The 57,054-nt window shown below is 73.7% G+C and carries 55 protein-coding genes (2 of these 55 running past the window's edge); 28 read left to right on the forward strand and 27 right to left on the reverse strand.

The window, feature by feature from the left end; all coding sequences use genetic code 11:
* The 3 genes from ACI79D_RS07600 to ACI79D_RS07610 form a co-directional block, all read right to left on the reverse strand.
* Positions 1-375, reverse strand: the start of a protein-coding gene (locus ACI79D_RS07600; protein ID WP_456917722.1) for an NAD(P)/FAD-dependent oxidoreductase. The gene continues 858 nt to the left of window position 1, outside the view; the window shows 375 of its 1,233 coding nt (coding positions 1-375); its start codon is at positions 373-375; its stop codon lies off the left edge, out of view.
* 10 nt (positions 376-385) lie between these two features.
* Entirely contained in the window at positions 386-781 is a 396-nt protein-coding gene (locus tag ACI79D_RS07605) for a Rieske (2Fe-2S) protein (RefSeq protein ID WP_456917723.1), read from the reverse strand.
* 130 nt (positions 782-911) lie between these two features.
* Complete coding sequence (locus ACI79D_RS07610; RefSeq protein WP_456917724.1) at positions 912-1,649, reverse strand: TenA family transcriptional regulator; 738 nt, start codon at positions 1,647-1,649, stop codon at positions 912-914.
* Between the two features lie 159 nt (positions 1,650-1,808).
* Between ACI79D_RS07610 and ACI79D_RS07615 the strand changes: the two genes are divergently transcribed.
* Together ACI79D_RS07615 and ACI79D_RS07620 are read left to right on the forward strand one after the other, a co-directional pair.
* On the forward strand, positions 1,809-2,531 hold the full coding sequence (locus tag ACI79D_RS07615) for a YoaK family protein (protein ID WP_456917725.1): 723 nt from the start codon (positions 1,809-1,811) through the stop codon (positions 2,529-2,531).
* Between the two features lie 62 nt (positions 2,532-2,593).
* Entirely contained in the window at positions 2,594-3,433 is an 840-nt protein-coding gene (locus tag ACI79D_RS07620; RefSeq protein WP_456917726.1) for an SRPBCC family protein, read from the forward strand.
* Between the two features lie 3 nt (positions 3,434-3,436).
* On the opposite strand, the gene mgrA is transcribed toward ACI79D_RS07620, so the two are convergent.
* Both mgrA and ACI79D_RS07630 read right to left on the reverse strand, forming a co-directional pair.
* Positions 3,437-4,471, reverse strand: coding sequence for an L-glyceraldehyde 3-phosphate reductase (gene mgrA / locus ACI79D_RS07625; protein WP_456917727.1), 1,035 nt, complete (start codon positions 4,469-4,471; stop codon positions 3,437-3,439).
* A gap of 35 nt (positions 4,472-4,506) precedes the next feature.
* Positions 4,507-4,884, reverse strand: a complete 378-nt coding sequence (locus ACI79D_RS07630) for a hypothetical protein (RefSeq protein ID WP_456917728.1) — start codon at positions 4,882-4,884, stop codon at positions 4,507-4,509.
* Between the two features lie 103 nt (positions 4,885-4,987).
* On the opposite strand from ACI79D_RS07630, the gene ACI79D_RS07635 reads away from it, so the two are divergent.
* On the forward strand, positions 4,988-5,143 hold the full coding sequence (locus ACI79D_RS07635) for a hypothetical protein (RefSeq protein ID WP_456917831.1): 156 nt from the start codon (positions 4,988-4,990) through the stop codon (positions 5,141-5,143).
* Between the two features lie 6 nt (positions 5,144-5,149).
* Here ACI79D_RS07635 and ACI79D_RS07640 read toward each other — a convergent pair whose 3' ends face one another.
* Positions 5,150-5,938 (reverse strand): IclR family transcriptional regulator, encoded by a 789-nt coding sequence (locus ACI79D_RS07640; RefSeq protein ID WP_456917729.1) that lies wholly within the window; start codon positions 5,936-5,938, stop codon positions 5,150-5,152.
* A gap of 171 nt (positions 5,939-6,109) precedes the next feature.
* Here ACI79D_RS07640 and ACI79D_RS07645 point away from each other — a divergent pair, with 171 nt between their 5' ends.
* From ACI79D_RS07645 to ACI79D_RS07670, 6 genes are all read left to right on the forward strand, one after another.
* Positions 6,110-7,456: an SLC13 family permease gene (locus ACI79D_RS07645; RefSeq protein ID WP_456917730.1), complete on the forward strand. Its 1,347-nt coding sequence runs from the start codon at positions 6,110-6,112 to the stop codon at positions 7,454-7,456.
* 29 nt (positions 7,457-7,485) lie between these two features.
* Positions 7,486-8,478, forward strand: coding sequence for an ABC transporter substrate-binding protein (locus ACI79D_RS07650; protein WP_456917731.1), 993 nt, complete (start codon positions 7,486-7,488; stop codon positions 8,476-8,478).
* A 172-nt stretch (positions 8,479-8,650) separates the two neighbouring features.
* Positions 8,651-9,100: a hypothetical protein gene (locus ACI79D_RS07655; RefSeq protein ID WP_456917833.1), complete on the forward strand. Its 450-nt coding sequence runs from the start codon at positions 8,651-8,653 to the stop codon at positions 9,098-9,100.
* Between the two features lie 71 nt (positions 9,101-9,171).
* Positions 9,172-9,552 (forward strand): GNAT family N-acetyltransferase, encoded by a 381-nt coding sequence (locus tag ACI79D_RS07660; protein WP_456917826.1) that lies wholly within the window; start codon positions 9,172-9,174, stop codon positions 9,550-9,552.
* A gap of 27 nt (positions 9,553-9,579) precedes the next feature.
* Positions 9,580-10,083, forward strand: coding sequence for a VOC family protein (locus ACI79D_RS07665; RefSeq protein ID WP_456917732.1), 504 nt, complete (start codon positions 9,580-9,582; stop codon positions 10,081-10,083).
* A 434-nt stretch (positions 10,084-10,517) separates the two neighbouring features.
* Complete coding sequence (locus ACI79D_RS07670) at positions 10,518-11,360, forward strand: LysM peptidoglycan-binding domain-containing protein (protein WP_456917733.1); 843 nt, start codon at positions 10,518-10,520, stop codon at positions 11,358-11,360.
* A 104-nt stretch (positions 11,361-11,464) separates the two neighbouring features.
* Here the strand turns inward: ACI79D_RS07670 and ACI79D_RS07675 are convergent, their stop codons facing one another.
* The 6 genes from ACI79D_RS07675 to ACI79D_RS07700 all read right to left on the reverse strand — a co-directional run bounded on the left by ACI79D_RS07675 (position 11,465) and on the right by ACI79D_RS07700 (position 19,916).
* Positions 11,465-12,163 (reverse strand): SemiSWEET transporter, encoded by a 699-nt coding sequence (locus ACI79D_RS07675; RefSeq protein ID WP_456917734.1) that lies wholly within the window; start codon positions 12,161-12,163, stop codon positions 11,465-11,467.
* Between the two features lie 444 nt (positions 12,164-12,607).
* Positions 12,608-14,617, reverse strand: a complete 2,010-nt coding sequence (locus tag ACI79D_RS07680) for a SpoIIE family protein phosphatase (RefSeq protein ID WP_456917735.1) — start codon at positions 14,615-14,617, stop codon at positions 12,608-12,610.
* A gap of 292 nt (positions 14,618-14,909) precedes the next feature.
* Complete coding sequence (locus ACI79D_RS07685) at positions 14,910-17,774, reverse strand: vitamin B12-dependent ribonucleotide reductase (RefSeq protein ID WP_456917736.1); 2,865 nt, start codon at positions 17,772-17,774, stop codon at positions 14,910-14,912.
* A 91-nt stretch (positions 17,775-17,865) separates the two neighbouring features.
* Positions 17,866-18,423: a transcriptional regulator NrdR gene (gene nrdR / locus ACI79D_RS07690; protein WP_456917737.1), complete on the reverse strand. Its 558-nt coding sequence runs from the start codon at positions 18,421-18,423 to the stop codon at positions 17,866-17,868.
* Positions 18,424-18,808: 385 nt separating this feature from the next.
* Positions 18,809-19,354 (reverse strand): hypothetical protein, encoded by a 546-nt coding sequence (locus tag ACI79D_RS07695; RefSeq protein WP_456917738.1) that lies wholly within the window; start codon positions 19,352-19,354, stop codon positions 18,809-18,811.
* Between the two features lie 232 nt (positions 19,355-19,586).
* The gene (locus ACI79D_RS07700; RefSeq protein ID WP_456917739.1) at positions 19,587-19,916 is read right to left on the reverse strand and encodes a LysM peptidoglycan-binding domain-containing protein; all 330 of its coding nucleotides are present in this window, start codon (positions 19,914-19,916) and stop codon (positions 19,587-19,589) included.
* Positions 19,917-20,437: 521 nt separating this feature from the next.
* On the opposite strand from ACI79D_RS07700, the gene lexA reads away from it, so the two are divergent.
* The gene (gene lexA / locus ACI79D_RS07705) at positions 20,438-21,190 is read left to right on the forward strand and encodes a transcriptional repressor LexA (RefSeq protein WP_456917740.1); all 753 of its coding nucleotides are present in this window, start codon (positions 20,438-20,440) and stop codon (positions 21,188-21,190) included.
* A gap of 61 nt (positions 21,191-21,251) precedes the next feature.
* On the opposite strand, the gene ACI79D_RS07710 is transcribed toward lexA, so the two are convergent.
* From ACI79D_RS07710 to hflX, 3 genes are all read right to left on the reverse strand, one after another.
* Positions 21,252-22,205, reverse strand: coding sequence for a hypothetical protein (locus ACI79D_RS07710; protein WP_456917741.1), 954 nt, complete (start codon positions 22,203-22,205; stop codon positions 21,252-21,254).
* A gap of 67 nt (positions 22,206-22,272) precedes the next feature.
* On the reverse strand, positions 22,273-23,022 hold the full coding sequence (locus ACI79D_RS07715; RefSeq protein ID WP_456917742.1) for a phosphatase PAP2 family protein: 750 nt from the start codon (positions 23,020-23,022) through the stop codon (positions 22,273-22,275).
* Positions 23,023-23,089: 67 nt separating this feature from the next.
* Positions 23,090-24,580 carry a GTPase HflX gene (gene hflX, locus ACI79D_RS07720; RefSeq protein ID WP_456917743.1) on the reverse strand — a complete coding sequence of 497 codons (1,491 nt, stop codon included), beginning with the start codon at positions 24,578-24,580 and terminating at the stop codon, positions 23,090-23,092.
* A 146-nt stretch (positions 24,581-24,726) separates the two neighbouring features.
* Between hflX and ACI79D_RS07725 the strand changes: the two genes are divergently transcribed.
* The gene (locus ACI79D_RS07725; RefSeq protein ID WP_456917744.1) at positions 24,727-24,930 is read left to right on the forward strand and encodes a hypothetical protein; all 204 of its coding nucleotides are present in this window, start codon (positions 24,727-24,729) and stop codon (positions 24,928-24,930) included.
* A gap of 17 nt (positions 24,931-24,947) precedes the next feature.
* Here ACI79D_RS07725 and dapF read toward each other — a convergent pair whose 3' ends face one another.
* The 3 genes from dapF to ACI79D_RS07740 are packed head-to-tail and all read right to left on the reverse strand — an operon-like array spanning position 24,948 to position 27,453.
* Complete coding sequence (gene dapF, locus ACI79D_RS07730) at positions 24,948-25,817, reverse strand: diaminopimelate epimerase (protein ID WP_456917745.1); 870 nt, start codon at positions 25,815-25,817, stop codon at positions 24,948-24,950.
* Positions 25,814-26,737: a tRNA (adenosine(37)-N6)-dimethylallyltransferase MiaA gene (gene miaA, locus ACI79D_RS07735; RefSeq protein ID WP_456917746.1), complete on the reverse strand. Its 924-nt coding sequence runs from the start codon at positions 26,735-26,737 to the stop codon at positions 25,814-25,816. The genes dapF and miaA overlap by 4 nt, the downstream gene beginning before the upstream one ends.
* The gene (locus tag ACI79D_RS07740) at positions 26,734-27,453 is read right to left on the reverse strand and encodes a hypothetical protein (protein ID WP_456917747.1); all 720 of its coding nucleotides are present in this window, start codon (positions 27,451-27,453) and stop codon (positions 26,734-26,736) included. The genes miaA and ACI79D_RS07740 overlap by 4 nt, the downstream gene beginning before the upstream one ends.
* Before the next feature lie 40 nt (positions 27,454-27,493).
* On the opposite strand from ACI79D_RS07740, the gene ACI79D_RS07745 reads away from it, so the two are divergent.
* Positions 27,494-29,119: a DUF349 domain-containing protein gene (locus tag ACI79D_RS07745; RefSeq protein WP_456917748.1), complete on the forward strand. Its 1,626-nt coding sequence runs from the start codon at positions 27,494-27,496 to the stop codon at positions 29,117-29,119.
* A gap of 73 nt (positions 29,120-29,192) precedes the next feature.
* Here the strand turns inward: ACI79D_RS07745 and miaB are convergent, their stop codons facing one another.
* Together miaB and ACI79D_RS07755 are read right to left on the reverse strand one after the other, a co-directional pair.
* Positions 29,193-30,659, reverse strand: coding sequence for a tRNA (N6-isopentenyl adenosine(37)-C2)-methylthiotransferase MiaB (gene miaB / locus ACI79D_RS07750; RefSeq protein WP_456917749.1), 1,467 nt, complete (start codon positions 30,657-30,659; stop codon positions 29,193-29,195).
* Positions 30,660-30,713: 54 nt separating this feature from the next.
* Positions 30,714-30,872 (reverse strand): hypothetical protein, encoded by a 159-nt coding sequence (locus ACI79D_RS07755; protein WP_456917750.1) that lies wholly within the window; start codon positions 30,870-30,872, stop codon positions 30,714-30,716.
* A gap of 124 nt (positions 30,873-30,996) precedes the next feature.
* Here ACI79D_RS07755 and ACI79D_RS07760 point away from each other — a divergent pair, with 124 nt between their 5' ends.
* The 6 genes from ACI79D_RS07760 (at position 30,997) to ctaD (ending at position 36,633) form a co-directional block, all read left to right on the forward strand.
* Positions 30,997-31,716, forward strand: coding sequence for an amino acid ABC transporter ATP-binding protein (locus tag ACI79D_RS07760; RefSeq protein WP_456917828.1), 720 nt, complete (start codon positions 30,997-30,999; stop codon positions 31,714-31,716).
* Positions 31,717-31,740: 24 nt separating this feature from the next.
* Positions 31,741-32,634: a glutamate ABC transporter substrate-binding protein gene (locus ACI79D_RS07765; protein WP_456917751.1), complete on the forward strand. Its 894-nt coding sequence runs from the start codon at positions 31,741-31,743 to the stop codon at positions 32,632-32,634.
* 69 nt (positions 32,635-32,703) lie between these two features.
* Entirely contained in the window at positions 32,704-33,354 is a 651-nt protein-coding gene (locus ACI79D_RS07770; RefSeq protein ID WP_456917752.1) for an amino acid ABC transporter permease, read from the forward strand.
* Positions 33,351-34,265: an amino acid ABC transporter permease gene (locus tag ACI79D_RS07775; protein ID WP_456917753.1), complete on the forward strand. Its 915-nt coding sequence runs from the start codon at positions 33,351-33,353 to the stop codon at positions 34,263-34,265. Before ACI79D_RS07770 ends, ACI79D_RS07775 begins: the two co-directional genes overlap by 4 nt.
* 64 nt (positions 34,266-34,329) lie before the next feature.
* Entirely contained in the window at positions 34,330-34,752 is a 423-nt protein-coding gene (locus ACI79D_RS07780) for a hypothetical protein (RefSeq protein WP_456917754.1), read from the forward strand.
* A gap of 126 nt (positions 34,753-34,878) precedes the next feature.
* The gene (gene ctaD, locus ACI79D_RS07785; RefSeq protein ID WP_456917755.1) at positions 34,879-36,633 is read left to right on the forward strand and encodes an aa3-type cytochrome oxidase subunit I; all 1,755 of its coding nucleotides are present in this window, start codon (positions 34,879-34,881) and stop codon (positions 36,631-36,633) included.
* 192 nt (positions 36,634-36,825) lie between these two features.
* Here ctaD and ACI79D_RS07790 read toward each other — a convergent pair whose 3' ends face one another.
* The 3 genes from ACI79D_RS07790 to ACI79D_RS07800 all read right to left on the reverse strand — a co-directional run bounded on the left by ACI79D_RS07790 (position 36,826) and on the right by ACI79D_RS07800 (position 38,900).
* Positions 36,826-37,488 carry a regulatory protein RecX gene (locus ACI79D_RS07790; RefSeq protein WP_456917756.1) on the reverse strand — a complete coding sequence of 221 codons (663 nt, stop codon included), beginning with the start codon at positions 37,486-37,488 and terminating at the stop codon, positions 36,826-36,828.
* Positions 37,489-37,495: 7 nt separating this feature from the next.
* Entirely contained in the window at positions 37,496-38,530 is a 1,035-nt protein-coding gene (gene recA / locus ACI79D_RS07795; RefSeq protein WP_456917757.1) for a recombinase RecA, read from the reverse strand.
* Between the two features lie 175 nt (positions 38,531-38,705).
* The gene (locus ACI79D_RS07800) at positions 38,706-38,900 is read right to left on the reverse strand and encodes a DUF3046 domain-containing protein (RefSeq protein ID WP_456917758.1); all 195 of its coding nucleotides are present in this window, start codon (positions 38,898-38,900) and stop codon (positions 38,706-38,708) included.
* Between the two features lie 64 nt (positions 38,901-38,964).
* Here ACI79D_RS07800 and ACI79D_RS07805 point away from each other — a divergent pair, with 64 nt between their 5' ends.
* Positions 38,965-39,075, forward strand: a complete 111-nt coding sequence (locus ACI79D_RS07805; protein ID WP_456910351.1) for an LPXTG cell wall anchor domain-containing protein — start codon at positions 38,965-38,967, stop codon at positions 39,073-39,075.
* On the opposite strand, the gene ACI79D_RS07810 is transcribed toward ACI79D_RS07805, so the two are convergent.
* Together ACI79D_RS07810 and ACI79D_RS07815 are read right to left on the reverse strand one after the other, a co-directional pair.
* Positions 39,060-40,346: an MFS transporter gene (locus ACI79D_RS07810; RefSeq protein ID WP_456917759.1), complete on the reverse strand. Its 1,287-nt coding sequence runs from the start codon at positions 40,344-40,346 to the stop codon at positions 39,060-39,062. The genes ACI79D_RS07805 and ACI79D_RS07810 overlap by 16 nt on opposite strands.
* A gap of 12 nt (positions 40,347-40,358) precedes the next feature.
* Positions 40,359-41,504, reverse strand: coding sequence for an acyl-CoA dehydrogenase family protein (locus tag ACI79D_RS07815; RefSeq protein ID WP_456917760.1), 1,146 nt, complete (start codon positions 41,502-41,504; stop codon positions 40,359-40,361).
* Between the two features lie 123 nt (positions 41,505-41,627).
* Here ACI79D_RS07815 and ACI79D_RS07820 point away from each other — a divergent pair, with 123 nt between their 5' ends.
* Complete coding sequence (locus tag ACI79D_RS07820) at positions 41,628-46,262, forward strand: ATP-dependent helicase (RefSeq protein WP_456917762.1); 4,635 nt, start codon at positions 41,628-41,630, stop codon at positions 46,260-46,262.
* A 62-nt stretch (positions 46,263-46,324) separates the two neighbouring features.
* On the opposite strand, the gene ACI79D_RS07825 is transcribed toward ACI79D_RS07820, so the two are convergent.
* The gene (locus tag ACI79D_RS07825; protein WP_456917763.1) at positions 46,325-46,906 is read right to left on the reverse strand and encodes an antibiotic biosynthesis monooxygenase; all 582 of its coding nucleotides are present in this window, start codon (positions 46,904-46,906) and stop codon (positions 46,325-46,327) included.
* Between the two features lie 95 nt (positions 46,907-47,001).
* Between ACI79D_RS07825 and ACI79D_RS07830 the strand changes: the two genes are divergently transcribed.
* On the forward strand, positions 47,002-47,856 hold the full coding sequence (locus tag ACI79D_RS07830; RefSeq protein WP_456917765.1) for a DNA-formamidopyrimidine glycosylase family protein: 855 nt from the start codon (positions 47,002-47,004) through the stop codon (positions 47,854-47,856).
* Positions 47,857-47,954: 98 nt separating this feature from the next.
* Here ACI79D_RS07830 and ACI79D_RS07835 read toward each other — a convergent pair whose 3' ends face one another.
* Positions 47,955-48,326: a hypothetical protein gene (locus ACI79D_RS07835; RefSeq protein ID WP_456917767.1), complete on the reverse strand. Its 372-nt coding sequence runs from the start codon at positions 48,324-48,326 to the stop codon at positions 47,955-47,957.
* Between the two features lie 219 nt (positions 48,327-48,545).
* Between ACI79D_RS07835 and ACI79D_RS07840 the strand changes: the two genes are divergently transcribed.
* The 7 genes from ACI79D_RS07840 to ACI79D_RS07870 all read left to right on the forward strand — a co-directional run.
* Positions 48,546-49,610, forward strand: coding sequence for an alcohol dehydrogenase catalytic domain-containing protein (locus tag ACI79D_RS07840; protein WP_456917829.1), 1,065 nt, complete (start codon positions 48,546-48,548; stop codon positions 49,608-49,610).
* An 81-nt stretch (positions 49,611-49,691) separates the two neighbouring features.
* Positions 49,692-51,143 (forward strand): extracellular solute-binding protein, encoded by a 1,452-nt coding sequence (locus ACI79D_RS07845; protein ID WP_456917768.1) that lies wholly within the window; start codon positions 49,692-49,694, stop codon positions 51,141-51,143.
* 50 nt (positions 51,144-51,193) lie between these two features.
* On the forward strand, positions 51,194-52,147 hold the full coding sequence (locus tag ACI79D_RS07850) for a carbohydrate ABC transporter permease (protein WP_456917770.1): 954 nt from the start codon (positions 51,194-51,196) through the stop codon (positions 52,145-52,147).
* A 1-nt stretch (position 52,148) separates the two neighbouring features.
* Positions 52,149-53,015: a carbohydrate ABC transporter permease gene (locus tag ACI79D_RS07855; protein ID WP_456917772.1), complete on the forward strand. Its 867-nt coding sequence runs from the start codon at positions 52,149-52,151 to the stop codon at positions 53,013-53,015.
* A complete protein-coding gene (locus ACI79D_RS07860) occupies positions 53,015-54,181 on the forward strand; it encodes an ABC transporter ATP-binding protein (RefSeq protein ID WP_456917774.1) in 1,167 nt (388 codons plus the stop codon). The genes ACI79D_RS07855 and ACI79D_RS07860 overlap by 1 nt, the downstream gene beginning before the upstream one ends.
* Entirely contained in the window at positions 54,178-55,314 is a 1,137-nt protein-coding gene (locus ACI79D_RS07865) for an ABC transporter ATP-binding protein (RefSeq protein ID WP_456917776.1), read from the forward strand. The genes ACI79D_RS07860 and ACI79D_RS07865 overlap by 4 nt, the downstream gene beginning before the upstream one ends.
* Before the next feature lie 40 nt (positions 55,315-55,354).
* Positions 55,355-57,054: the 5' portion of a dihydroxyacetone kinase family protein gene (locus ACI79D_RS07870; protein WP_456917778.1), read on the forward strand. It continues 31 nt past the right edge of the window; 1,700 of the gene's 1,731 nt are visible here — the first part of the coding sequence; the start codon lies at positions 55,355-55,357; its stop codon lies beyond the right edge, outside the window.

The following is a 57,054-nucleotide window of genomic DNA, read 5'->3' on the forward strand; positions in this document are numbered from 1 at the left end:
GTGGACACGGTCGCCGTCGACACCGGGGAGCCGCCGCGGGCGGCCGCCGGTGGCGAGCAGGACCGAGCCGGCCGGGATGCTGCCGCCGTCGGCGAGCAGCACCTCCCCGGTGGCGGCGGAGATGCGCTCCACCGGGCTGTTGGTCCGCAGCGTGACGTCGTTGTCCGCGCACCAGGCGGGGTCGAGCAGCCACAGGCCGGCGTCGCTGCCGGAGGCGAGCCGCTCCTTGGACAGGTGGGGGCGCTGGTACGGGCCGACCGGCTCGTCGCCGAGGACGACGACGGGGCCGGCGAAGCCGCGGCGGCGCAGCGCCTTGGCAGCGGAGGCGGCGACGTGGCCGGCGCCGACGATGACCAGGGTCTGTTCGGCAGTCATGGCGGGCACCTCAGGCGGACGCGTCGGGCGCGCTCTCGCGCCGGGGGGTGACGGGCTGGGGGTCGACGAGGACCGCGCCCTCGTCGGTGACCTGCACGGCGTAGGTGGCCTGGCGGCCCTCCTGGTCCTCGGCCTCGCCGGTGCGCGGGTCGAACCGCCACTGGTGGCCCGGGCAGATGACCTGGCCGTTGAGGATCGTGCCCTTGGTGAGGAATCGCTCCTTGTGCACGCAGACGTCGTCCATCGCGAAGACCTCGTCGTCGACGAGGAACAGCGCGATCGGGCAGCCGCCGAGGCTGACCTGCTTGCGCTTGCGGCGGGTGAGTTCCTTCAGGTCGGCGACGTGCACCCAGGAGCCCGGCGCGGGCGCAGGTGTGGTGGTCGCGGAGCTCGCGGGCTGGCTCACGGGGGGCCTCCGGTCGAGGGCGTGCGGGGAGAACCGGCGCCGTGGCCGGCGGGGACGTGCGGGAGGCGGTCGTGCTCGACCGCGCGGACCGGGGCGCCGGGTGCCGGCACCCCGGTCCGGGGCCGGCCGTTCAGGCCGAGGCACCCTCGAGGTCGGGGGCGACGTAGGTGTCGTACAGCGCGCGGGTGTAGGAGTAGCGCATCTCCGCGCCCCAGCGGACGAACTGCAGGCAGCGCTGCTGCAGCTCCGGGGTGGTCGCGTTCTCGAGCACGATCTGGTAGCCGCGCTCGCCGTGCACCTCGTCGGAGGTGATGTGCAGGTCGAAGAACTCGATCTCGTCCTCGGTGAAGCCGTAGGTCTCCCGCAGCGGGATGATCTGCTTCTTGTAGATGCTGGGCACCTGCGACTCGAGCCCGACGATCAGCGCCGCGGTGGAGACCACGAAGTGCTCGCGCATCGCGGTCGCGTAGCACCAGGCCTGCAGGCCCCGGGTGACGGCGTTGGCGTTGTTCGGGTCCTCGATGCGCTCGCGGGTCGTGCCGCACGCCTCGCCGAACCGGATGAGCAGGTCGGTGTGGCGGATGTCGGCCAGCTCCTCCTCGTACATGTTCTGGAGGAGGAAGTCCTTGGCGTCGGTGAGGGTGTCCGGGGTCTGCGCGTAGATGTAGCCGAGGTAGTCGGCGAAGGGGCCGACGTACTGGTAGTGGTTCTCGGCCCAGCGGGCGAAGTGGTGGCGCTCGAGCTTGCCGTCGGCCCACGCCTGGCTGAAGGAGGCGTTCTTGGCCTCGCGGCCCTTGATCGCGTCCTGCAGCGCGACGCGGAAGTCCTCGGGGCTGAGCAGCTCGGTGCGGTCGAGCATCTGAGTCATGACATCGCCTTCTCGGTCGTCTCCAGCGGTGGCTGTGTGCCGATGAAGCTAGGAGCAGCGACGCCCTCCCGATGAGGGTCACAGTGCACATGGATGGGAGGGTTCGATGGGCAGTTCGACCAACGCGCGGGACGACGTCGGGCCGGAGACTCCTCGGTCGTGTCCGCTTCTCCCGTCGCTGCGCCGTCTGCGCCGCCCGCCGTCGCCGCCGGCCGGGTGAGCACCGGCCTGCGGCAGGCCCTGGTGGTGGCGCTGGCCGTGGTCAGCGGCGCGACCGACGCCATCGGCCTGCTGGCCCTCGGCGGGGCCTTCACCAGCGTCATGACCGGCAACCTGGTGATCCTGGGCGTCTCCGCGAGCTCGGCCGACGGCGCGCTGGCGATCGCCTCCGGTGGCGCGATCCTGACCTTCTGCGCCGGCGCCGCGCTCGGGGTCCGGCTGGCCGGGCACCCGCAGCCGGGCGACCCGGTGTGGCCGCGGCGGGTGACCCTGGCCCTCGCCGTCGAGTTCGTGCTGCTGGCCGGGTACGCGGTCGGCTGGTGGCTGACCGGCGGGGAGCCCGGGCCGGTGCTCACCCAGGTCCTGCTGTTCACGATGGCCCTCGCGCTGGGCATCCAGAGCAGCACCGTGCAGCGCTTCGGCGTCCCCGGGATGTCGACGACCTACCTCACCGGCACCCTGACCACGGTCGTCATGCGCCTGGTGTCCGGGCGCGGCTACCGCGAGGTGCGCTCGAGCGTGGAGATCATCCTCGGCCTGGTGGCCGGTGCCGCGGCCGCCGCGGGGCTGCTGCACCTCGCGCCGCCGGCCGCCCCCGTGCTGCAGCTGGCCGCGCTCGGCACCGTGGTGGCCGTGGCGGCGGTGCTCGGCCGGCACCGCTGACCGGCGCTTCCGCGCGCCCCCGCCCGGGTACCCCGGGGCCTCCTGCGACGACGGAGGACGCGATGACGACCCGGGCCGAACACTCCCTGCAGGTCGACGTGCCGGTGCGCACGGCCTACGACCAGTGGACGCAGTTCGAGGACTTCCCGCACTTCATGGGCGGCGTGACCGAGGTGCGCCAGCTCGACGACCGCCGGCTGCACTGGGTGGCCCAGATCGCCGGCGTCCGGCGGGAGTGGGAGGCGACCATCCTCGAGCAGGTGCCCGACACGCGGATCGCCTGGGCGGCGACCAGCGGCGCCACCAACGCCGGCGAGGTCCGGTTCGAGCCGGCGGGCCCGGCCTCGACGGTGGTGCACCTGACGCTGGAGTACGAGCCCGAGGGGCTGGTCGAGCAGGTCGGCGACAAGCTCGGCATCGTCGAGCGCCAGGTGCGCGCCGACCTCGAGCGATTCAAGGCCCTCGTCGAGGACGAGGGGTACGCGACCGGCGCCTGGCGGGGGTCGATCGACGCAGGCGCCGGCGTGCGGACCCCGGGTGTCGAGGACGCCGCGGCCACGCGCGGCGACAGCGGCAAGGCCGGGGTGTCGGGGACCGCGGTCGCCGCCGGCGCCGCCGCGGTCGCCGCGGGTGCCGCGGCCGTGGGTGCGGCGGTGGCGGCGGGCCGCTCCGGCGCCGAGGAGGAGCCCGACGACAAGCCGGGGCCGGTGCCCGTGACGCCGGCGGAGCGGGAGGCCGCCCGCACCGCCGAGCCGGCCCCGACCTCCTCCCCCGGGACCTCGCCGGCGGCGGTGGGGGTGCCGTCGGAGGTGCTCGACGAGGGGCCCGAGCCGATCGCCCAGCGCAGCCTCGACCCCGGCGTCCGGCGCGACGAGGACGGCACCGCCGACCGGCCGCGCTGACCGTCAGGCCCCGGTGCGGGGCCCCTGCCAGATGTCGATGCCGGCGTCCACCGCGTGCTCGTCGATCGCGGCCAGCTCCTCGTCGCTGAACGACAGCCCGTCCAGCGCGCCGACGTTCTGCTCGAGCTGTCCGACGCTGCTCGCGCCGATGAGCACGGTGGTCACCCGGGGGTCGCGCAGCGCCCAGGCCAGCGCCATCTGGGCCAGGCCCTGCCCGCGCCCCTGGGCGATCTCGTTCAGCGCGCGGACGTGCCGGAGCGACTCCTCGGTGAGCAGGTCGGTCGACAGCGACTTGTCCTGGCTGGCCCGCGAGCCCGCCGGGACGCCGTCGAGGTACTTGGTCGTGAGCATGCCCTGGGCCAGCGGCGAGAAGGCGATGCAGCCGGCGCCGACCTGCTCCAGGGTGTCGAGCAGGCCCTCGGTCTCGATCCAGCGGTTGAGCATCGAGTACGACGGCTGGTGGATCAGCAGCGGCGTCCCGAGGTCGGCCAGGATCGCCGCGGCCTTCGCGGTGTCCTCCGTGCCGTAGCTGGAGATGCCGACGTACAGCGCCTTGCCCGCCTGGACGGCGCTGTGCAGCGCGCCCATCGTCTCCTCGAGCGGCGTGGTCGGGTCGGGCCGGTGGGAGTAGAAGATGTCGACGTACTCCAGGCCCATCCGGCGCAGCGACTGGTCCAGGCTGGCCAGCACGTACTTCCGGGAGCCACCGCCCTGGCCGTACGGGCCCGGCCACATGTCGTAGCCGGCCTTGGTGGAGATCACCAGCTCGTCGCGGTAGGGCGCGAGGTCGTCGGCCAGGTGCCGGCCGAAGTTGGTCTCCGCCGACCCATAGGGCGGTCCGTAGTTGTTGGCCAGGTCGAAGTGCGTGATGCCCAGGTCGAAGGCGCGGCGCAGGATCGCGCGCTGGCGGTCGAACGGGACGTCGTCGCCGAAGTTGTGCCACAGGCCGAGGCTGATCGCCGGCAGGTCCAGGCCGCTGCGGCCGGTGCGCCGATAGGTCATCGAGTCGTAGCGGGCGTCGGACGCGCGGAAGGCCATGCCGTCGATCCAACCAGCAGGCGCGACGCCCGGCCTCACGTGCGGCCGAGGGCGGCCAGGCGCTCGGCCCGGGCGGCACGCAGCAGGTCGGCCACCCGCGGGTCGGCCAGCGTCTCGGGGCCGTGCACGCGCAGCTTGCGGAAGGACTTCCCGGTGCCGTCGAGCAGGCCGCCGTCGTCGAGCGCGGCGCCGTGGTTGAAGCCCAGGTTGAGCACCTGCCCGTAGACGGCGAGGTAGGCGTAGTGCTCGGTCGTCTTCTTCGGGCCCACGCCGTAGCCGACCGTCCTCTGGTGCGGCCACACGATGCGGACGACGTCCGGGTCGGTGCGCCGCACCAACTCGTCGGCGGCGCGGACGAGCGCGGCCACCTCCGGGCCGACGGCGGTGACCAGCGCGTCGAGGTCGTCGGGCACGGTGCGATCTCCTCTCGGTGCGGGGCCGGTCGGCCCTGGTCGGAGGCCCGTCAGGGCCTAGGGTCGGGGTCGACACCCTCGCGCCGTCCCCCGGGAGATGACCGTGCTCCGTTTCCTCGGACTCCTGCTGGTCGTCTGGCTGGTCATCACCGTCATCGGCGCCGTCGTGAAGGGCCTGTTCTGGCTGGTCGTCGTCGGCCTGCTGTTCTTCCTGCTCACCGCGGTCCTGGGCTGGGGACGGCAGAAGCACCGCATCTGACCGGGGTCAGCGGCGCACCGCCACAGGGACGCCGGCCAGCTGCCGGGACACCCCGCGCGCGGTCGCGATGACCGCGGGGACGTAGCTGGGCGCGGAGGTGTCCCCCGGCGGGACGACGACCGACACCGCGCCGACGACGACCCCGCCGCGGCCGACGACCGGTGCGGCGACGGCCAGCGCCGGCAGCGGCATCGTGCTGGTCGCCACGGCCACGCCCGCCCGGCGGACCTCGGCGAGGACGCGGCGCAGCCGGCCGGGCTCGGTGACGGTGTTGGCGGTGTAGCGCTCGAGCGGCCCCTCGAGGACGGCGTCCTGCTCCTCCTTGGGCGCCCACGCCAGCAGGACCAGCCCGACGCCGCTGGCGTGCAGCGGCAGCCGGCCGCCGATGCGGGTCGCCGTGGGGACCGCGCTCCGCGTGGCGAAGTGCTCCACGACGAGGGCGGCGCCGGCGTCGCGGACGGCGAGCTGGACGTTCTGCTGGGTCGCCTCGTAGAGGTCCTCGAGGAACGGCCGCGCGGTGTCCCGCAGCGCGCTGGCCCGCGGCGCGGAGGCGGCCACCTGCCACAGCCGCAGCCCGGCCCGGTAGCGCCCGTCGGGCTGCCGCTCCAGGCCACCCCACGCCGCCAGCGTCTGCACCAGCCGGTGCGCCGTCGACAGGGGCATGCCGGTCTGCCGGCTCACCTCGGTGGCCGACAGCCCGGCCGGGGCCGCACCGATCGCGTCGAGCACCTCGCACACCTTGGACGCGACGCTGCGCGACTCCCTGCCGGCCACCCCGACCTCTCCTTCTGCCACGGATTCTCCCGACTATAGGGAGGACTGTTGTCCGGGACACAGTGACCCGGGTCCCATGTGTACAAGCGGCCGGGACGACGACTCCCGGTACCACCGCCTCGGGTGCGGGCCCTCGCCCGCCCCGTCTCCCCCTCGCGTCCGGAAGTCCCGGACCCTGTCTGCGGAGGCAACGTGTCCATCGACGTGCTCGCTGTCGTCGTGCTGCTCGTGGTGTTCCTCGTGGGCACCATCAGCACGGTCAACATCGGCGCCCTGGCGCTCGTCGGGGCCTTCGGCCTCGGCACGCTCGTGCTCGGGGAGGACCTCCCCACCATCCTGTCCGGGTTCCCGGCCAACCTGTTCATCCTGCTGTTCGGCATCACCTACCTGTTCTCCGTCGCCGCCGCGAACGGCACGACGGAGTGGCTGGTCATGTCGATGGCCCGGCTGGTGCGCGGTAACGCCCGCGTCGTGCCGCTGCTGCTGTTCGCCGTCACCGCGGCCGTCACCTCGGCCGGCGCCCCCGGCCAGGCCGCGGCCGGCATCATGGCGCCGATCGGCCTCAGCCTGGCCCGCGAGTTCGGCATCAAGCCGCTGCTGGCCGGCCTCATGGTCGTGACCGGCGTCGGGGCCGGCACCTTCTCCCCGCTGTCGACCCTCGGGATCATCGCCAACGAGGCCGTGGCCAGCGAGGGCTTCGACGTCGGCCCGGTCACGCTGTGGCTGGGCACCCTGGCCTTCAACGTCGTCCTCGCGGTCGTCGTCTACGTCGTCATGGGCGGCCTGCGCGCCACCGGCCGGGGGCTGGACGACGCCGTCCGCGCCGCCGGCGGTCCGGCCGACGGCAGCGGCACCCCGCTGGAGTCCGCGCCGTCGGCGGGCACCGGCGGTGGCGGGGCGGCGACCGCCGTCCGCACCGCGGCGCCCACGGCGGTCCGGCCCCGGCTGGACGCCGCCCGCGTCACCACGCTGGTCGCGATCGCGCTGGTCGCGCTCGGCTCGCTGGTGATGGGCTGGGACATCGGGATGCTGGCGATCGTCGCCGCGGTCGTGGTGCACGCCGTGTTCCCGCGCAAGGAGAACACCGCCCACATCAGCTGGAACGTCATCCTGCTGGTGTGCGGCCTGGTCACCCTGATCGAGGTGCTCGACCGCGCCGGCACGATCACCCGGATCGGCGAGGCCGTCGCCGGCGTCGGCTCCCCCGTGGTCAGCGCCCTGCTGCTGTGCGGCGTGGCCGCGCTGGTGTCGGCGTTCGCCTCGAGCACCGGGGTGATCGGCGCGATCGTGCCGCTGGCGATCCCGCTCATGGCGCTGGGGCACCTCTCCCCCACGGCGGTGCTCATCGCCATCGCCCTGTCGGCCACGGTCGTCGACGCCAGCCCGTTCTCGTCCGTCGGCGCGCTCGTCGTCGCCAGCGCACCCGAGGACCAGCAGCGGTCGGTCTCCCGGAAGCTGCTCACCTTCGGCCTGACGATGATCGTCGTCGCGCCGCTGGCCTCCGTCCTGCTCTTCGTCCTGCCCGCCCAGCTGGGCTGACCTCCCGAACCACGAGAGGAGTGCGCCCCATGGCCGCACCCGCCTTCACGATGGCCTGCCAGGCCTACGACCGCATGCAGGCCCTGCGCGACGGCACCGTCCGCGTGGGCGGCGCCCAGCTGAACTTCCTGGACCTGCCGGTCGAGGAGACGTTCTTCCGGATGCTGAAGTTCGGCGAGTTCGACATCGCCGAGCTGTCCCTGTCCAGCTACGTCATGACGCTGAGCAAGGGCGCCCCGTTCGTCGCGGTGCCGGTGTTCCCGTCCCGGGCGTTCCGGCACAGCGGCATCTACGTCCGCGCCGACTCCGACATCAAGGACCCGGCCGAGCTCGCCGGCCGGACCGTCGGGGTGCCGGAGTACCAGATCACCGCCTCGGTGTGGATCCGCGGCATCCTCGCCGAGCACCACGGCCTGCCGGTCGAGTCGGTGCGCTACCGCACCGGCGGGCTGGACGAGACCGGCCGGACGGAGAAGGTGCGGCTGGACCTGCCGGCCGACGTCGAGGTGGCGCCCATCGGCCCCGCCGACACGCTGTCCCAGATGCTGCTCGACGGCGAGCTCGACGCGGTCTACAGCGCCCGCAACCCGGGGCCGTTCAACACCGCGGACGGCGGCGGGATCCGGCGGCTGTTCGCCGACCCGGCGGAGGTCGAGCGGCAGTTCCACGCCCGCACCGGCATCTTCCCGATCATGCACACGCTGGTGATCCGCCGGGAGGTCTACGAGCAGAACCGCTGGCTGGCCCAGGAGCTGGTCAAGGCCTGCGGCGCGGCCAAGGAGGTCGGCCTGGCCGGCATCGGCGAGACCGCCGCGCTGCGGTACGCCCTGCCGTGGCTGTGGGCCGAGGTCGAGCGCACCCGCTCGGCCCTCGGCGAGGACTGGTGGCCCTACGGCCTGGAGTCCAACCGGCGGACGCTGGAGACGTTCCTGCGCTACCACCACGAGCAGGGGCTCTCCCCCCGGCAGTACGAGCCGGAGGAGCTGTTCGCACCGGAGTCCCTGGCCTCGTTCGTCATCTGACACCGGGGCGTCCGCGCGTCCGGGACCGGGCGCACGGGGGCCGGTCCCGCGCCGTGGACGGCCCGCCGCCGACGGGGACGGCGAGCTGCGGGACCAACGGCCCTGCTGGGGGCGCCGACGGCTCGGCACCGTGGAGACGGCTCGTCCCACACCCCACCCGAGGAGCACCGAGTTGACCCTCGCCGCGCAGACGCCCCGACCCCGGTCCGCCCCCACCGCCCCGGTCGGACCCCGCCGCATCCCCGGTGGCGCACCGGACGGACGGCGCTGGGAGCTGGTCGTCGAACCGTCCGCCGTCACCGTGGTGATGTCCGACGCCTCCGTGGCCGAGGCCCACGTGTGGGAGCCGGACGAGGAGGTCGTCGTCGAGTTCTGGGTCGACGGCCCGGACCTGCCCGACCCCCTGAGCACGCAGCTGGTGGAGCAGGCCTTCGCCCACCCCGCCGTCCGGGCGGACCGCCCGATCCTGGTCTGCGCTCCCCGGCAGGACGGCGCGCTGGTGCACGAGGCGCGCCGGCGCATCGCGGGGGCGCGGACCCGTGCCGCCGGGACGACCTGCCTGATGGAGGGGCGGGTCAGCAACCGTCCCGCCGTCCCCCGGCCACGGGCCGCCGGCCGCTGAGCCCGCGGGGGCCGACGGGCGCACCTGCGCACCGGACGGCCCCGCCACCTGCGGCCGCGCGCGATCCTCTCCTGGGAGACTCCACCGTCGAACGAGAGGACCGGTGTGCCATGCCCGAGAACGAGCCGACAGTGGTGGACCGCCCCGAGGCCGGCCGGTTCGAGGTGCTGGTGGACGGCGCGGTCGCGGGGTTCGCCGAGTACCGGCGGACGGCGTCGTCGGTCGCCTTCACCCACACCGTCGTGGACCCGGCCTTCGAGGGCCGCGGGCTCGGCTCGGTGCTGGCCCGCGGTGCCCTGGACGCGACCCGGGACTCGGGGCGGTCGGTGTTGCCGTTCTGCCCGTTCATCCGCGGCTACATCCGGCGTCACCCGGCCTACCTCGACCTCGTGCCCGTCGAGCGGCGGGCGCAGTTCGACCTCGCCCCCGCCGCCGCCCCACCGGACCACTGACGCCCCGCCACCGAGAGGACCACCGCGATGACCACCACCGCCCCCGATCCCGCCGCGCTGGACGCCGAGCGCGCCCGTATCCGCGCCGCCCACCTCAAGCCGGCCGGCGAGCGCCCCGCCACGACTGCCCGCGGCCTGCACCACACAGCGCTGATCAGCAGCGACGTGGAGCGCACCGTGCGCTTCTACCAGGACGTGCTGGGCTTCCCGCTCACCGAGCTGATCGAGAACCGCGACTACCCGGGCTCGTCGCACTTCTTCTTCGACATCGGCAACGGCAACCTCGTCGCCTTCTTCGACTTCCCCGGCCTCGACGTCGGCCCCTACGCCGAGGTGCTCGGCGGGCTGCACCACATGGCGATCAGCGTCGATCCCGACCGGTGGCAGGAGCTGGTGCAGCGGCTCGCCGACGCCGGCGTGCCCCACGAGGTGCACAGCGGGGTGTCGGTGTACTTCCGCGACCCCGACGGCGCGCGCATCGAGCTGATCGCCGACCCGCTCGGGGAGATGTACGGCCACCACGTGCTCTGACCCCGCCCGGGGGCCGCACCCGCCCTCTCCCCCGGCGGGTGCGGCCTGACCTGGCCGTCTTCCGGCCGGCGCGCGTCCGGTGGCGCCGCGGGGCCGGCGACTGTGCTGCATCCCACTCGGACGCCGGAGTTCTGCCCCGACCAGCCCGTCCGTCCCACACATCCCAGGCTGTGACGGCCGTCATGGCGACAGTGCACATGACGGTACGTAACGTTTTGGCTGCGCTTCGCAGATGGAAGCGCGGCGCCGGTCCGCCAAACCCTGCCCACCGGTCGCCGTCCACGGAACCTCCGGGCAGGGGTGGGGGACCCACGTTCCTCGGCACGCCGCGGCTTCGGACCCGGCGCGCCTCGGGGTGAAGCCGCGACGAGCGGCCGGGCACCGATCGCCCGAACCCGACAGCTCACCTCGCCGGCGGCGATCGGAGACCACCCATGGCCAAGCACCGCGCGCCGCGCTATGTCCGCACCAAGAAGGCGATCGCCAAGGCCCCCGTCGCAGCCGGGGCCACCGTCGTCGGACTCGGCGTCCTGAGCAGCTCCCCCGCGCAGGCCGCGGACGGCAGCGCCCCCGCCGCCGCAGCGGCACCGCTCACCCCGACCCCTGCCGCCGAGACGGCCGCCGCCGCACCGGCGGACTCCTACACCGTCCAGAGCGGCGACACGGTGGCGGAGATCGCCGCGACGCTCGACCAGTCGTGGCGGGACCTGTACCAGCGCAACGTCGGCATCATCGGCGGCGACCCGAACCTGATCCTCCCGGGTCAGGTGCTGCTGGTGGCCGGCGACGCGCAGGCCGCCGCGGCGGCCCCCGTCGAGGTCGGCAGCGTGGGCAACTCGGCGCCCGTGGCGGCCGCCGCCCCGGCACCGGCCGCTCCGGCCGCGCCCGCTGCTGCACCCGCGCCCGCGCCCGCGACGGCGCAGATCACCAACAGCGCCGGGGCCGTGCGCCCGCAGGCCCAGGCGGCCGCCGACGCCGTCGTCACGAACGTGCCCGGCGCCGCCGGGATCACCATCGGCGGCACCCGCTCCAGCGCGGTCGACCCGCACGGTCACCCGTCCGGGCTGGCGCTGGACTACATGGTGCTGTCCGACGCCGCCCTGGGCGACGCCATCGCCCAGTACCAGATCGACCACTGGGACGAGCTCGGCGTGGAGTACGTCATCTGGCAGCAGCGGATCCTGACCTCCCCGACCGGCTCCTGGAAGCCGATGGAGGACCGCGGCAGCGCGACGGCCAACCACTTCGACCACGTGCACGTGAACTACGTCGGCTGACCCTCGGGCTGCCACGCCCAGGTTGCCGCACCGGAGCGACCCCCTGCCCGTCGAACGGGCAGGGGGTCGCTGTGTCGTACCGGGTCCGCGGACGACGGCTGCGGTCAGGCGGCGAGCACCACGCGGGCGTCGGTCCGGACCGGCGCCGGCCGCAGCGCGGTGACCGTGGCGACGGGCCGCGCCGTCCGCCGGGCGGCGCGCAGGACCCCGCAGATGACGAGGGCGCAGCACAGCCCGAAGCCCGCCGACAGGCACAGCACCGGCTGGCCGTGCAGCCAGGCGTAGACGACCCAGGTGGCGCACGAGCCCGCGCCCAGCCACCACCGCGCCGGGGACAACCCGGACAGGTCCTGGGTGGGGTCGCGCAGGAGGCTCAGCGGCTGCGGCACGGCAGCAGCCACACCCATCACGGTGATCACCGCGCCGAGCGTGGTGGCGACCACGGCCGGGGCGACCCCGAGCACGGCCACCGCGGCGGCGCTGCCGGCCGCCAGCGCGACGAGGGCTGCGCAGCCGGCCGCGGCCGGCAGGAGCACCCGCGTCGAGCGCAGCTGCGGTCGCGTGGCCAGCACGGCGACCAGCACCGCGGTGTTGCCCGCGCCGACGACGGCGTTGGTGAGCACCTGGGCCGGGTCAGCGGTGAGGACGCCGAAGGTCAGCCAGCACAGGTTGAGGCCGACGCCGAGCCAGGCGGCCGTCGGGGAGAAACCGAGGGTGCGGCCGTGCCGGCAGGACCGCCAGACCTGGGGCCAGATGTTGCAGATGCTGAGCGTGGCCGCGAAGAAGCCGAGAACGGCGATCATGGTGGAGCGGGAGATCCGTTCAGGTGACGTCAGATGGGCGTGGCCACCGGCCGGTGGGGATCAGCCGCACACCGGATCGGAACCCTCGTCACTGAGCGGAGCCGCAAGCGCTGCACGATGGCCACAGGGGTCATCGGCGCCGTCGACCGGTGACGGGAAGCGATTCGCCGTTATCTCCCTGTGACCCTGCTCATCGCCGTGGGCCGCGCCACTCGCCGTCGGCGGGCGCAGAAGCCGGTGGTGGACGCCGGCAGCTGGTCGCAGGGCCCCGGCGAGCAGGAGTTGCCGGGCCGGGTCGGTGCCCGACCGGCCACGTCCGGTGCGGCCGTTCCCCGGGATGGGCCTGGTCGTCGGCAGCCCACCGCGCCGGCTCCCGACGGGGTGGAGCGGGTCGTCGCCGCAGATCGGCACTGCCCGAACCAACTCGGGCCCAGTGTCAGCGGTTCACGCGGCGCCGGTTCCCGCGCCGTTGCTGGCCACGTGCGGGAGGCGCACCAGGTCGAGCACCGCCTGCGCGGGACTGCCGGGCGGGGCGACCAGCTGCAGCGGTTGCTGCTGAACGGCGAGCTGGTCGCGCAGCCGGTGCAGGACCTGCACACCCGCACTGGCCAGGTGGGTCACACCGGTGAGGTCGACGGTCAGCGGCAGCACCCCGCCGCGGGAGGCGCCGGACAGCGCGCGGGCGAACTCCTCGGCGGTGACGACGTCGACCGGGCCGCGGACCCGTAGCCGGGGGTGGCCGTCGCTGTGCTCGGCGTCGACGGTGAACTCCGGTCGAGGGACCGGCGCGGCCGGTGACGCGTCGGTGCCGGACCCGAGCATCGCGGGCCGGTGCAGCCGATGCCGGAGCACCACGACCGTGCCCTCGGTGGCGTCGGCGTGCGGTGGGTGGTGGACCTCGAGGTGGTCGATGAGCTGCTCGGCGAGCAGCAGTCCCCGCCCGCGGTGGGTGGTCGTCGGGTCGGGCTGCCGCCAGCGGCCCCGGTCGCTGATCCGGCACTCGAGGACGCCGTCAGCACCGAGTGCCGCCTGCAGCCGGACGGGCCCGGGCTGCCCGGGCGGGTAGGCGTGGTCGACGGCGTTGGCGACCGCCTCCCACACCGCCAGCTCCAGCGCCACACGGTCGCTCTCGGCGGGGTCGAGGGCGTCGAGCCACTCGTCGAAGCTGACCCGCAGCGGCCGCAGGCTCCCCCGGGTGGTCGGCGCCTGCAGGTCCAGCGGCTCGACGGGGGTGGGCAGGCGCTGGGCGGTCAGGACGGTGACGTCGTCGGCGTAGCCGGTGCGGGTGAGCAGCTCGACGGTGAGCTGGCAGACCCGCTCGGCCGAGGACGCGGCGGCGCGCAGCGGCAGTGCCCGGTTGGCGGCCGCATCGGCGGCGACGGTCGCCAGCTCGGTCATGCCGGCGTCGACGCTGCGGTTTGGGCGCTCGATCAGTCCGTCGCTGTAGAGCAGGACCAGCTCGCCGGGGCCGAGGGTGTCGTCGGCGAGGACCGGGGTGGAGCCCGTGCCCAGCGGACCTGTGCCGGTGTCGGCCAGGAACCGGGTGGTCCCGTCGGCGCCGACGACCAGCGGCGGGGGTTGTCCGCAGCTGGCGTAGCGCAATGCTCCCGTCGCCGGGTCGAGGACGACCAGGGCCAGCGTGGTCGCGCGCAGCACCGGGTTCCGCGCGGCGAACCCGTCGGCCCGGACCAGCGCGGCCAGCGGATCGGTCTCGGTGGCCAGCGCGTCGGCCAGCACCGCCCGCAGCTGCCCCATCGCAGCCGACGCGGCCACGCCGTGCCCGACCACGTCACCGACGATGAGGACCACGGTGCCGTCGGCCCGCGGGATGGCGTCGAACCAGTCACCGCCGGCGACCCGGTCGTGCGCGGCCACCAGGTACCGAGCGGCGATCCGCGCGCCGGGGAGCACCGGCAGCGCCGTGGGCAGCAGCGCCTCCTGCAACGCGGTCACGACGTCGCGGGCGTCCCGATAGCGCCGCTCGGCCTCGTCGACCTGCCGCTGCGCCGCCTGGCGCTCGCGGACGCGCTCGGTGACGTCGGTGGCGAAGGCGAGCAGCCCGATGACCGTGCCGTCGACCGCCCGGCGCGGGACACAGGTGAAGTCGGCGTACGACTCCTCGACCGCACCGGTCCCGTCCCGGTCGACCTGGACGCGCCACTCCCGGGCGGTCTGGGGCTCTCCGGTGGCGTAGACCCGGTCGAACATCTCGAAGACCTGCTGCCCGGCCAGCTCGGGCATCGCCTCGCGGATGGGGGTGCCGATGAACGCCGGCTTCCCGACGAACTCCCGATAGACGGCGTTCGCCGCCACGAAGGTGTGTTCCGGACCTTCCAGACCGACCAGCAGCAGCGGCATCTCCTCGAAGGCCGCGCGCACCGCCTCGGCCTCTCCCACCTGCCGCCGCAGCGCCTCCTCCTCGCCGCCGGCCCCGCCGCTGTCCTCCCCGCTCACCCCTACACCTTCTCCCGCCCGTGGCACCGCTGCCATCGGCGGGGTGCCGACCGGGATGGGGAGGCAGCGGCCGCGGTCGCCGTGGACGTCACCGCGGCGCAGGCAGGGACACCGGATCCCTGCTCACTCCGGTCGGGGCACTACACGTCGGCCCCGGCCGCACTGGGCGGCCGGGGCCGACGGGGTGGTACAGGTCGGTACAACCGATCTCAGTGCCGAGCGCGCTCACATCCCGGCGAGCCCGCCGGGACATCCGGCGAGATCCGCGCTGACATCCCGGCGAGCCCCGCCATCAGCTGCAGCCGCTGGTGGAGCCGCAGCCCTCGCAGACGTAGCAGCTGCCGGCCGGGCGCATCTTCGTGCCGCAGGTCATGCACAGCGGCGCGTCGGTGGCCGTCCCGGTGACCAGCTCGAGCAGCTCGGCCGAGGAGTGCGCCTCCTTGACCGGCTTGTCCGCCTTCGGCTCGGGCTTGGCCGGGCCCTCGGCCGGCGCGGAGGTGCGCAGCGCCTCCAGGTCGACCTCGTCCTCCTCGACGACCTCGGCGGTGGAGGCCGAGGTGCCGTAGCCGGAGACCTGGGCGGCCCGCTCCTCGGCGCTGAAGATGCCGAGGTTGGCGCGCTTCTCCACCGGCAGGTGGTCCAGCGCCAGGCGACGGAAGATGTAGTCCATCACCGACTGCGCGATCCGGATGTCCGGGTCGTCGGTCATGCCGGCGGGCTCGAACCGCATGTTGGTGAACTTCTGGATGTAGGTCTCCAGCGGCACACCGTGCTGCAGCGCGATCGAGATGCCGATCGAGAAGGCGTCCATGACACCGGCCAGGGTCGAGCCCTGCTTGCCCAGCTTGAGGAAGACCTCGCCGAGGCTGCCGTCCTCGTACATCCCGGCGGTCATGTAGCCCTCGGCACCGGCGACGCTGAACGACGTCGTCATGCTGGTCCGCTTCTTGGGCAGCCGCTTGCGCACCGGGTGCGACAGCGCCGCGGGAGCGGCGGCCGCGGTCTCCACCTTCGCGTCGGCCTTCTTGGCCTTGGCGTCGGAGAGCGGCTGGCCGACCTTGCAGTTGTCGCGGTAGATCGCCAGCGCCTTGAGGCCGAGCTTCCAGCCCTGGAAGTAGATGTTCTCGACGTCCTCGACGGTCGCCGTCTCCGGCATGTTGACCGTCTTGCTGATGGCGCCGGAGATGAACGGCTGCACCGCGGCCATCATCCGGACGTGGCCCATCGGGGAGATGGCCCGCTCGCCCATCGCGCAGTCGAACACCTCGTAGTGCTCCGGGCGCAGGCTCGGGGCGTCGACGACGTGGCCGTGCTCGGCGATGTACTCGACGATCGCCTCGATCTGCTCGTCCTGGTAGCCCAGGCTGCGCAGCGCCCGCGGCACGGTCTGGTTGACGATCTGCATGGAGCCGCCGCCGACCAGCTTCTTGTACTTGACCAGCGAGAAGTCCGGCTCGATGCCGGTCGTGTCGCAGTCCATCATGAAGCCGATGGTCCCGGTGGGGGCCAGCACGGAGGCCTGGGCGTTGCGCCAGCCGAAGTCCGCGCCGATCGCCAGGCACTCCTGCCACTGGGCCGTGGCGGCCTTGAGCACGTCGGCGTCGTCGGCGCCCACCGGACGGATGGCGTCGTTGGCCGCGGCGTGCTTGCGCATGACCCGCGCGTGGGCGTCGGCGTTGCGGGCGTAGCCCTCGTACGCGCCGACGATGCCGGCGAGCTCGGCCGAGCGGCGGTAGGCAGTGCCGGTCATCAGCGAGGTGATGGCCGCGGCGAGGGTCTGGCCGCCGCGCGAGTCGTAGGCGTGCCCGGTCGCCATCAGCAGCGCGCCGAGGTTGGCGTAGCCGATGCCCAGCTGACGGTAGGCGCGGGTGGTCTCACCGATCGGGTCGGTCGGGAAGTCGGCGAAGCAGATCGAGATGTCCATCGCGGTGATGACCAGCTCGACGGCCTTGACGAAGTTCTTGGCGTCGAACGTGCCGTCGTCCTTGAGGAACTTCATGAGGTTCAGCGACGCGAGGTTGCACGAGCTGTTGTCCAGGCTCATGTACTCCGAGCACGGGTTGGACGCGTTGATCCGGCCGGTCTCGGGGTTGGTGTGCCAGTCGTTGATCGTGTCGTCGTACTGGATGCCCGGGTCGGCGCACTCCCAGGCGGCCTGGGTGACCTTGCGGAACAGCGACTTGGCGTCGACGGTCTCGATGACCGCCCCGTCGAGCCGGGCGCGCAGGCCGAACTCGGTGCCGTCCTCGACCGCCCGCATGAACTCGTCGGAGACGCGGACGGAGTTGTTGGCGTTCTGGTACTGGACGCTGGTGATGTCCTTGCCGCCGAGGTCCATGTCGTACCCGGCGTCGCGCAGCGCGCGGATCTTGTCCTCCTCGCGCGCCTTGGTCTCGATGAACTCCTCGATGTCGGGGTGGTCGATGTCGAGGACGACCATCTTCGCCGCGCGGCGGGTGGCGCCACCGGACTTGATCGTGCCCGCGGAGGCGTCGGCACCCCGCATGAAGGACACCGGGCCGGAGGCCGTGCCGCCGGAGGACAGCAGCTCCTTGGACGAGCGGATCCGGGACAGGTTCAGGCCGGCGCCGGAGCCGCCCTTGAAGATGAGCCCCTCCTCCCGGTACCAGTTCAGGATCGAGTCCATCGTGTCGTCGACGGCGAGGATGAAGCAGGCGCTCACCTGCTGCGGGGCGCTCGTGCCGACGTTGAACCAGACGGGCGAGTTGAAGCTGAAGTACTGGTGCAGCAGCATCCAGGTCAGCTCGTGCTCGAAGATTTCCGCGTCGCCCTCGGTGGCGAAGTAGCCGTACTCGCGGCCGGCCTGCCCGTAGGTGAGCACGACCCGGTCGATCAGCTGACGCAGGCTGCTCTCCCGCTGCGGGGTGCCCACGGCGCCACGGAAGTACTTCGTGGTGACGATGTTGGTGGCGTTGATGCTCCACGAGGCGGGGAACTCCACGCCGCGCTGCTCGAAGTTGATCGACCCGTCCCGCCAGTTCGTCATGACGACGTCACGACGCTCCCAGGTCACCTCGTCGTACGGGTGCACCCCGGCGGTGGTGAAGACACGCTTGACCTTGAGGCCCTTCCCCCGGGTCGGCGCCTTGGCGGCGCGACGCGTGCGGCCGGTCAAGCGATCCTCGGTCTCGGTCACGGAGCTCTCCCTCTGTTGTGGGTCCTGCTGGTGGGGAAGGCGGCTGGGGAAGAGAGCCGCACTCTGTTCTAGCGGGTGGTGCTGACAGTTCTCAGGTGCCGGCGGCACTGCCGGCGGAGGCGGCCTGGCCCCGCCCACTCCCCCGCCGGCGCGGCGCCGGCGGGGTGTCCTGCATGCCAGGGAGCGGCGGGGTCCCGGCAGCGATGTGCCGGGCCCGGAGCTCGGTGATCTCCTTCTCGAAGTCCTCGAGCGAGGTGAAGGCGCGGTAGACGCTGGCGAAGCGCAGGTAGGCGACCTCGTCCAGCTCGCGCAGCGGCCGCAGGATCGCCAGCCCGACCTCGTGGCTGGGGACCTCCGCGGCCCCGCTCGCCCGAATGGCGTCCTCCACCTGCTGCGCGAGCTGCTGCAGCTGGTCCTCGTCGACCGGCCGCCCCTGACAGGCCCGGCGGACGCCGGCGACCACCTTGGTGCGGTTGAACGGCTCACTGACGCCGCTGCGCTTCACCACGGCGAGGACGGCCTCCTCCACCGTGGTGAACCGCCGTCCGCACGCGGGGCACGACCGGCGGCGACGGGTGGTCGCCCCCTCGTCGGCCTCGCGCGAGTCGATGACCCGGCTGTCGGGGTTGTGGCAGAAGGGGCAGCGCAAGGCGACTCCCCTCCCCTCGTGGTGGTCCGTCGATCGCTCCGCCCGGCCGGTGCGGCGGCCGCGGAGCGGCCGGAGCGCCGGGCCCGGGAGGTCGGCTGTGGACCCTCCTGGGGACATCCGGTGGACGCCACGGGGAGAACCTGAGGACCGGCCTGTGGACGGGCTTACAACGGTGCAACTACTAGATGTAGGGGAACCCTAGGCCGCGGCCCACAAGATCTGCAAGCCGGGACACGCCCTCGAGACACGGCCGTGACCAGGGACGCTCTGCCGTCACACCCGCCACGGCGATCCGTCGCGACACGCCCCGCGGGGGTCGCTCGGAGGCGCCGGAGGGGTGTATGGCGTGTCGGTGAGACGACCGCGACGACGGGACGGAACCGGGTCAGGCGCGGACGACGCCGTCGGCACGCGGGCTGCGCGGCCGCGGCACACGGTCCCCCAGGCGCAGGGGCCGGGTGAGGCAGTCGAGCTCGGGGCGCGGCGGGACGGCGACCGCCTGGAGGTCGACGCGGGTGTCGTCGTCGGCCGCCCGGTGCCTCCCGGCCACCGCAGCGGGCGCCCGGTGACGGCCGGCGAACGCGCTCCCGACCGCCGGCATCTCCGCGGTGACGTCCCCACCGTGCCGACGCCGGGACGGACCGGCACCCCCGGCCGGCGCCAGAGCCGGCGCGCCCAGCACACCGGCGACCAGCCGCTCGCGGGCCGCGGCGCGCCCGAGGTCGAGTACCGGCGCGCCGGCACCCGCACCGGGGACCGCCGCGGCGGCGCCGGCGGTCGCCGGACGCGGCTCGGGCAGCCGCAGATCGCTCAGGGCGGTCCAGATCTCGCGGTTCCGGCCGGCGACCGCCACCCGGACCCAGACCTCACAGGAGCCCTGCGCGTCGTGGCGCCAGCCGAGGATCGACCCCGGCCACCAGGCTCCGTCCACGGACACCTCGACCGACTGCGACTGTTGGGTGAAGACCGCTGCTCGGCCTCCGGACGTCCGCGACACGGCACTGACGTTAGGTGGCCCGATGACCACAGAGCGTCAACGTCTCCGCACGGAGGGTTGACGAACCTGGCCGGTCCGCCTTGTCGCTGTCTGGCCTCGGCCGGGACCGCACCCGGGCGGCGGCGCGGTTCGTCGGCGACGTCAGGGCAGCTGGAGGACCTGGACGTCAGGGCAACTGGAGGACCTGGCCCGGGACGACCCGGGCGCCGTCGAGGTCGTTGATCTGCTCGATGGCGTCGACCACGGCGCGCACGTCCTCGTCCGGCCCGGCGAAGTCGGCGGCGATCGACCACACGCTGTCCCCGGCCTGCACGACGACGCTGCGCTCTCCGGCCAACCGCAGGTCGCCGTCACCGCCGGCCACCAGGGGACCGAGCCACGACCCCAGCGCCACGCCGGCACCCAGAGCGAGGACCACCGACAGCCGGCGGGCCCGCTGGGTGAGCCGCAGCCGCGATCCGGCGGCACCGCCGACCCGGCCACACCCCCCGCGCACCGGGCGACCCGACGGCGCACCAGGCACCGCCGCTCCCGCCGGACGCGCCGGCACCGGGCGCGCCACCCGGGGCCGCACGGGCACCGGCCGGGCCGCCCCGACACCCGGACGAGCAGCCTCAAGAACCGCCGGCCGGGACGGCGCCTGCACCGCCGGCCGGCCGACATCGACCCGGGACGGGACCGTCCGCGACACGGCGGGCCGCGGCGAGCGCCCCGGCTCGCTCCCGGCACCGCCCGGCACCGCCCGGAGCCGGGGCCGCCAGGGCACCTGCACCGCGTCGTCGAAGTCCAGCACCGCCTGCTGCACGCCTGCCACGACCACTCCTCCCGACCGACCCCGCACCGTCGAACGTCTGTTCGATTCGAACGTCTGTGCGATGTCTACCGGACGGGTCCGACAAACACCATCCCGCCCCGCCGAGCACTTCGAACATGTGTTTGATCGAGGGCCCTGAGCACGCTACGGTCGGTCCCGACGGACGAGACGTGCTGCGGTGAGCAGCCGACGAGGAGGCGACGGTGGCGGAGAAGAGCGGGACGTCGGGGAGCCGCCGGAGGACGGCCGGCACGCCGGCGACCACCGAGACGGCAGCCGTGCGCACCTTCCCCGACCGGGGTGAGGCCGGCGACGGCCTGACCCAGCGGCAGCGCCGCGTCCTCGAGGTCATCCGCGACTCGATCGACCGCCGCGGGTACCCGCCCTCGGTGCGCGAGATCGGTGAGGCCGTCGGCCTGTCCTCGGCCTCCTCGGTGGCCCACCAGCTGACGGTCCTGCAGAAGAAGGGCTGGCTGCGCCGCGACCCGAACCGGCCCCGGGCCCTCGACGTCCGCCTGCCCGGCGACGCCCCCGCGGAGCTCGTCGCCCCGGCCGCCCCCGCCGGCGTCGAGGAGGGTCCCGCCCCGACCTACGTGCCCCTGGTGGGCCGGATCGCCGCCGGTGGCCCGGTGCTCGCCGAGCAGGCCGTCGAGGACGTCTTCCCCCTGCCCCGCGAACTGGTCGGCGAGGGCACGCTGTTCATGCTGAAGGTGGCCGGTGACTCGATGGTCGAGGCCGCCATCTGCGACGGCGACTGGGTCGTGGTGCGCCAGCAGCCGACCGCCGAGAACGGCGAGATCGTCGCGGCCATGATCGACGGCGAGGCGACGGTCAAGACCTACAAGCGCCGCGACGGTCACGTGTGGCTGCTGCCGCACAACCCCGCGTACGAGCCGATCCCCGGTGACGAGGCGACCATCCTGGGCCGCGTCGTGACGGTGCTTCGCCGGGTCTGACGCGCGCCCCGCGCGCTCAGCTCAGCGCCGCCGCACGCTCAGCACACGCCCCGCCGCACACTCAGGAGCGGCGGCGCAACCTCCCGACGATCCACACCAGCGCGGCGGCGACGACCGCAGCGAGCACGCCGGCCGCGATGACCGTCGCGCCGCCGTCGTCGGTGCTGAGCAGGTCCGGCACGGAGCCGTCCGCCGACCCGGAGGCCGCGGCCGGGCTGGGGACCGCGCTCAACGGGACGACCGTGACGTCGGCCGGCAGCCCCTCGCTGGACACGACCAGACCGGTCGTGTCGGCGGTGAAGCTGATCGCCTCACCCTGCGGCGACTCGGGCAGGGGCAACCGGACCGGGTCGGCGGCCAGCGCACCGGCCACGTCGGATCCCGACAACGGCCACACGTAGGCGTCGGTGTAGGTGCGCAGCGCGACGAAGCGGCCGTCGGGCGAGACCGCTCCCCCGGTGACCATCAGCTGGCCGGCGCGCCCGACGGGGCCACCGGGAGTGCCGGTGAGCGTGAACTCGACGCCGGCCACCTCGGTGAGGCCGACCGTGCCGGCGTCCACGAGGGCGCTCACGGGGCGGTACACCTTGCTCGCGCCGAGCACCTCCTTGGACACCAGGTAGGGCGTGCCGTCGGGGGCGAGCAGGAGCGCCTCCACGTCGCGTCGTCCCTCGGGGAAGGCCAGCCGGTAGACCTCGGTGGTGTCGTCCGGGCGAAGGGCGATGAGCGCCACCGTCTCCCGCGTGCCGTTGTTGTCCCCGGTGTCGGCCAGCCACACCGTCCCATCGGCCGCCACCGCGAGGTCCTCGGGGTCGTAGGGGTCCACCGCCGCGCTGCGCACGTCGATCACCAGGCAGGTGGCGTCCAGGACGTACACGTCGACCCGGTCCCCGCCGTCGTCGATGGCCAGCATGCGGTTCCCCACCACCGCCAGGCCGGAGAGCTCCGGCAGGCGCGGGTCGGTGACCTGGCACTGCGTGCGCGGGCCCGCGGCCTCCTCGGCGTACGCGGGCACGCCGGCACCCTGCACGAGCGTCAGTGCGAGGGCCGACCCCGCTGCCAGACGCCGTACCGCGGAGCCGCTACGCGGACGGGTGGCCAGCTCGGGCACCCACCCAGCGTGACATCGCGACTGCGTCCAGTGCGTGAACCACGCCCAACAGCAGGATGCCGACCGACGCTCCGACCACGGCGTCGGTGACCCAGTGGAAGTCCAGGGACACCATGGCCACGCCGGTGGCGACCGGTCCGGCCACGCTCAGCAGCCGGAACGTCCGCTGCACGCCGGCCGAGAGACGGAACTCCACCGCCTGCCAGCGGGCGACGCCCCACATCAGCACCGCGTTGGCCACGTGGCCCGACGGATAGGACTGGCCGTCGCGGTGGAAGAACGACCCCGGGTAGGCCGGCGCGGTGCGCCCCGTCCCGTACTTGAAGCCGTAGACGACCACGGTGAGCAGCGCCAGCGCGACCAGGACCCGTAGCAGCGGCACGACCGTCCGGCGCGACCAGAGCAGGTAGCTCACCAGGACCGCCAGGACGATCAGGATGAAGCCGCGCCCGCCGAGCTGGGTGACCGCCCAGACCGGCCAGTACGCCGCGGAGTCCTTGAGGTCCCAGGAACTGACCACCTCGGAGACCCGCAGGTCCATCCGCTCGAGGACGCCGCGGCTGAGCAGGTCGGCGGTGACCGCCACGGTGACGAGCAGGGCCGCGCCGAGCAGCCACCACGGCGGCCGGCCGGCGGAGACGACCCGCTCGTGCGGCGCGGTCGCGACGTCGCCGGCCGCTGGGCGCTCGCCCGGCCGTCGCCGCACCGCGCCGCTGGTCACGTCCTCACGGTACCGGGACGTGACCCGATCGTGACCTCGGCTGACCGGAACGGGCGCGCCACCCCGGTCAGCCGACCGGAGCGGCGAACTCCTCCAGGGCGGCGGCGAGCGCGCCGTCCACCCGGGCGGTCAGCCGGGTCCCGCCGGCCTCGTGCTCCTCCCGGAGCACCTCGCCGTCGCGGTGCACGCGCGCGACCAGGTCGCCGCGGTCGTAGGGCACCAGCACGTCGACGTCGACGTCCGGGCGGGGCAGCCGTGCGGCGACGATGTCACGGAGCTGCTCGACGCCCTGCCCGGTGCGGGCGGACACCCACACCGCGCCGGGCAGCGCCCGGCGGAGCATGAGGATGTCCTCCTCGCTCATCGCGTCGACCTTGTTGACGACGATCAGCTCGGGCACCGCCGAGGCGTCGATCTCCTGGAGGACGACGTGGACGGCGTCGATCTGGCCCAGCGGGTCGGGGTCGGAGCCGTCGACGACGTGCAGCAGCAGGTCGGCGGCGGCCACCTCCTCGAGCGTGGACCGGAAGGCGTCGACCAACTGGTGCGGCAGGTGCCGCACGAAGCCGACGGTGTCGGTGAGGGTGTACTCCCGGCCGTCCGGGGACTGCGCCCGCCGGACCGTCGGGTCCAGGGTGGCGAACAGGGCGTTCTCCACCAGCACCCCGGCGCCGGTCAGCCGGTTGAGCAGGCTGGACTTGCCGGCGTTGGTGTAGCCGGCGATCGCCACGCTCGGGACGGCGTTGCGCCCCCGGCTGCTGCGCTGGGTGGCCCGGGCGGTGGCCATGCCGGCGATCTCCCGCCGCAGCTTGCTGACCCGGGCGCGGATGCGCCGTCGGTCGGTCTCGATCTTCGTCTCACCCGGACCGCGGGTACCGATGCCGCCACCGCCGGCGACCCGGCCACCGGCCTGCCGGGACAGCGACTCACCCCACCCGCGCAGCCGGGGGAGCATGTACTGCATCTGGGCCAGCTCGACCTGCGCCTTGCCCTCCCGGCTCGACGCGTGCTGGGCGAAGATGTCGAGGATCAGCGCGGTCCGGTCGACCACCTTGACCTTGAGGATCTTCTCCAGCGCGTTGAGCTGGCCGGGCGTCAGCTCGCCGTCGCAGATCACCGTGTCGGCGCCGGCCGCGGCGACGATGTCGCGGATCTCGGCGGCCTTGCCCGAGCCGACGTAGGTGCCCGCGTCGGGCTTGTCGCGCCGCTGGCTGACCGCCTCCAGGACCTGCGAGCCGGCGGTCTCGGCCAGCGCGGCGAGCTCGGCGAGGGACCGGTCGGCGTCGGCCTGGGTCCCCTCGGTCCAGACACCGACCAGCACGACGCGCTCCAGGCGCAGCTGGCGGTACTCGACCTCGGTGACGTCGGCGAGCTCGGTGGACAGGCCCGCCACGCGGCGCAGCGCGCCGCGCGCCTCGAGGTCGTAGGAGCCCGTCGTCTCCTCCGGCTCGCCCCACCGCTCGGCGGGACGGGTCGCCTCCTCGGCCGGCTCGGGGGCGGCGCGCAGGGCCCGCTCCTCGGCGCCGCCGTGGCCGGCGCGGTTCTGTGCTGTCGTCATCGTGTCCAGCGTGGCACGCCCCACCTGCCGGGGCATCTGAGTTGTCATCGCCCGGTACAACACCGCGGCCGCCCGGGACCATCCCGACGCGTGACCGGGGCGGCGCCGGGTAGGGCCGGACCCCGACGACCACGAGGAGGCCGAGCATGACCGAGAGCAGCAGCCCGGGCGCCGACGAGGAACTCGACGACCCGGGCCGCGACCCCAAGGGCCTCGACCCGCCGCGCAACCCCCTGGGCGCCGGTCCCGACCAGGACAGCGGCCGCGGCCGGCCGTCGGGCAGCCCCGGCACCGCCGGCGAGTCGATGATGCCGGAGGCTCCGGAGGGCGAGGAGACGCCGAAGAGCTGAGGGACTCCGCGGGCGGGTCAGTCCCCGAGCCACTCGGGGGTCAGCTCGCCCGCGGCCACCACGACCGCGGGGCCGGTGAGCACCGTCGTCGTCGCGTCGATGCGGACGGTGAGCCGGCCGCCGGGGACGTCGACGACCACCGTCCCCGCGTCGGCCCCGCCGGCCTCCAGCGCGGCCCACGCCGCCGCGCAGGCGCCGGTGCCGCACGACCGGGTCTCCCCCACGCCCCGCTCCGACACCCGCAGCCGGACGTGCGCGGCGGGCTCGAGCACGTTGACGAACTCGACGTTGACCCCGTCCGGGAACAGCGCCGGGTCGACGCCGGGTGCGGTGCCGAGGTCGAGGGTGTCGACGTCGACGTCGGTCAGGCAGGCCAGGTGCGGGTTGCCCATCGACAGCGCGCGGCCGGGGAACGACGTCCCGTCCAGCTGCGCCGCCCCGTGGCCGAAGGGCCGGGCGGGCCCCATGTCGACCCAGTACCCCCCGTCGGGGGCCGCACCGACCCGGCGCGGCCCGCCACGGGTGCCCACCAGGACGCCGCCCTCGCAGGCGGCGCGGTCGAGCAGCCCCTCGGTCACCAGGACGTGCAGGAACAGCCGGATGCCGTTGCCGCACATCTCGGCGTGCGAGCCGTCGGCGTTGCGGTGGTCCATGAACCACTCGCACTGCCCGAGCGCCTCGCCGAGCACCGCGGGCGCGTCGGGCACGTGCACGCTGCGGACGACGCGCAGCACGCCGTCCCCGCCGAGACCGGCCCGCCGCTCGCACAGCCGGCGCACCATCACGGCGTCCAGCCGGTCCTCCGGCCAGAGGCTGCCGTCGGGGTCGGGCAGGACGACGAAGTCGTTCTCCGTGCCGTGTCCGACGAGCACCCGGTTCGCAGTCACCGGCCGATCGTACGAGCGGTGATCAGCGCCTCCGCGGCGTCGACCAGATCGGGGCGGGCGGCGTCGAGCCAGGTGGTCGCGGCGTCGCGCCGGAACCACGACCGCTGCCTGCGGACGAAGCGGCGCGTGGTCGACACCGTGCGCTCGCGGGCCTCCTCGGCGGTCAGCTCGCCGTCGAGCTGGGCGAGGACCTGCGCGTAGCCGAGGGCCCGCGACGCGGTGGGGCCCTCCCGCAGGCCGTCGGCGGCCAGCGCCTCGACCTCGGCGACGAAGCCGGCCGCCCACATCCGGTCCACCCGGACGGCGATCCGCCGGTCGAGCTCGGCGGGGTCGCGGTCCAGGCCGACGACGACGGCCGGGTAGTGCGGCCGGGGGTCCGGCAGCTGCGCGCGGAAGGGGCCGCCGGTGATCTCCACGACCTCCAGTGCGCGCACGATCCGGCGTCCGTTGCTGGGCAGCACCACTGCGGCCGCGGCGGGGTCGACGGCGGCCAGCCGGGCGTGCAGGACCGCCGGGCCCGCCTCGGCGAGCTCGGCCTCCAGGCGTGCCCGGACTGCCGGGTCGGTGCCGGGGAAGTCCAGCTCGTCGAGGACGGCCCGGACGTAGAGGCCCGACCCGCCGACCAGCAGGGGCACGGTGCCCGCGGCCCGCAGCCGGTCGATCTCGGCCCGCGCGAGCCGGCGGTACTCGGCGACCGACGCCGCCTGCCGCACGTGCCACACGTCGAGCAGGTGGTGCGGGACACCGTCCCGCTCGGCGACGTCGGGTTTGGCGGTGCCGATGTCCATGCCGCGGTAGAGCTGCATGGAGTCGGCGTTGACCACCTCACCGCCCAGCCGGTGGGCCAGGGCCACGCCCAGTGCGGTCTTGCCGGTGGCGGTCGGACCGACCAGGGCGACGACGGGCGGCTGCGCCGTCACGGGACCAGCCAGTCGGCGACGAGGTAGCCGACGCCGTAGGGGGCGAGGTCCGCGTGCAGCCGTGCCTGCACCTCCCGGCCGGTGAGCAGGGCCCCGACGGCGCGCCAGGTGGGCACACCGGAGGCCAGGAGCCGCTCCCCCTCGGCGGGGTCGAGCCCCGCGAGCGCCGCCGCGTCCCCGGTCGCCAACGCCCGCGCGACGGCCTCGTCGAACGGCCCGGCGGCCGGGTCCAGGTAGCCGGGGGCCTTGACCGTGCGGCGCGCCGAGCCGTCGCCCATGGCCAGGACGCCGACCCTCCCCGGCAGCCCGGTGACGGCCGCGGCGAGGTCCGCGGGCGCCACGCCGAGCCGCACGCCGTCGAACCCGGCCTCGTCCAGCAGCCAGGCGCCCACCGTGTGCGCGAGTGGCGTGGACCGGCCGCCCGGGCGTCGCTGTCCCGCGAACGGCACGTCGAGGTCGACGCCGAAGCGGCGGAGGTCCCCGCCGTCCCCCGCGCCGAACCGGCCGTCGGCGCCGCCGCCCACGACGACCACCGCCTCCGGCCGGTGGGCGAGCAGCGCGTCGAGCGCGTCGGCGCAGGCCGCACGCAGGTCGCTGGTCTCCGGCACGGCCCGCCCCTCCACCTGCGGCATGAGCAGCGGCGGGCAGGGACAGAAGGCGACCGTGAGGAGACCCGGGGTCCCCTGGGCGGCGGATCCGGCCGGGCTGGAGCTCACCCGAGCAGTGTCGCGGATGCGACGTGGGACACTGCGGTGCGTGTCGAGCACGGAGAACGCCGAAAGCACCTCGCAGCAGGTCCCCACCCCGGACACGGCCGGCTCCGAGGCGGTCACCCCCGAGGCGGGGACGGCGGCCACGCCCGCCCCCGGCGACGCCGCGCTGGCCGACCCGGCCGCGGGGTCACCGGAGGTCGCCGCACCGTCCGGGCCGGCCCCGGGGACGCCCACCGGCAGCGCCCCCGAGGCAGCCGCCCCGGTCGGCGACCCCGGCACCGTCCCGCCGGGGACCGTGGTGCCGGAGGCGGTCGCACCGGACGCCGCGAGCCCCGACGCCGCTGCCGAGGCCGCCGTCCCCGAGGCCGCCGTCCCGGAGGCCGTCGTCCCGGAGGCCGCTCCTCCGGCGCTCGTCCCGGAGGCCGCTCCCCCGGCGCTCGCCCCCGCCCAGCCGGCGTCGGACCCCGCGCAGTGGGGCCGGGTGGACGAGGACGGCACCGTCTACGTCCGCACCGCCGACGGGGAGCGCGCCGTGGGCTCCTGGCAGGCCGGCGACCCGGCCGCGGGCCTGGCCCACTACGCCCGCCGCTACGACGACCTCGCCACCGAGGTGTCGCTGCTCGAGGCGCGGCTGAAGGCGCACACCGGCAACCCCAGCGAGCTGAAGTCCAAGGCGCAGGCGCTGGCCGACTCGATCCCCACCGCCACCGCCGTCGGCGACCTCGACGGGCTGGCCGCCCGGGCCCGCGCGATGGTGGAGACCGCCGACTCCGCGGCCGCCGAGTCGCGGGCGGAGAAGGCGGCCGCCCGCGCCGCCCAGGTCGCCCGCAAGGAGGCGCTGGCCGCCGAGGCCGAGCAGATCGCCGCCGAGTCCACCTCGTGGAAGGCCGCCGGCGACCGGCTCAAGGCCATCGTCGAGGAGTGGAAGACCATCCGCGGCATCGACCGCAAGACCGACGAGGCGCTGTGGACCCGGTTCGCCGCCGCCCGCGACGCGTTCAGCCGCCGCCGCGGCGCCCACTTCGCCGCCCTCGACGCCCAGCGCAGCGAGGCCCGCGCGGCCAAGCAGGAGCTCATCCGGGAGGCCGAGCGGCTGTCCACCTCCACCGAGTGGGGCCCGACCAGCGCCGCCATGCGCTCGCTCATGGACCGCTGGAAGGCCGTGCCGCGCACCGGCCGGGACGGCGACGACGACCTGTGGAAGCAGTTCCGCGCCGCCCAGGACGTCTTCTTCGCCGCCCGCGCGGAGCAGGACAAGGCCCGCAACGCCGAGCAGGTGGCCAACCAGCAGGCCAAGGAGGAGATCCTGGCCGAGGCCGAGAAGCTCGACCCGTCCACCGACCTCCGCGGCGCGCAGAACGCGCTGCGCAAGCTGCAGGAGCGCTACGACGCGATCGGCCACGTGCCGCGGGGCGTGATGCGCCAGCTCGAGGACCGCATGCAGGCCGTCGAGCAGCGGGTCCGCGGCGCGGTGGACTCCTCCCGGGCGCGGGTCACCCCGGAGAACCCGATGGTCACCTCGATGCGTCAGGCCGTCGCCAAGGCCGAGGAGCAGCTGGCCAAGGCCGAGGCCGCCGGGGACGCCAAGCGGCTCGAGGAGGCGCGGGCCAACCTGGCCACCCGGCGTGAGTGGCTGGCCGAGGCCGAGAAGGCCGCCTCCCGCCGCTGAGGACCGAGGCACACAGGAGGCTCTGCACACGTCCAGGAGGCCCAGGACGTGTGCAGAGCCTCCTAGGCCTGGTTCAGGCCGGGGCGCCGATCCGCGGCATGCCCAGCAGCACGCCGGGGGTCGTCGGGCGGGTGCCGGCCTCGGCGGCGTCCCCGGCCCGGGTCCGCCGGTGGGACAGCAGCGGGCCGTCGGCGACGAGGTGGTGCGGCGCGGCCTGGGTGATGACGGTCTCGACGACGTCCCCGGGCCGGACGCCGTCGGCCGCCGTGAAGTGCACCAGTCGCCCGTCGCGGGCCCGGCCGGAGAGCCGCCCGGTCCGCGCGTCCTTGCTGCCCTCCCCCGCGGCGACCAGCAGCTCGACGGTGCGGCCGACCTGGGCGCGGTTCTCCGCCCAGCTGATCTCCTCCTGCAGCGCGACCAGCCGCTCGTAGCGCTCCTGGACGACGGCCTTCGGCAGCTGCCCCTCCATCTCGGCGGCGGGGGTCCCGGGCCGCTTGGAGTACTGGAAGGTGAAGGCGCTGGAGAACCGGGCCCGACGGACGACGTCGAGGGTCTGCTCGAAGTCCTCCTCGGTCTCCCCGGGGAACCCCACGATGATGTCGGTGGTGATCGCCGCGTCGGGCATGGCCGCCCGCACCCGGTCGATGATCCCGAGGTAGCGCTCCTGCCGGTAGCCGCGGCGCATCCGCCGCAGCACCTCGTCGGACCCCGACTGCAGCGGCATGTGCAACTGGTGGCAGACCGCCGGCGTCTCGGCCATCGCGTCGATGACGTCGTCGGTGAACTCGCGCGGGTGCGGGCTGGTGAAGCGGACCCGCTCCAGCCCCTCGATCCGGCCGGTGGCGCGCAGCAGGTCGGCGAAGGCGCCCCGGTCGCGGAACTCGACGCCGTAGGCGTTCACGTTCTGGCCGAGCAGGGTCACCTCGAGCACGCCCTGGTCGACCAGCGCCTGCACCTCGGCCAGGATCTCGCCCGGACGGCGGTCCTTCTCCTTGCCGCGCAGCGACGGGACGATGCAGAACGTGCAGGTGTTGTTGCAGCCCACGCTGATGGAGACCCACCCGGAGTAGGCGGAGTCCCGCTTGGCCGGCAACGTCGAGGGGAAGACCTCCAGGGCCTCGGCGATCTCGACCTGGGCCTCGGCGTTGTGCCGGGCCCGCTCCAGCAGGGCCGGCAGCGAGCCGACGTTGTGCGTGCCGAAGACCACGTCCACCCACGGCGCGCGGCGGACGATCTCGCCGCGGTCCTTCTGCGCCAGGCACCCGCCGACGGCGATCTGCATGCCGGGGCGCGCGTCCTTGACCGGCCGCAGGTGCCCGAGGTTGCCGTAGAGCCGGTTGTCGGCGTTCTCCCGCACCGCGCAGGTGTTGAGGACGACGACGTCGGCGTCCTCGCCCTCGGTGGCCGGCGCGTACCCGGCCGCCTCCAGGAGCCCGGACAGGCGCTCGGAGTCGTGCACGTTCATCTGGCACCCGTAGGTGCGCACCCGGTAGGTGCGCGCGGCCGCGGGCGGGTCGGCGTGGCTCAGCTCGGTTCCCATGACGGACCGAGGGTACGGCGCGCCGACGGGTCGGCGGCCGTCGCGCCGGGGCGGTCAGACGCCCGGGCCGGGCTGGTCCTCGTCGAACTCCGCCTGTGCCCTGCCGGTGTCGGTGTCCAGGTCGTCGATCATGCGTCCTCCTCGCCCGGTCCGGCGGCGGACCTCGTGCGGCGGGCCCGGCCAATACCCGCCGATGACACGCGCCACAGCCACCGCGGGGTTGTTACTCCTTCGTGATCGCTCGGTTCGGTCCGCGCGGCGTACCGGCCCTAGGGTCGCCAGGGTGACCAGCCCCGCGAACACCGATGCGCGCAGTTCGGGAGGACCTCTCGTCCGCCTGTCCGGCGTCAACAAGTGGTTCGGCGAACTCCACGTGCTGCAGGACATCGACCTGTCCGTGGACCGCGGCGAGGTGGTCGTCGTCATCGGCCCCTCCGGGTCCGGCAAGTCCACGCTCTGCCGCACGATCAACCGGCTGGAGTCCATCCAGCAGGGCGAGATCACCATCGACGGCCAGCGGCTGCCCGAGGAGGGCAAGGCCCTGGCCCGGCTGCGCAGTGACGTCGGCATGGTGTTCCAGAGCTTCAACCTCTTCGCCCACAAGACGATCCTCGAGAACGTCACCCTGGGCCCGGTCAAGGTGCGCAGGCAGTCCCGCGGGGAGGCCGACAAGCGCGCCCGCGAACTGCTCGACCGGGTCGGTGTCGGGGCGCAGGCCGACAAGTACCCGGCACAGCTCTCCGGCGGTCAGCAGCAGCGGGTGGCGATCGCCCGAGCCCTGGCCATGGACCCCAAGGTCATCCTCTTCGACGAGCCGACCTCGGCGCTGGACCCCGAGATGATCAACGAGGTCCTCGACGTCATGACCTCGCTCGCCCGTGACGGCATGACCATGATCGTCGTCACCCACGAGATGGGCTTCGCCCGCCGCGCGGCCAACCGGGTCGTCTTCATGGACGGCGGCCGCATCGTCGAGGCGACCGACCCGGAGTCGTTCTTCACCAACCCGCAGTCGGACCGGGCCAAGGACTTCCTCTCGAAGATCCTCAACCACTGAGAGCCCGGTAGGAAAGGAACGCACATGCGCATCACCCGCTACGCCGCCGCCGTCGGGGCGCTGGGCCTCGCGCTCGCCGGCTGCTCCAGCGAGGCCGGCCAGCAGGCCGAGGAGTCCGCGGCGAACACCCCCGAGGTGGCCGCGGACGCCACCTTCCCCGCCGGGACGACGATGGCCGAGCTCTCCGAGGCCGGGTCGATCACCGTCGGCACCAAGTTCGACCAGCCGGGCTTCGGGCTGCTCAACCCGCAGACCCAGACCCCCGAGGGCTTCGACGTCGAGATCGCCAAGATCGTCGCCGGCGAGCTGGGCATCGCGCCCGAGGACGTCACGTTCACCGAGACCGTCTCGGCCAACCGCGAGCCGTTCATCCAGAACGGCCAGGTCGACATCGTCGTGGCGACCTACACGATCAACGACACCCGCAAGCAGGTCGTCGACTTCGCCGGGCCGTACTACGTCGCCGGCCAGGACATCATGGTCGCGAAGGGCAACCCCGACGGGATCGCCGGCCCCGACGACCTCGCCGGCAAGACGGTCTGCTCGGTGGAGGGCTCCACCCCGGCGCAGAACATCCGGGACAACTACCCGCAGGCCAACCTGGTCACCTACGACGTGTACTCCAAGTGCGCCGACGACCTGGCCAACGGCAACGTCCAGGCGGTGACGACGGACAACGTCATCCTGACCGGGCTGGTCGCCGGCAACCCCGAGGGCTTCGAGCTGGTGGGCAACCCGTTCACCGAGGAGCCCTACGGCATCGGCCTGGCCCTCGGCGACACCGAGTTCCGGAACTTCATCAACGACGTCCTCGAGGAGTCCTACGAGGACGGCCGGTGGGCCGAGGCCTGGGACCGCACCGTCGGGCAGATCACCGGCGAGCCGGCTCCCGAGCCGCCGGCGGTCGACCGCTACTGAGACCCCGCGGCGCCGCCGGGCGGACACCCGCCCGGCGGCGCCGTCCGCTACTGACCCGGTGAGGGTGCGGTGCAGTTCATCACAGACAACTGGGACCTGCTGCAGAGCGCGTTCCTGACGACGCTGTCCCTGGCCGTCGTCAGCGGCGTGCTAGCCCTGGTGCTGGGCACGGTGCTCGCCGGCATGCGGGTGAGCCCGGTGCCGCCGCTGCGGGGGCTGGCCACCTTCTACGTCGAGGTCTTCCGCAACACCCCGCTGACGGTGGTGTTCTTCTTCTTCGCCTTCGGGCTGGTCTACATCGACCTGCAGTTCCCGAGCCGGTTCGCCACCGCGGTCGCGGCGCTGTCGCTCTACACCGCCGCCTTCGTCTGCGAGGCGCTGCGCTCGGGCATCAACGCGGTCCCCCCGGGCCAGGCCGAGGCGGCGCGCGCCCTCGGGCTGGACTTCGGGCAGACCCTGCGCTCGGTGGTGCTCCCCCAGGCGTTCCGCACCGTCGTCCCGCCGCTGGGCAACGTGTGGATCGCGCTGGCCAAGAACACCTCCATCGCCGCCGGCTTCGCGGTGACCGACCTGACCGCCGCCCTGCAGCGGCTGTCGAACGTCAACGCCGACCAACTGCTCGCCGTCTTCGCCGCCGTGGTGATCGGCTACCTCGTCATCACCCTGCCCTCCGCCTGGCTGATCCGGGTGGTCGAGAAGCGGGTGGCGATCGTCCGATGAGCAGCACCGTCCTGTTCGACCTGCCCGGGCCGCGGGCGCGCCAGCGGCAGCGGATCGGCACCGCGCTCGGCGTCGTCCTCGTCCTGGCCCTCGTGGCCCTCGCGCTGTGGCGGCTGGGCTCCAACGGGCAGTTGGCGCCCGAACGGTGGGCGATCCTGTTCGACCCGGCGTCCGGTGTGCCGCAGGCCCTGTGGGAGGGGCTGGTCAACACCCTCGCGGCGGCCGCCGTCGGCATGGTGCTGGCCACGGTCCTCGGTGCGCTGCTGGCCGTCGGCCGGCTCTCCGACCACGCCTGGGTCCGCGGGCCGGTCACCGCGGTCATCGAGTTCTTCCGCGCGATCCCGCTGCTGATCCTGATCCTGTTCTGCCTGCTGTTCCTGCCGACCGTCGGCGTCCCGATGACCGCGTTCCGCGCGCTGGTCCTCGGCCTGACGCTCTACAACATGGCGGTGCTGGCCGAGATCTTCCGGGCCGGGATCCTGTCGGTCGACCGCGGTCAGCGCGAGGCGGCCTTCGCCCTGGGCATGCGCAAGACCCAGGTGATGACCCTGGTACTGCTCCCCCAGGCCGTGCGCCGGATGCTGCCGGTGCTGGTCGCGCAGCTGGTGGTCCTGCTGAAGGACTCCTCACTGGGCTTCATCGTCGGCTACGTCGAGCTGCTGCGGACCGCACGCAGCCTGGTGGAGTTCTTCAACTTCCAGTTCGGCAACCAGTACACCTTCCAGCTCTACGTGGCCGCCGGCCTGATCTACATCATCGTCAACGTGCTGCTGTCCTGGCTGGCCCGCTACGTGGAGAAGCGGACCCGGCGCAGCGCCAAGGCGGCGGCCGCGGCGGAGCCCGAGCTGGGCGCCGACATCCAGATGGACGGCGGCGGAGGCGGGGTTCCGGTGGAGCCGGGGCACCGGTGACCGGCTGGGACCGGTGAGATCCCGGCAGGTCACACCCTGTGCCTGACCTGCCGATATCTGCGGTGTGGACACCGCTCTCCGCCCCGCCGTGCCGCCGCTCCCGGCCGTCGTGCGCGTGCCCGACGGCATCACCGACGCCGCTCAGGAGTTCGTGACCCGGATGCGTTCGGCGGCGCCGGACTTCGCCGCGGCCGCCGCTGCCGAGACGGCCGTCGTCCGCGAGGTGGTGCCGCCGGCCCGCCACCGCCGGTCGCGCTGCCGGGTGGTCCTCCGCTTCGGCCGCGGCGAGGAGGCCGACCTGACGTTCCTCGGCCCGGTCAGCCGGACGTCGTCCTCCCCCGAGCGTGCCTTCGACCTGCAGATCCAGGCCTGGCTCGTGCACGGCCGGGGCACCGACGGCGACTGGCTGGTGCCCGACGACGAGGCCCCCGACGGGGTCGCGGTCGACGTCTCGGCCTGGTCGGCGACCGCGCGACCCACGGGCTGACGCCGGCGCCTCCGCGGGCGCCGCGGGGAGGACGATCCGGGTTCCTTCGGGGGCTCGCGCGGGCCACCATGGTCGCGCGCGTTCCGCCCGATGGCGGAACGCCGGCCGGTCCCTGGGAGCGCCCACATGACCGTTCTGGCCCCGCACCCGATCGTCAGCCGTCCGAGCGCGCACCCCCCGGCGCCCAAGGGCTCCCGCCTGCTGAGCCTGGTCCGGACGACGGACCACAAGGTCATCGGGCTGCTGTACCTGTTCACCTCGTTCGCCTGGTTCCTCGCCGGCGGGCTGATGGCCATGCTGATGCGCGGCGAGCTGGCCCGGCCGGGGCTGCAGTTCCTCTCGCCCGAGCAGTACAACGAGCTGTTCACCATGCACGGCACCGTGATGCTGCTGTTCTTCGCGACGCCGCTGTTCTTCGCCTTCGGCAACCTGATCATGCCGCTGCAGATCGGCGCGCCCGACGTCGCGTTCCCCCGCCTGAACGCCTTCTCCTACTGGCTGTTCCTCTACGGGTCGCTCATCGCCGGCGCCGGCTTCGTCGTCCCCGGAGGACCGGCGGACTTCGGCTGGTACGCCTACGTGCCGCTGTCGACCAACATCGGCTCACCCGGGCTGGGACCGAGCCTGTGGATCGCCGGCCTGGCGGTCAGTGGCCTGGGCACGATCCTGGGCGCGGTCAACTTCCTGACCACGATCATCTGCCTGCGCGCGCCCGGGATGACGATGTTCCGGATGCCGATCTTCACCTGGGGAGCCGTGGTCACCAGCTTCCTGATCCTGATCGCGTTCCCCATCCTGACCGCCGCCCTGATGGCCCTGCTCGCCGAGCGGCAGCTCGACGCGGCCGTCTACTCGGAGGCGGCCGGCGGCGCCATGCTGTGGCAGCACCTGTTCTGGTTCTTCGGGCACCCCGAGGTCTACATCATCGCGCTGCCGTTCTTCGCGATCATCAGCGAGATCGTCCCGGTGTTCTCGCGGAAGCCGCTGTTCGGCTACAAGGGGATGATCTTCGCCCTCGTCGCGATCGCGTTCCTGTCGGTCACGGTGTGGGCGCACCACATGTTCGCCACCGGCGCGGTGCTACTGCCCTTCTTCTCGTTCCTGACCTACCTGATCGCGGTGCCGACCGGGATCAAGTTCTTCAACTGGATCGGCACCATGTGGCGCGGGGCGCTGACCTTCGAGACGCCCATGCTCTTCGCGCTGGGGTTCATGGTCACCTTCCTGCTGGGGGGCCTCACCGGCGTCCTGCTCGCCTCTCCGCCGCTGGACTGGCACCTCAACGACAGCTACTTCGTCGTGGCCCACTTCCACTACGTCGTGTTCGGGACCGTCGTGTTCGCCGCCTACGGCGGGGTCTACTTCTGGTTCCCGAAGATGTGCGGCCGGATGATGGACGAGCGGCTCGGGAAGCTGCACTTCTGGATGACCCTCGTCGGGTTCTGGGGGACCTTCCTGGTGCAGCACTGGCTCGGCGACGAGGGCATGCCGCGCCGGTACGTCAACTACCTGCCCAGCGACGGGTTCACCACGCTCAACACGATCTCGACGATCTTCTCGTTCGTGCTGGGCGCCTCCTTGCTGCCGTTCCTCTACAACGTCTACAAGTCCTGGCGGTCCGGGCCGCTGGCGCTGCGCGACGACCCCTGGGGCCACGGCAACTCGCTGGAGTGGGCGACGTCGTGCCCGCCGCCGCGGCACAACTTCCTGGCCATCCCGAAGATCCGCTCCGAGCGGCCGGCGTTCGAGGCGCACTACCCGCACCTGATCGACCGGTTGCAGGAGGAGGCGCACGTGGGGCGCCGGCACGAGCCCTACGCCTCGGAGATCGGCGGCACGGCCGGCCCGCGGCAGGGCCCCCGGGATCCCGACCCGACCTGATCAGGCGCCCGGTTCCCGGCGGTCCGACGAGCCGGCCGGGACGGGCCGCCCGTCGGACGGCGGGACTGCGGGACGGCGGAGGCCCAGGACCTCGGTGGTCCTGGGCCTCCGTCGCGCGGTGCTGTGGGTGGGCGTGTTCTGGGGGTGCCACTAACGGCCGGGACTGCAGGGCTCGGACGGCGCTGCCTGCGCTCAGGGCAGCCAGGCGTCGAGGCCGACCTCGCCGTGCGGGTCGGGCTCGTCGGACTCCTCGTCGGCGCGGTCCTGGTCGAGGGCTTCGCGGACCACCCAGCCCGCCAAGCCGGAGCCGTAGCCCTTGCGGGCCAGCATGCCCACCAGCCGGCGCTCGGCGGTGACGCGGTCGACCCGCCGGAGGCCGGGGAGGCGCCGCTGCACGAGGTGCCGTGCGGTCGCCCACTCGTCCTGGTCGTCGACGAGCGCGATCGCCTCCTCGGCGACCTCTCCGTCGACACCCTTGGCGCGCAGCTCTGCCTTGAGCGCGCGCCGGGCGAGGCCCCGGCCGGACTGCCGGGAGGTCACCCAGGCGCGGGCGAACGCGGCGTCGTCGATGAGCCCGACCTCGCCGAACCGGTCGAGCACCCGCTCGGCGGCGTCGTCGGGGACGCCGCGCTTGGCCAGCAGGTCGGCCAGTTGCCGGCGGGTCTTCGGTGCCCCGGTGAGGGCGCGCAGGCAGATCGACCGGGCGACCTGCTCGGGGTCGCCGGGATCGTCCTCGACCGCGTCACCGGCCCCGGGCGGGGCGGCGTCTCCGCTGTCCTGGGCAGAGGACAGTCCGGAGCGCCGCCCGCGCCGGCGGCTGGGAGCAGCGCGCTCCCCGGCCTCGGGCCAGCTCATCCGCGGCTCAGAAGTCGACCGCGTCGGCCACGGCCGGCTCGTCGAGCTTCGGGCCGATGCCGAGCTTCTCCTTGACCTTCTTCTCGATCTCGTCGGCGAGGTCGGGGTTGTCGCGCAGGAAGCCGCGGACGTTCTCCTTGCCCTGGCCGAGCTGGTCGCCCTCGTACGTGTACCAGGCACCGGACTTGCGGATGAAGCCCTGCTCGACACCGGCGTCGATGAGGCCACCCTCGCGGCTGAAGCCCTGACCCCACAGCAGGTCGAGCTCGGCCTGCTTGAACGGCGCGGCCACCTTGTTCTTGACGACCTTGACGCGGACGCGGCTGCCGACGGCCTCGGTGCCCTGCTTGAGGGTCTCGATGCGCCGCACGTCGAGCCGGACCGACGAGTAGAACTTCAGCGCCCGGCCACCGGTAGTGACCTCCGGCGAGCCGTAGACGACACCGACCTTCTCGCGCAGCTGATTGATGAAGATCGCGGTGGTCCCGGAGTTGTTCAGCGCGCCGGTGATCTTGCGCAGCGCCTGACTCATGAGGCGGGCCTGCAGACCGACGTGACTGTCACCCATCTCGCCCTCGATCTCGGCCCGAGGCACGAGCGCCGCGACCGAGTCGATGACGATGATGTCGAGCGCCCCGGAGCGGATGAGCATGTCGGCGATCTCCAGCGCCTGCTCACCGGTGTCGGGCTGGCTCACCAGCAGGGCGTCGGTGTCGACGCCGATCGCGCGGGCGTACTCCGGGTCGAGCGCGTGCTCGGCGTCGATGAACGCCGCGATGCCGCCGGCGGCCTGGGCGTTGGCCACCGCGTGCAGGGCGACCGTCGTCTTACCGGAGGCCTCGGGGCCGTACACCTCGATGACGCGGCCGCGCGGCAGGCCGCCGATGCCGAGTGCGATGTCGAGGGCGATGGAGCCGGTCGGGATGACCTTGATCGCCTGCGCGGCGTTGTCGCCCAGCCGCATGACCGAGCCCTTGCCGAACTGCTTGTCGATCTGGGCGAGGGCCATGTCGAGGGCCTTGTCGCGGTCGAGCGTTGCCATGGTGCTCACCTTCGGGAAGTCGCGTGGAGCGGGTCGGTGTCGACGCTAGAGCGGGGGTCTGACACTTCCGGGGGAACCGGTGGACCTGTGGACGGGCACCCGGCCTGTGGACTGCGCGTCCCAATCTAGCCCGAACGTGTGTTCGACTGCCAGCGTGACACGCCGCGCCGGGAACTCACCGCTCCTTCGGCGGGACGTCGTACTCCTCACAGATGGCCAGCCACACCTTGCGCACCGGGAGCCCCGCCTCGATCGCCTCGATCGCGGTGCGACCGCCGAGGGACGAGAAGACGTGGTCGCGGGCCACGCTCTGGGCCCGCATGGAGCCGAACTGCTGAGAGAGGCGGGACCAGAACTCCTGCAGGCGCACGTCCTCGACGCTAGCGCGGGCTCGCCGAGGACCGCCGGGACCGGCGGGCTCCTACGCTGGCACCGTGATCCCCAGCACCGGGTCGTCGACGTGGGACCTCGTCCTCGAGATCGGCATCGTGCTGTGCCTGGTGGCCTCGCTGGTGCTGCTCTACCGGAACTACCGGGGGCGCTGAGCCGGCCGGCGCACCGGACCGGTCCGGGCCCAGACCACCACCAGCGGCGCGACCAACGCGGCCGACACCGCCGTCACGAGCCCGTAGCCGCCGAGGGCCAGCAGCGGGCCGCCGACCACGCCGGCCAGTGCCGCGCCCAGTCCCATGAGCAGGTCCGTGCCGCCCTGCGCCGTCGGCCGCTGCTCCTCCGCGACCGACTCGGTGACCAGGGTCGACCCGGCGATCAGTCCGCACGACCACCCCAGGCCGAGCAGCAGCAGGCCGACACCCAGTTGCCCGGCGTCCCCCGGAGCGGCGGTCCCGGCGAGCGCGGCGGCGGCGAGCAGCAGGCCCGCGGCCACGGCGACCGTGGCGCGGTGCCCCGCCCGGTCGGCCAACTGCCCCACCAGCGGCGAGAACAGGTACATGCCGGCGACGTGCACGCTGATGACCAGGCCGATCACGCGCAGCGTCGTCCCCTCCGGCCCGCCGGCGTGGCCCATGTGCACCGGGGTCATCACCATGACGCCGACCATCACGGAGTGGGCCACGACGACCGCCGTCAGGCCGAGGCGTCCGCGCGGGTCCGCCCAGACCCCGCGCAGCGCCGCCAGGGTCGCCCGCCGCGGCCGGGGACCACCGCCGGCGACGACACCCTTCAGCCGCCGGGCCATCAGGAGTGGGTCGGGCCGCAGGAGGAGGACGAGACCGACCGCCACGACGGCGAAGACCGCCATCGAGATGGCGAACGCGCCGGTGAGCGGCGGCAGGCCGAGCACGTGCCCCAGCGACTCCCCCGGGCCGGCCAGGTTCGGGCCGAGCACCGACCCGACGGTCGTCGCCCACACCACCAGCGACAGCGCCCGTCCCCGGTGCTGCGGCTCGGCGAGGTCGGCCGCGGCGTAGCGCGCCTGCAGCCCGCACGCGGTGGCGGCCCCGAAGCCGAACAGGCCGATCAGCAGCAGCGGCAGGGAGGACAGCATCGCGGCGCAGACGGTGACGACGGAGCCGAGGACGGCGATCGCGTAGCCGACGGCCAGCCCGGTCCGGCGGCCGGACCGGTCGCTGATCCGCGCCAGCGGGACGGCGATGACCGCGGCCCCCAGCACCCCGGCGGTCTGCCCCAGCCCGGCGGCGCTGTCGGTGCCTGCGACGTCCCGGGCCAGCAGCCCGCCCACGGTGATGCCGACCGTGACCCCCAGGCCGGCCAGGGCCACGCCCGACCCGAGCACGCCGAGGGTCCGGCGCTGGACGGCGGTGGGGTCCGGGTGGGGCCGGGTCTCGGCGGTCACGTCGTCCCCGCCCTACAGCCCCATGGAGCGGCCGATGATCTCCCGCATGATCTCGTTGGTCCCGCCGTAGATGGACTGGATGCGGGCGTCGCGCCAGGCCTTGGAGACGGAGTACTCGTCCATGTAGCCGTAGCCGCCGTGCAGCTGCAGGCAGCGGTCGGCGACCTTGTTCTGCAGCTCGGTGGTCCAGTACTTCGCCATGGCCGCGTCGACCGGGCTGAGGTCGCCGCTGTTGAGTTGCCGGATGCACTCGTCGATGAAGGTGCGGGCGATGGTGAGCTCGGTCTGCAGCTCGGCCAGGATGAAGCGGGTGTTCTGGAAGCTGCTCACCGGCTTCCCGAACGCCGTGCGGCCGGTGACGTACTCGACGGTGTGGGCGAGCACCGTCTCGGCGGAGGCGACCGCGCCGACCGCGATCGACAGCCGCTCCTGCGGCAAGTTCTCCATGAGGTGGTAGAAGCCGCGGTTCTCGGTGCCCAGCAGGTTCTCGGCGGGCACGCGGACGTCGTCGAAGAACAGTTCGGCGGTGTCCTGCGCCTTGAGGCCGACCTTCTCCAGGTTGCGGCCGCGGCTGAAGCCGGGCATGTCCCGCTCGACCACCAGCAGGCTGATCCCCTTCGAGCCGGGTGCGTCGGGGTCGGTGCGGGCGACGACGATGACCAGGTCGGCGTTGATGCCGTTGGTGATGAACGTCTTGGAGCCGTTGAGGACCCAGGCGTCGCCGTCCCGGCGGGCCGTGGTGCGGATGCCCTGCAGGTCGCTGCCGGCCGCGGGCTCGGTCATCGCGATCGCGGTGATGAGCTCGCCGGAGCAGAAGCCGGGCAGCCATCGCTGCTTCTGCTCCTCGGTGCCCAGGTCGCGCAGGTACGGGCCGGCGACGTCGTTGTGCAGCGTGAAGCCGACGCCCGTGGCGCCGATGCGCATGAGCTCCTCGTCGACGACCGCCTGGTAGCGGAAGTCGCGGACGCCGCCACCCCCGTACCGCTCGTCCATGTCGGTGCCCAGCAGCCCCTGGGCGCCGGCCGAGGTCCAGACGTCCCGGGGGACGATGCCGTCCTTCTCCCACTGGTCGTGGAACGGGACGATCGTCTTCTCGGCCCAGGCGCGGACCATCTCGCGGAAGTCCTCGTGCTCGGCCTCGTACAGAGAGCGGCGCATGGCGGCCAGTGTGCCCGACCCCACCCCCGCTCCAGGAGCACCTCACTACCCGGCGGAAACGGCGCCGCCGCGGCGCTCCCGCGGCCCGGCGAACTGTCGTACCCGCGGGCGACACTGGTGCCCGTGTCCGCCCTCGACCGGTTCTCCGAGGCCACCCGCGCGTGGTTCACCGGGGCCTTCGCCGCGCCCACGCCGGCCCAGGAGGGCGCGTGGCAGGCGATCAGCAGCGGCGGGCACGCCCTCGTGGTGGCGCCGACCGGCTCGGGCAAGACGCTCGCCGCGTTCCTCTGGTCACTCGACCGGTTGGCGAGCACCCCGGCGCCGGAGGACCCACAGGCCCGGTGCCGGGTCCTCTACGTCTCCCCGCTCAAGGCGCTCGCCGTCGACGTCGAGCGCAACCTGCGGGCGCCGCTGGCCGGCATCGGGCAGGCCGCCGCCCGGCTGGGGCTGCCCCGGCCCGAGATCCAGGTCGGCATCCGCTCCGGAGACACCCCCGCCGACGAGCGGCGGGCCTTCGCCCGCCGGCCGACCGACATCCTCATCACCACGCCCGAGTCGCTGTTCCTGCTGCTGACCAGCTCGGTCCGCGAGGCGCTGCGCGGCGTCGAGACGGTGATCGTCGACGAGGTGCACGCCGTCGCCGACACCAAGCGCGGAGCGCACCTGGCGGTGTCCCTCGACCGGCTCGACGACCTGCTCGAGCGCCCCGCCCAGCGGATCGGGCTGTCGGCCACGGTGCGGCCGATCGAGGAGGTGGCCACCTTCCTGGCCGGCGGCCGCCCGGTGGAGGTCGTCGCACCCGGCTCGGCCAAGGAGTGGGACCTGTCGGTCGTGGTCCCGGTCGAGGACATGAGCACCCTCGGGCAGCCCACCGGCGAGCTGGACGGCTCGGCGGCCGGCAACCAGCCGCGGACGTCGATCTGGCCGGCCGTCGAGGAGCGGGTGCTCGACCTGGTCGAGGCCCACCGCAGCACCATCGTCTTCGCCAACTCGCGGCGGCTGGCCGAGCGGCTCACCAGCCGGCTCAACGAGCTGGCCTACGAACGGGCCACCGGGGAGACGGTCCCGCCCGGCACCAACGCGGCCGCGCTCATGGCGCAGGCCGGCTCCGGCGGAGGCGTGCCCGAGGGGGTGCGGCCGGTCGCCGCGGCCCACCACGGCTCGGTCTCCCGCGAGCAGCGGGCGGTGGTGGAGGAAGCCCTGAAGTCCGGGCGCCTGCCGGCGGTGGTGGCCACCTCCAGCCTCGAGCTCGGCATCGACATGGGCGCGGTCGACCTCGTCGTCCAGGTGGAGGCGCCGCCGACCGTGGCCTCGGGGCTGCAGCGGGTCGGGCGGGCCGGGCACCAGGTCGGCGCGGTCAGCCGGGGGGTGCTCTTCCCGAAGTACCGGGGCGACCTGGTGCAGTGCGCGCTGGTCGCCGAGCGGATGCGGGCGGGCGCGATCGAGTCGATCCGCTACCTGCGCAACCCCCTCGACGTCCTGGCCCAGCAGGTCGTCGCGATCGTCTCGGAGCGGCCGCGGACGGTCGACGAGGTGGCCGCGCTGCTCCGCCGCTCGGCACCGTTCGGGTCCCTGCCGGACTCCGCCCTGCACGCGGTCCTGGACATGCTCGCCGGCCGCTACCCGTCGGACGCGTTCGCCGAGCTGCGACCCCGGCTGACCTGGGACCGGGTCACCGACACGCTCACCGCGCGCAGCGGAGCCCAGCGCCTGGCGGTCACCAGCGGCGGCACCATCCCCGACCGGGGGCTGTTCGGCGTCTTCCTCGTGGGCGGCGAGGGCTCGGGCGGCCGGCGGGTCGGCGAGCTCGACGAGGAGATGGTCTACGAGTCGCGGGTGGGCGACGTCTTCCTGCTCGGTTCCTCCTCGTGGCGGATCGAGGAGATCACCCACGACCGGGTCCTGGTCAGCCCGGCCCCCGGCCAGCCCGGGAAGATGCCCTTCTGGCACGGGGACGCCCCGGGGCGGCCGCTGGAGCTCGGCCGCGCGCTGGGCGCGTTCCTCCGCGAGGTCGGGTCGGCGACGCCGCAGGCCGGTCTCGACCGCGCGCGGGCGGCCGGGCTCGACGAGTGGGGCGCGGCCAACCTGCTGACGTACCTCGCAGAGCAGAAGCAGGCCACCGGGCACCTGCCCGACGACCGCACGCTGCTGGTCGAGCGCTTCCGCGACGAGCTCGGCGACTGGCGACTGGTCGTCCACTCCCCCTTCGGCGCCCAGGTCAACGCCCCGTGGGCGCTGGTGCTGGCCGCCCGGCTGCGTGAGCGCTACGGCGTGGACGTCGCCTCCATGCACTCCGACGACGGCATCGTGCTGCGCCTCCCCGACACCACGGGGGAACCGCCCGAGGCCGACCTGGCCGTCCTCGACCCGGACGACGTCGAGCGGGAGGTGACCGCCGAGGTCGGCAACTCCGCCCTGTTCGCCAGTCGCTTCCGCGAGTGCGCCGCCCGCGCCCTGCTGCTCCCCCGCCGAGACCCTCGGCGTCGCACGCCGCTGTGGCAGCAGCGGCAGCGGGCCGCGCAGCTGCTGTCGGTGGCCAGCGAGTTCTCCAGCTTCCCCATCACCCTCGAGGCCGCCCGCGAGGTGCTGCAGGACGTCTACGACGTGCCGGGCCTGGTCGAGCTGATGCGCGACGTCCGCTCCCGCCGGGTCCGGGTCGTCGACGTGCAGACCCAGACGGCCAGCCCCTTCGCGCAGTCGCTGCTGTTCGGCTACGTCGGGCAGTTCCTCTACGAGGGCGACGCCCCGCTCGCCGAGCGGCGCGCCCAGGCCCTGGCCCTCGACACCGGCCTGCTGGCCGAGCTGCTCGGCCGGTCCGAGCTGCGGGAACTGCTCGACGCGGAGGCACTGGCCGAGGTCGAGCAGGAGCTGCAGCGGCTGCCCGCCGACCGCCACCCCCGCGACCTGGACGGCGCGTCCGACCTGCTGCGCCTGCTCGGGGACCTCACCCCCGCCGAGGCCGCCGCCCGCGGCGTGCCCCGCGAGTGGCTGGACGAGCTGGTGGCCGCGCGGCGCGCGCTGGTGGTGCGCATCGCCGGCGAGGAGCGGCACGTGGCCATCGAGGACGCCGGCCGGCTGCGGGACGCGCTCGGCACCGCGCTGCCCGTGGGGGTGCCCGAGGTCTTCACCGAGCCGGTCCCCGACCCGCTGGGCGACCTGGTCGGCCGGTACGCCCGCACCCACGGCCCCTTCCAGCCCGGCGAGGTGGCCGAGCGGCTGGGCCTGGGCGTCGCCGTGGTCACCGCCACCCTCCAGCGGCTGGTCGGCACCGGGCGGCTGGTCGCCGGCGAGTTCCGCCCGGGCGGCACCGGGCACGAGTGGTGCGACGCGGACGTGCTGCGCTCGATCCGCCGGCGCAGCCTGGCCCGGCTCCGGCGGGAGGTGGAGCCGGTCCCCATCGACACCCTCGCCCGATTCACCCCCTCCTGGCAGTCGGTGGGCAGCCGGATGCGGGGGCCCGACGGCGTGCTGGCCGTCCTCGAGCAGCTGGCCGGCGCGCTGGTGCCCGCCAGCGCGCTCGAGTCGCTGGTGCTGCCGGCCCGGGTGCGCGACTACTCCCCCGCGATGCTCGACGAGTTGACCAGCGCCGGTGAGGTGCTCTGGGCCGGCGCGGGCGGACTGCCCGGCGGCGACGGCTGGATCAGCCTGGTCCCGGCCGACCTGGCACCGCTGCTGCTGCCCGACCAGCTGGAGCTGCCTGAGGACCTCAGCGTGGGCGCGGCCGTGCTGGAGGGGCTCGCCGGCGGGCAGGCCCTGTTCTTCCGCGGCCTGTCCGACCTCGTCGGGTCCACCGACGACGCCGCGCTCGCCGACGTCGTGTGGGACCTCGTGTGGGCCGGGGCGCTCACCAACGACACCCTCGCCCCGCTGCGCACGCGGCTGGCCGGCGGTGGCACGCACAAGCGGCAGCCGGCGCCACCGCGCGCCCGGCTGGACCGGACCCGCTACGGCCGCCCCCGGCTCGGCCGGCCCGCGATGCCGACGCGGACCGGGCCGCCGACGGTCGCCGGACGCTGGTCCCGGCTGCCCGACCGGGAGACCAACCCCACCAAGCGGACGACGGCGCGGGCCGAGGCGCTGCTGGAGCGGCACGGCGTGCTCACCCGGGGCGCGGTGATGGCCGAGCAGGTCCCGGGCGGGTTCTCCGCGGTCTACCCGGTGCTGCGGGCGTTCGAGGAGAACGGGCGGGCCCGGCGCGGCTACTTCGTCGAGACCCTCGGTGCCGCACAGTTCGGCACCCCCGGCTCGGTCGACCGGCTGCGCAGCTTCGCCTCCCCCGACCGGGTCCCGGCGGGGGCGGTGGTACTGGCGGCGACCGACCCGGCCAACGTCTACGGCGCGGCGCTGCCGTGGCCGGAGCGGTCAGCCGGCGGGGACGATGGCGGCAGGGCTGACGGCGCCAGGGCTGACGGCATGGGCGGCGCCGTCGACGTCGGCGAGGGCACCGGCAGCGGACGGCGGTCGGCCACCGGCCACCGGGCCGGTCGCAAGGCCGGAGCCCTGGTCGTGCTCGTCGACGGCGACCTGGTGCTCTACGTCGAGCGCGGCGGCAAGACGCTGCTGTCCTGGACCGAGGACGAGACGGCGCTCAAGGAGGCGGCGACGGCGCTGTCCGGCGCGGTCGCCGCCGGCGCGCTCGGCCGGATGGTGGTGCAGAAGGCCGACGGGGCCTCGGTGCACGAGTCGACGCCGCTGTCGGCGGCGCTGCAGGCGGCCGGGTTCGCCGCGACCCCGCGGGGCCTGCGCCTGCGCGCCTGACTCGCGCGCCTGACTCGCGAGGCGGGACGTCGCGGTGCCGGGACGTCGCGGCGCCGGGAACGTCAGTCGCGCTGCGGGCGCAGCCAGCGTGCGAACAGGCGGGTGAGCGCCGGCATGACGACGAAGCCGAGCAGCACCACCACGATGCACGCCGACAGCAGCAGCCGGAACGGCCACGGCCAGCTCGCGACGTGCGGCATGACGAGCACCTGCAGCGTCGAGGTGATGAGGAAGACCGCGGCGATGGTGAGCACCGTCGACCGCCAGCGGGGCCCCGGCGTCGCCGGGCGGGTGAAGAAGCTGTCGAGACCGGCGACGCGGGCGTAGCGCTCCTCGTCGACCATCTCCTGCATCCGGTCGAGGGCCGCGTGCCGCTCCGGCGACCCCTCCCACGCGGCCAGCGACGCGTCGTCCTTGAACCGGTAGACGAGGTGGTACTCCGAGCTGCCCAGTCCCGGCTTCAGCAGGGTGCCACCGAGATTGCCGGGATAGGTGGCGGCCAGCGCGAGGGTGTCGGCCGCCCACCGCTCGAAGGCCTGCCGCCGGTGCGGGCGCACCACCCGCGCCACCGTCACCGTCACCGGCTCGGGGACGCGCCCGGCGACCTCCTGGCGGGTCAAGCGGGAGCGGAGCTGGGTCGTCACGGCCACGGACTGGCTCAGCGCTCGGCGGTCCGGCCGTCATCCCTGCTGTCAGCGGTCTCACAGCGGCCCGGTACCGCGCAGGGGACACTGGCGGCGTGCCCGAGGGAGACACCGTCTGGCTGGCGGCCAAGCGGATGCACGCCGCGCTCGCGGGCGCGACGCTGCGCCGCGGCGAGCTGCGGGTGCCCCGGCTGGCGGCCACCGACCTCGCCGGCCGGGCGGTGTCGGAGGTCGTGCCCCGCGGCAAGCACCTGCTGATCCGGTTCGCCGACGGCTGGACCCTGCGCACGCACTTCCGCATGGACGGCAGCTGGCACATCTACCGGCCCGGTGCGAAGTGGCGGGGCGGGCCGGCGTTCGCCGTCCGGGCCGTGCTGGCCACCGACCAGTGGGAGTGCGTGGGCTACCGGCTGCACGACGTCGACCTGGTCCGCACTGCGCACGAGGACGAGCTCGTGGGCCACCTCGGCCCCGACGTCCTCGCGCCGGACTGGGACCTCGACGAGGCGTTGTGCCGGCTGCGGTCCGCCCCCGATGAGCAGGTCGGCGTCGCGCTGCTCGACCAGCGCAACCTCGCCGGGATCGGCAACCTCTACAAGGTCGAGTCGCTGTTCCTCAGCGGCGTCCACCCGTGGGCCCGCGTGGCCGACGTCGCCGACCTCGCCGGGCTGGTGGAGCGGGCGCGCACGCTGATGCGGGCCAACCTCGAGCACCCGGAGCAGAGCACCACCGGCAGCCTGCGCCGCGGCGAGCAGCACTGGGTCTACGGCCGCAAGGACCGCCCCTGCCGGCGCTGCGGCACGCCGGTCCTGCTCGGCGACCAGGGGCCGGACCTGCAGGAACGGGTCACGTACTGGTGCCCGCGCTGCCAGGCCGCCCGTTCTCCCATCGACCCGGCGGCGCGCACCGGGGAGCCGGGCCGCCCCGGTCCGCTCGTGGGCTCCCCGTGACCCACAACCGGTGGACCCCCGGCCGGGTCCACACCGGCGGCGCGACCGCGGCGGGCTGGAGGGCACGGCCTCCCGCCGACCCCCGACCACGCCTGTGGTCACCCGGTGACCGTACCGGGGGGCGGTCGGCGCTCCGCCTCGTCCGGATCGAGGAGATCCACCAGGAGGACGGCGACCAGGGCCTCGGCACGTCGGCGGACGGACGCCGGAGGGGACCCCGGAACGACCCCGTTGAGCCGGGCCCGCGAGGCCAGCAGGCCCAGGAAGATCAGCAGGGCGACGCCAACGGCCACGAACGAGGCCCCGAGGGCGACTCGGAAGACCCCGACCAGCGCCGGTGACCGCAGGACGAGACCCGCCGTCATCGCGCCGACGCCGAGCGCACAACTCACCCACGCAGTCCGGACGGCCACCAGCAGGAGCCGGTAGGCGGACAGGCCGGCCCCCGGGGCGTCATCGTGCACCGCCACGGGGCCATGGTCCTCCGCGCCCGGCGCCGAGGCCACCGGGCGGAGAGGCCACCGGGGGCGCGGACATGCGGCCCCCACCCGCAGGGCCGATCGCGCTCCACGCCGTCCCCGTTCGGGGGACCATTGCTCCGGACGGGTGACACCCCTAGCCTCCTCTCCACACCCGGGCGTGTGACCTAGGTCACACGCTGGCCGCGAGGAGGCTCCGTGCCCGACTCCATGCCCGCCGTCATCTGCCACGGCCCACGGGACTACCGCCTGGAAGAGGCCGCGGTCCCCAAGCGTGGCCCCGGCGAGGTGCTCGTCCGGGTCGAAGCGGTCGGGATCTGCGCGAGCGACCTGAAGTGCTATGCCGGTGCGGCCAAGTTCTGGGGGGACGAGAACCGTCCCGCCTGGGCCGAGACCGAGGTCATCCCCGGGCACGAGTTCGTCGGCGAGGTCGTCGACCTCGACGAGGAGGCCGCCCGGCGGTGGGGCATCGACGTCGGTGACCGGGTGACCTCGGAGCAGATCGTCCCCTGCTGGAAGTGCCGCTACTGCCTGCGCGGGCAGTACCACATGTGCGCGCCGCACGACCTCTACGGCTTCAAGCGGCGGACCCCCGGCGGCATGGCGTCGTACATGGTGTACCCGCGCGAGGCGTTGGTCCACAAGATCTCCAAGGACCTCCCGGCGGCGCACGCGGCGTTCATCGAACCGCTGTCGTGCGCACTGCACGCCGTGGAACGGGCCGACATCCACTTCGAGGACGTCGTGGTCGTCGCCGGGTGCGGTCCGATCGGGCTGGGCATGATCGCCGGCGCCAAGGCGAAGTACCCGGCAACGGTGGTGGCCCTCGACGTCGCCCCGGCGAAGCTCGACCTCGCCAAGCAGGTCGGCGCCGACCGCGCGATCAACATCGCCGAGGAGGACGCCGTCGCGATCATCAAGGACATGACCGACGGCTACGGCGCGGACGTCTACCTGGAGGGCACCGGCCACCCGTCGGCCGTGCCACAGGGACTCAACCTGCTGCGCAAGCTCGGGACCTTCGTGGAGTACAGCGTCTTCAAGGACGACGTCACCGTCGACTGGAGCATCATCAGCGACGACAAGGAACTCGACGTCCGCGGCGCTCATCTCGGCCCGCACTGCTGGCCGGCGGCTGCCCGCATGCTCGAGTCCGGCGTGCTCCCGATGGACCAGATCGTGACGCACCAGCTCCCTGTTCAGGACTTCAAGGAGGGCCTGGACCTGGTGGCCTCTGGCACCAAGTCCGTGAAGGTCTCCCTCATCCCCGCCTGACACGGCACGGTCGCGTACCCGCCAGCCCGGCTCTCCCCGATGCACCGTCCGGCCCGGCTCCTCAGACACCAGGAGATCCCCATGCACGGCAGCCTCCCCATGTACGGCCGCGACCTCGGTGACCGCCGGCTCTCCCGACGCTCCATGCTGCAAGCGCTGGGGCTCGGTGCAGCCGGCCTCGCCGGCGTGCCCCTCCTGTCGTCGTGCGGGACCGGGGGCACCACCACCGGAGGGGGGAACGCGGAGAACGGTGCCGCCGAGGTGACCGGCGGGTTCGACTGGAAGAAGGCCGACGGCCAGACCATCTCGATCCTGCAGACCCCGCACCCCTACCAGCAGAGCTTCCAGCCCCTGCTGGCCGAGTTCACCCAGCTGACCGGCATCCAGGTCAACGTCGAGCTGGTGCCCGAGGCCGACTACTTCACCCGCCTCAACACCGAGCTCGCCGGTGGCGCCGGCAACTTCGACGCCTTCATGACCGGCGCCTACTTCATCTGGCAGTACGGCCCGCCCGGCTGGATGGAGGACCTGCAGCCCTGGATCGACAACGACTCGGCCACGAACCCGGACTACGACTTCGAGGACATCTACGAGGGCCTGCGCAACGCCACCCGGTGGGACTTCCAGCTCGGCAGCCCGCTGGGCAGTGGTGGTCAGTGGGCGATCCCGTGGGGGTTCGAGACCAACGTCATCGCGTACAACAAGGCGGAGTTCGACCGCCGCGGCATCCGGCCGGCGGAGACCTTCGAGGAACTCCAGCAGATCGCCGTCGACCTGACCGACCGCGCCGCCGGACGCTACGGGATCGCCTTCCGCGGCTCCCGCTCCTGGGCGTCGATCCACCCGGGGTACATGACCCAGTACACCCGCGAGGGTGCCCGGGACTACAGCGAGGACGGCGACCAGCTCCAGGCCGTCATGAACTCGCCGGAGGCTGTCGACTTCACTCAGGCGTGGGTGACCCTCGCCCGGGACGCCGGTCCCGCGGGCTGGACCACCTACGAGTACCCGGACGTCACCCGCGACCTCGGCAACGGGGCGGCGATGATGGCCTACGACGCTGACAGCGCCACCTACCCGCTCAACGTCCCGGGGGCGAGCGCCCAGGCCGGCAACATCGCCTGGCACCCCGGGCCGGCCGGCCCGGACGGCAGCTACGCCACGAACCTGTGGACGTGGTCGTGGGCCATGAACGCTGCGTCTCAGAAGAAGCTGCCGGCCTGGCTGTTCATCCAGTGGGCCACGGGCAGCGACGCGATGTCCAAGGCGGTCCAGCAGGGGACCTTCGCCGACCCGACCCGCGCCTCGGTGTTCGACGGCGCGTTCAAGCAGACCCTGGGCAACTTCCCCGGCTACCTCGAGACCTTCGAGACCGTCATCGACAGCACGGCCATCCAGTTCACTCCGCAGACCCACTTCTTCGAGACCACCGAGGAGTGGTCGGTGGCGCTCCAGGACATCTACGACGGCGCGGACGCCAAACAGCGGCTCGACGACCTCGCGGAGCGCAGCACCGAGATCGTGAACGGCTGACCACGGAGGAGCCGGCGACCAGCAGCGGACCCGTTGCGAAAGGGCAGCTCGTGACCACCACCATCCCGGGCCGGCCGTCCGGCGAGCAGCAGGCCCCGTCACCCGGCGCGGGCGGACCGCCCCCCGTCGTCCCGAGCTGGCGTCGACGGTTGCGGCCCTACGTGCTGGCCGTGCCGGCGCTGGCCATCACGATCGGCATCCTCTACCCGTTCGTCCTCGGCGCTTACTACGCGTTCATCGACTACTCGGCGGTCAACCCGAACCCGACCTTCGTCGGTCTCGAGAACTTCCAGGAGGTCCTCAGCAGCAGCGTCTTCTGGGACAGCGTCCAGACGACGCTCATCTACGCGGTGGCCGCCACCGTGCTCGAGACCGTGCTCGGCGTGGGGATCGCGCTGCTGCTGTACCGGGCGAGCTTCACGGGCCGGGTCTTCGAGCGGGTGCTGATCCTCCCGCTGATGATCGCGCCGGTCATCGCCGGCGTGATCTGGGGGCTGATGTACAACCCGCAGTTCGGCGTCCTCAACTACGTCTTCGGCCTCGGCGACTTCGACTGGCTCAGCCGGGACAACGCGTTGTGGTCCTGCATCCTCGTCGACATCTGGATCTTCACGCCGTTCGTGGCGATCCTCGTGCTGGCCGGGCTGCGGTCGCTGCCGCGGGAACCGTTCGAGGCCTCCTCGGTGGACGGCGCGAGCTGGTTCTACATGTTCCGCCGGCTGATGCTGCCGATGATGTGGCCCTACATCCTGGTCGCGGTGATCTTCCGGTTCATGGACTCGCTGAAGGTCTTCGACCAGGTGTTCGTCCTCACCGCGGGCGGGCCGGGCAACGAGACCCGGACGCTGCAGATCGGGGCCTACCAGGACTCGATCATCAACCTGAACTACTCGCGCGGGGCGACCTACATGTTCCTGCTCTGGGCGCTCGTCTTCATCACCGCGCGCTGGCTGGTCAGTGTGCTCGGCAAGGCGCAGCGCCGGGCGGCCGGAGCGGAGGAGTGACATGGCCACGGAGCTGATGCCCGGCCAGAAGCGGTTCACGCCCGGGGCCATCGCCGCGGACGTGGTGCTGGTGCTGTGGTTCGTCTTCTCGCTGTTCCCGATCCTGTGGATGCTGTTGCTGTCGCTGAAGACCCCGGCGGAGCAGACGAGCACGTACTTCGGGTTCTCCCCGACACTGGAGAACTACGGCATCGTGCTCAGCGACGAGGGGACGCAGCTGACCAGCGTCAACTACCCGAGCGCGATCCTGTCCAGCATCGTGAACTGCGGCGGCGCCGTCCTCGTGTCGCTGCTGATCGGGATCCCCGCCGCCTACGCCGCGGGCCGCTACCGCTTCCGCGGCTCGAACGACCTGATGTTCACGATCCTGTCGTTCCGGTTCGCCCCGGAGCTGATGGTGATCGTGCCGCTGTTCGTGATCTACAACCAGATCGGCCTGTTCGACACCCGCGTCGGCATGATCTGGGTGCTCCAGCTGGTCACGATGCCGCTGGTCGTGTGGATCCTGCGGTCCTACTTCGAGGACCTGCCCGAGGACCTGGAGCACGCCGCGCTGCTCGACGGGTACACCCGCCGGCGGGCGTTCGTGATGGTCGCCCTGCCGCTGGTGCGACCCGGCATCGCGGCGGCCGCGCTGCTGGCGTTCATCTTCGCCTGGAACAACTACATCTTCCCGTTGATCCTCGCCGGCTCCGACAACGCCACCGTCACGGTCGCGATCTCGCGGTTCCTCGGCGGCGGTGGGCAGGCCTTCTACAACCTCACCGCCGCGGCGGCGATCATCGGCGCCCTCCCGCCGCTCATCCTGGCCCTCACCATCCAGCGGTACCTGGTGCGCGGCCTGTCGTTCGGGGCGGTGAAGGCCTGATGGGTGCGGTGCAGCTGCAGGGCGTGACCAAGCACTACGGGTCCACGGTCGGCATCGAGGACCTCTCCCTCGACGTCGGCGACGGTGAGTTCTTCGTGATCCTGGGCCCGTCCGGCGCGGGCAAGACGACGACGCTGAAGTCGGTCGCCGGGCTGGTCGACATCGACCGCGGCGACGTGGTGATCGCCGGCAGGCCCATGACGGGCGTCGAGCCGTACCACCGCGGGGTGGCGATGGCCTTCGAGAGCTACGCGCTGTACCCGCAGAAGACGGTGTTCCAGAACCTCGCCTCCCCGCTGCGGTCGGGGCGCACGGGCCGGTACGCCGAGGAGGAGCAGCGGCGGCGGATCGACCTGGTCACCACCACGCTGGGGATCAACCACCTGCTCGAGCGCCTCCCGCGGGAGCTGTCCAACGGCCAGCGGCAGCGGGTGGCGCTGGGCCGGGTCCTGGTCCGACCCGCCGAGGCCTATCTGCTCGACGAGCCGCTGTCGCACCTCGACGCGAAGTTGCGCGCCGCGATGCGGGCGGAGCTCAAGCAGCTCGGGTCGATGTCGCACACGACCTCGCTCTACGTCACCCACGACTACCAGGAGGCGCTGTCCCTGGGGGACCGGATCGCGGTGCTGCGGCACGGCCACCTCGTCCAGGTCGGCACGCCGGCGGAGGTGTGGCGGCAGCCGGTCGACAGCTTCGTGGCCAAGGCCCTGGGCCAGCCGGAGATCAACGTGATCGACGCGGTGGTGGAGGACGGCCGGATCCGCGCGGCCGGCGGTGCTATCGACCTCGCCGTCCCGCCGCTGGACCTCGCGGCCGGCCAGCGGGTCCGGCTGGGCATCCGGCCGCGTGACGTCGAGGTCGTCCGCTCCGGTCGGGGCGGTCCGGGCTGGCTGCGGATGAGCGGCCGGATCCGGCTCGCCGAGCGCCTCGGCCGCCAACTGGAGCTCGACGTCCGGGTCGGCGACGTCGACCTGATCGCGGTCGACTCCGCCGTCCAGCACGTCGACGAGGGGCAGGACGTCACGCTGCAGGTCCCGCTGGAGCACGTCCACCTGTTCGCCGACGGGCCGGCGGGAGAGGAGACCCGCCGCCTCGGCGGCGCCATGGAGCCCACGAGCCGCGTGCGCCGCGGCGCGGAGCCGGTCGGACACCAGGAGCAGCGATGACCAGCCGCCGGCCCGGACGGGGCACCGGAACCGAGGAGGGCCCGCAGCCGCTGGTCCTCGAGCAGCTGCGCAAGACCTACGTCTCCCGGGGGCGGGAGTCCTTCGAAGCCGTCAAGGGGATGGACCTCTACATCGAGCCAGGCGAGCTGATCGCGCTGCTCGGCCCCTCCGGCTGCGGCAAGACCACGACGCTGCGGATGATCGCCGGGCTGGAGACGGTGACCTCGGGGAACATCCGCATCGGTGACCGGGCCGTGCAGGACCTGCCGCCGGGCCAGCGCAACGTCGGCGTCGGGTTCGAGAGCTATGCGCTCTACCCGCCGCTGAACGTGCGGGAGAACCTCGCCTACGGGTTGAAGGCCCGCGGGGTGAAGGACGCCGGCCGCCGCGTCGACGAGCTCGCCGAGCGGCTGGAGATGACCGAGCTGCTGCCGATGCGGCCGGCGAAGCTGTCCAGCGGCCAGAAGCAGCGGGTCGCCCTCGCCCGCGCCCTCATCCGCAACCCGCCTGTCCTGCTGCTCGACGAGCCCCTGTCCCACCTCGACGCGGCCCAGCGGCAGCGGGTCCGCCGCGAGCTGAAGGTGCTGCAGCGCGAGTTCGGCTACACCACGGTGGTCGTCACCCACGACCAGCTCGAGGCGCTCAGCCTGGCCGACCGCATGGCGGTGATGGACAAGGGCGTCATCCAGCAGTTCGGCACACCCGACGAGGTCTTCGACGACCCGGCGAACCAGTTCGTCGCCGACTTCGTCGGTGAGCCGAAGATCAACCTCGTCGAGGGCACGGTCGCCCGCCAGGACGGGGAGGTCCACGTGCGGATCGGCCGGACCGGCGCGCTGCCGACGGTCGCGCGGACACCGGAGCACGACCAGCCGGTCGTGGTGGGCCTGCGCCCGCAGGACTGCCGGGTCGACGTCCCGGAGGGCGAGCCGGCCATCGAGGGCGAGGTGCGGGTCTTCGAGCACCTGCTCGAGTACGGCCAGGCCACCATCGACGTGCCGGGCGTGGACGGCCCGGTCGTCGCCCTCACCCCCGCCGACGAGGACTGGCACCACGGCACGCCGGTGCGGGTGTCCGCCCCGCCCCGGCGCGTCTACCTGTTCGACGCGGACACGGGCGACCGGATCCGCTGACCGCGGCCGCGCTGCTCCACACCCCGACGGGAGGACACCCGTGACCCGCCTGTTCGACGACCCGGCGCAGTTCACCGAGGACATGCTGGCCGGCTTCCTCGACGCGTACGCCGGCCGGGTGGTCGGCGTCCCGGGTGGCGTCGTTCGCGCGACCCGGCCTCGTCCGGGCAAGGTGGGCGTGGTGGTCGGGGGCGGCTCCGGGCACTATCCGGCCTTCTGCGGCGTGGTGGGCCCCGGCTTCGCCGACGGGGCGGTGGTGGGGAACGTGTTCACCTCGCCGTCCGCGGCCGAGGCGACCTCCGTCGGGCGCGCGGCCGACGGAGGCGGCGGCGTCCTGCTGACCACCGGCAACTACGCCGGGGACGTCATGAACTTCGGCCTGGCCGTGGAGCGGCTGCGGGCCGAGGGACGGGACGCCCGCTACTTCGCGGTGACCGACGACGTGGCCAGCGCACCTGGCTCGGAGATCTCCAAGCGGCGCGGCATCGCCGGTGACTTCACCGTCTTCAAGGCCGCCTCGGCGGCCGCGGAGGAGGGGTACGACCTCGACGGCGTGGAGCGGGTGGCCCGGCACAGCAACGCGCGCACCCGGACCCTCGGGGTCGCCTTCGACGGCTGCACCATGCCCGGCGCGCGGGAGCCCCTGTTCACCGTGCCCGACGGGATGATGGGCCTGGGGCTGGGCATCCACGGCGAGCCGGGCGTGGCCGAGCAGCCCATGCCCACCGCCTCGGAGCTCGCCGGGATCCTGGTCGAGGGCCTCCTGGCCGAGACCCCGGAGGGCGCCGGGACCCAGGTGGCGGCCATCCTCAACGGCCTCGGGCGGACCAAGTACGAGGAGCTGTTCATCGTCTGGGCCTCGGTGGCCCGCCGGCTGCGGGAGGCCGGGCTGGAGGTCGTCGAGCCCGAGGTCGGCGAGCTCGTCACCAGCCTGGACATGGCCGGGTGCTCGCTGACCCTGATGTGGCTGGACGAGGAGCTCGAGCGCTTCTGGCGTGCACCGGCCGACACCCCGGCCTACCGCAAGGGCACCCTGGCCGCCGACTCCGGCGCGGAGCTGCGGTCGGCGTCCGAGGCGGCGGCCGCGGCCTCGGAGTCGGCCGTCGAGGCCGCCGAGGTCGACGAGGCGGCCCGCCGGTGCGCTGCTGTCGTGCTGGCCGCCATCGATGCGATGGCGCAGACCGTGGCCGACATGGAGGAGGAACTCGGCCGCATCGACGCCGTCGCCGGGGACGGCGACCACGGTCGGGGCATGGTCCGCGGCACCACCGCCGCACGCGACGCGGCCCGTACGGCGGTGGACGCCGGTGCAGGTCCGGGGACGACTCTGGTCGAGGCCGGGGACGCCTGGGCCGCCAAGGCCGGCGGCACCTCCGGCGTCCTCTGGGGGGCGGCGCTCGCGGCCGTGGGCCGGCGGCTCGGCGACACCGGCGCCCCGGCCGCGGGGACCGTCGCGGCCGGGGTCCGCGACGGTTTCGATGCGCTGGTGCGGCTCGGCGGGGCCCAGCCCGGGGACAAGACCATGCTCGACGCCCTCCTGCCGTTCAGCGAGTCGCTCTCGGCCACCGTGGACAGCGGGCAGGACCTGGGCCCGGCCTGGGCCGAGGCGGCGCGGCGGGCGCAGGACGCCGCCCGGGCGACCGCCGAGTTGCGGCCGAGGGTCGGGCGGGCGAGACCACTGGCGGAGCGGAGCATCGGTACGCCGGACGCCGGCGCGATCTCCCTGGCGGCCTGCCTGAC

The sequence above is a fragment of the Geodermatophilus sp. SYSU D00708 genome, from assembly GCF_054050115.1.

What these genes read in the sequence shown, in the direction of transcription:
- ACI79D_RS07840 (WP_456917829.1), top strand. Translation starts at nt 48,546, where the DNA reads ATGCCCGCCGTCATCTGCCACGGCCCACGGGACTACCGCCTGGAAGAG.
- ACI79D_RS07865 (WP_456917776.1), top strand. Translation starts at nt 54,178, where the DNA reads ATGACCAGCCGCCGGCCCGGACGGGGCACCGGAACCGAGGAGGGCCCG.
- miaB (WP_456917749.1), bottom strand. Translation starts at nt 30,659, where the DNA reads ATGGGAACCGAGCTGAGCCACGCCGACCCGCCCGCGGCCGCGCGCACC.
- ACI79D_RS07860 (WP_456917774.1), top strand. Translation starts at nt 53,015, where the DNA reads ATGGGTGCGGTGCAGCTGCAGGGCGTGACCAAGCACTACGGGTCCACG.
- ctaD (WP_456917755.1), top strand. Translation starts at nt 34,879, where the DNA reads ATGACCGTTCTGGCCCCGCACCCGATCGTCAGCCGTCCGAGCGCGCAC.
- ACI79D_RS07725 (WP_456917744.1), top strand. Translation starts at nt 24,727, where the DNA reads ATGACCGAGAGCAGCAGCCCGGGCGCCGACGAGGAACTCGACGACCCG.
- ACI79D_RS07620 (WP_456917726.1), top strand. Translation starts at nt 2,594, where the DNA reads ATGACGACCCGGGCCGAACACTCCCTGCAGGTCGACGTGCCGGTGCGC.
- ACI79D_RS07675 (WP_456917734.1), bottom strand. Translation starts at nt 12,163, where the DNA reads ATGATCGCCGTTCTCGGCTTCTTCGCGGCCACGCTCAGCATCTGCAAC.
- mgrA (WP_456917727.1), bottom strand. Translation starts at nt 4,471, where the DNA reads ATGGCCTTCCGCGCGTCCGACGCCCGCTACGACTCGATGACCTATCGG.
- ACI79D_RS07775 (WP_456917753.1), top strand. Translation starts at nt 33,351, where the DNA reads ATGAGCAGCACCGTCCTGTTCGACCTGCCCGGGCCGCGGGCGCGCCAG.
- ACI79D_RS07765 (WP_456917751.1), top strand. Translation starts at nt 31,741, where the DNA reads ATGCGCATCACCCGCTACGCCGCCGCCGTCGGGGCGCTGGGCCTCGCG.
- ACI79D_RS07790 (WP_456917756.1), bottom strand. Translation starts at nt 37,488, where the DNA reads ATGAGCTGGCCCGAGGCCGGGGAGCGCGCTGCTCCCAGCCGCCGGCGC.
- hflX (WP_456917743.1), bottom strand. Translation starts at nt 24,580, where the DNA reads ATGACGACAGCACAGAACCGCGCCGGCCACGGCGGCGCCGAGGAGCGG.
- ACI79D_RS07610 (WP_456917724.1), bottom strand. Translation starts at nt 1,649, where the DNA reads ATGACTCAGATGCTCGACCGCACCGAGCTGCTCAGCCCCGAGGACTTC.
- ACI79D_RS07670 (WP_456917733.1), top strand. Translation starts at nt 10,518, where the DNA reads ATGGCCAAGCACCGCGCGCCGCGCTATGTCCGCACCAAGAAGGCGATC.
- ACI79D_RS07665 (WP_456917732.1), top strand. Translation starts at nt 9,580, where the DNA reads ATGACCACCACCGCCCCCGATCCCGCCGCGCTGGACGCCGAGCGCGCC.
- ACI79D_RS07815 (WP_456917760.1), bottom strand. Translation starts at nt 41,504, where the DNA reads ATGCGCCGCTCTCTGTACGAGGCCGAGCACGAGGACTTCCGCGAGATG.
- ACI79D_RS07845 (WP_456917768.1), top strand. Translation starts at nt 49,692, where the DNA reads ATGCACGGCAGCCTCCCCATGTACGGCCGCGACCTCGGTGACCGCCGG.
- recA (WP_456917757.1), bottom strand. Translation starts at nt 38,530, where the DNA reads ATGGCAACGCTCGACCGCGACAAGGCCCTCGACATGGCCCTCGCCCAG.
- ACI79D_RS07650 (WP_456917731.1), top strand. Translation starts at nt 7,486, where the DNA reads ATGGCCGCACCCGCCTTCACGATGGCCTGCCAGGCCTACGACCGCATG.
- ACI79D_RS07855 (WP_456917772.1), top strand. Translation starts at nt 52,149, where the DNA reads ATGGCCACGGAGCTGATGCCCGGCCAGAAGCGGTTCACGCCCGGGGCC.